At 67.8% G+C, this 54950-nt stretch carries 56 protein-coding genes and 1 pseudogene (2 of these 57 only partly in view); 27 read left to right on the top strand and 30 right to left on the bottom strand.

The window, feature by feature from the left end; translation table 11 throughout:
* Both AC07OY_RS04395 and AC07OY_RS04390 read right to left on the bottom strand, forming a co-directional pair.
* A protein-coding gene (locus AC07OY_RS04395; RefSeq protein ID WP_495041308.1) for a substrate-binding periplasmic protein crosses the window boundary here: on the bottom strand, window positions 1-566 show its 5' portion. Its footprint begins 193 nt before the window's first position; 566 of the gene's 759 nt are visible here — the first part of the coding sequence; it begins with the start codon at window positions 564-566; the stop codon falls past the left edge of the window.
* 59 nt (window positions 567-625) lie between these two features.
* The gene (locus AC07OY_RS04390) at window positions 626-2557 is read right to left on the bottom strand and encodes a CocE/NonD family hydrolase (RefSeq protein ID WP_495041307.1); all 1932 of its coding nucleotides are present in this window, start codon (window positions 2555-2557) and stop codon (window positions 626-628) included.
* A 98-nt stretch (window positions 2558-2655) separates the two neighbouring features.
* Between AC07OY_RS04390 and AC07OY_RS04385 the strand changes: the two genes are divergently transcribed.
* On the top strand, window positions 2656-3525 hold the full coding sequence (locus AC07OY_RS04385) for an ADP-polyphosphate phosphotransferase (protein ID WP_495041306.1): 870 nt from the start codon (window positions 2656-2658) through the stop codon (window positions 3523-3525).
* Between the two features lie 156 nt (window positions 3526-3681).
* Here AC07OY_RS04385 and AC07OY_RS04380 read toward each other — a convergent pair whose 3' ends face one another.
* Both AC07OY_RS04380 and AC07OY_RS04375 read right to left on the bottom strand, forming a co-directional pair.
* Window positions 3682-4761, bottom strand: a complete 1080-nt coding sequence (locus AC07OY_RS04380) for a WD40/YVTN/BNR-like repeat-containing protein (RefSeq protein WP_495041305.1) — start codon at window positions 4759-4761, stop codon at window positions 3682-3684.
* A 2-nt stretch (window positions 4762-4763) separates the two neighbouring features.
* Window positions 4764-5033, bottom strand: a complete 270-nt coding sequence (locus tag AC07OY_RS04375) for a MoaD/ThiS family protein (protein WP_495041304.1) — start codon at window positions 5031-5033, stop codon at window positions 4764-4766.
* A gap of 86 nt (window positions 5034-5119) precedes the next feature.
* Here AC07OY_RS04375 and rarD point away from each other — a divergent pair, with 86 nt between their 5' ends.
* A complete protein-coding gene (gene rarD, locus AC07OY_RS04370; RefSeq protein ID WP_495041303.1) occupies window positions 5120-5986 on the top strand; it encodes an EamA family transporter RarD in 867 nt (288 codons plus the stop codon).
* On the opposite strand, the gene AC07OY_RS04365 is transcribed toward rarD, so the two are convergent.
* The 8 genes from AC07OY_RS04365 to lysA all read right to left on the bottom strand — a co-directional run bounded on the left by AC07OY_RS04365 (window position 5972) and on the right by lysA (window position 14727).
* Window positions 5972-7054, bottom strand: coding sequence for a hypothetical protein (locus AC07OY_RS04365; protein WP_495041302.1), 1083 nt, complete (start codon window positions 7052-7054; stop codon window positions 5972-5974). The genes rarD and AC07OY_RS04365 overlap by 15 nt on opposite strands.
* A 58-nt stretch (window positions 7055-7112) precedes the next feature.
* Window positions 7113-8666, bottom strand: coding sequence for an alkyl hydroperoxide reductase subunit F (gene ahpF / locus AC07OY_RS04360; RefSeq protein WP_495041301.1), 1554 nt, complete (start codon window positions 8664-8666; stop codon window positions 7113-7115).
* 146 nt (window positions 8667-8812) lie between these two features.
* Window positions 8813-9376 carry an alkyl hydroperoxide reductase subunit C gene (gene ahpC / locus AC07OY_RS04355; RefSeq protein ID WP_495041300.1) on the bottom strand — a complete coding sequence of 188 codons (564 nt, stop codon included), beginning with the start codon at window positions 9374-9376 and terminating at the stop codon, window positions 8813-8815.
* Between the two features lie 169 nt (window positions 9377-9545).
* Entirely contained in the window at window positions 9546-10679 is a 1134-nt protein-coding gene (locus tag AC07OY_RS04350; protein ID WP_495041299.1) for an HD-GYP domain-containing protein, read from the bottom strand.
* A 34-nt stretch (window positions 10680-10713) separates the two neighbouring features.
* Complete coding sequence (locus AC07OY_RS04345) at window positions 10714-11811, bottom strand: DegT/DnrJ/EryC1/StrS family aminotransferase (RefSeq protein WP_495041298.1); 1098 nt, start codon at window positions 11809-11811, stop codon at window positions 10714-10716.
* A gap of 2 nt (window positions 11812-11813) precedes the next feature.
* Window positions 11814-12395 carry an acyltransferase gene (locus AC07OY_RS04340; RefSeq protein WP_495041297.1) on the bottom strand — a complete coding sequence of 194 codons (582 nt, stop codon included), beginning with the start codon at window positions 12393-12395 and terminating at the stop codon, window positions 11814-11816.
* 1 nt (window position 12396) lies between these two features.
* Window positions 12397-13461 carry a Gfo/Idh/MocA family protein gene (locus tag AC07OY_RS04335; protein ID WP_495041296.1) on the bottom strand — a complete coding sequence of 355 codons (1065 nt, stop codon included), beginning with the start codon at window positions 13459-13461 and terminating at the stop codon, window positions 12397-12399.
* Window positions 13462-13491: 30 nt separating this feature from the next.
* Entirely contained in the window at window positions 13492-14727 is a 1236-nt protein-coding gene (gene lysA / locus AC07OY_RS04330; RefSeq protein WP_495041295.1) for a diaminopimelate decarboxylase, read from the bottom strand.
* A gap of 70 nt (window positions 14728-14797) precedes the next feature.
* On the opposite strand from lysA, the gene AC07OY_RS04325 reads away from it, so the two are divergent.
* Complete coding sequence (locus AC07OY_RS04325; RefSeq protein ID WP_495041294.1) at window positions 14798-15703, top strand: LysR family transcriptional regulator; 906 nt, start codon at window positions 14798-14800, stop codon at window positions 15701-15703.
* Here the strand turns inward: AC07OY_RS04325 and dxs are convergent.
* The 3 genes from dxs to xseB are packed head-to-tail and all read right to left on the bottom strand — an operon-like array spanning window position 15654 to window position 18703.
* On the bottom strand, window positions 15654-17546 hold the full coding sequence (dxs, locus tag AC07OY_RS04320) for a 1-deoxy-D-xylulose-5-phosphate synthase (RefSeq protein WP_495041293.1): 1893 nt from the start codon (window positions 17544-17546) through the stop codon (window positions 15654-15656). The genes AC07OY_RS04325 and dxs overlap by 50 nt on opposite strands.
* A 12-nt stretch (window positions 17547-17558) precedes the next feature.
* A complete protein-coding gene (locus AC07OY_RS04315) occupies window positions 17559-18446 on the bottom strand; it encodes a polyprenyl synthetase family protein (RefSeq protein WP_495041292.1) in 888 nt (295 codons plus the stop codon).
* Window positions 18443-18703 carry an exodeoxyribonuclease VII small subunit gene (xseB, locus tag AC07OY_RS04310; protein WP_310262216.1) on the bottom strand — a complete coding sequence of 87 codons (261 nt, stop codon included), beginning with the start codon at window positions 18701-18703 and terminating at the stop codon, window positions 18443-18445. The genes AC07OY_RS04315 and xseB overlap by 4 nt, the downstream gene beginning before the upstream one ends.
* Before the next feature lie 233 nt (window positions 18704-18936).
* Here xseB and AC07OY_RS04305 point away from each other — a divergent pair, with 233 nt between their 5' ends.
* The 4 genes from AC07OY_RS04305 to AC07OY_RS04290 all read left to right on the top strand — a co-directional run bounded on the left by AC07OY_RS04305 (window position 18937) and on the right by AC07OY_RS04290 (window position 22294).
* The gene (locus tag AC07OY_RS04305; RefSeq protein WP_495041291.1) at window positions 18937-20049 is read left to right on the top strand and encodes an aromatic ring-hydroxylating oxygenase subunit alpha; all 1113 of its coding nucleotides are present in this window, start codon (window positions 18937-18939) and stop codon (window positions 20047-20049) included.
* Complete coding sequence (locus AC07OY_RS04300) at window positions 20049-20951, top strand: DMT family transporter (RefSeq protein WP_495041290.1); 903 nt, start codon at window positions 20049-20051, stop codon at window positions 20949-20951. Before AC07OY_RS04305 ends, AC07OY_RS04300 begins: the two co-directional genes overlap by 1 nt.
* 2 nt (window positions 20952-20953) lie before the next feature.
* On the top strand, window positions 20954-21778 hold the full coding sequence (locus AC07OY_RS04295) for a sulfurtransferase (protein WP_495041289.1): 825 nt from the start codon (window positions 20954-20956) through the stop codon (window positions 21776-21778).
* Window positions 21779-21859: 81 nt separating this feature from the next.
* Window positions 21860-22294, top strand: a complete 435-nt coding sequence (locus AC07OY_RS04290; RefSeq protein ID WP_495041288.1) for a universal stress protein — start codon at window positions 21860-21862, stop codon at window positions 22292-22294.
* 10 nt (window positions 22295-22304) lie between these two features.
* Here AC07OY_RS04290 and AC07OY_RS04285 read toward each other — a convergent pair whose 3' ends face one another.
* Together AC07OY_RS04285 and AC07OY_RS04280 are read right to left on the bottom strand one after the other, a co-directional pair.
* Window positions 22305-23021, bottom strand: coding sequence for an MlaA family lipoprotein (locus tag AC07OY_RS04285; RefSeq protein WP_495041287.1), 717 nt, complete (start codon window positions 23019-23021; stop codon window positions 22305-22307).
* Between the two features lie 61 nt (window positions 23022-23082).
* Complete coding sequence (locus AC07OY_RS04280; RefSeq protein ID WP_495041286.1) at window positions 23083-23238, bottom strand: hypothetical protein; 156 nt, start codon at window positions 23236-23238, stop codon at window positions 23083-23085.
* A gap of 250 nt (window positions 23239-23488) precedes the next feature.
* Here AC07OY_RS04280 and AC07OY_RS04275 point away from each other — a divergent pair, with 250 nt between their 5' ends.
* The 6 genes from AC07OY_RS04275 (at window position 23489) to AC07OY_RS04250 (ending at window position 28149) form a co-directional block, all read left to right on the top strand.
* Window positions 23489-24289 carry a MipA/OmpV family protein gene (locus AC07OY_RS04275; RefSeq protein ID WP_495041285.1) on the top strand — a complete coding sequence of 267 codons (801 nt, stop codon included), beginning with the start codon at window positions 23489-23491 and terminating at the stop codon, window positions 24287-24289.
* Window positions 24289-24975, top strand: coding sequence for a response regulator transcription factor (locus AC07OY_RS04270; protein WP_495041284.1), 687 nt, complete (start codon window positions 24289-24291; stop codon window positions 24973-24975). Before AC07OY_RS04275 ends, AC07OY_RS04270 begins: the two co-directional genes overlap by 1 nt.
* Window positions 24944-26317, top strand: coding sequence for a sensor histidine kinase (locus AC07OY_RS04265; protein WP_495041283.1), 1374 nt, complete (start codon window positions 24944-24946; stop codon window positions 26315-26317). The genes AC07OY_RS04270 and AC07OY_RS04265 overlap by 32 nt, the downstream gene beginning before the upstream one ends.
* A gap of 110 nt (window positions 26318-26427) precedes the next feature.
* Window positions 26428-26661, top strand: a complete 234-nt coding sequence (locus tag AC07OY_RS04260; protein ID WP_495041282.1) for a hypothetical protein — start codon at window positions 26428-26430, stop codon at window positions 26659-26661.
* An 83-nt stretch (window positions 26662-26744) separates the two neighbouring features.
* Window positions 26745-27539: a DUF4349 domain-containing protein gene (locus AC07OY_RS04255; RefSeq protein ID WP_495041281.1), complete on the top strand. Its 795-nt coding sequence runs from the start codon at window positions 26745-26747 to the stop codon at window positions 27537-27539.
* A gap of 67 nt (window positions 27540-27606) precedes the next feature.
* Window positions 27607-28149 (top strand): hypothetical protein, encoded by a 543-nt coding sequence (locus AC07OY_RS04250; RefSeq protein WP_495041280.1) that lies wholly within the window; start codon window positions 27607-27609, stop codon window positions 28147-28149.
* A gap of 32 nt (window positions 28150-28181) precedes the next feature.
* On the opposite strand, the gene AC07OY_RS04245 is transcribed toward AC07OY_RS04250, so the two are convergent.
* The gene (locus AC07OY_RS04245) at window positions 28182-29474 is read right to left on the bottom strand and encodes an MFS transporter (RefSeq protein ID WP_495041279.1); all 1293 of its coding nucleotides are present in this window, start codon (window positions 29472-29474) and stop codon (window positions 28182-28184) included.
* A gap of 109 nt (window positions 29475-29583) precedes the next feature.
* Here AC07OY_RS04245 and AC07OY_RS04240 point away from each other — a divergent pair, with 109 nt between their 5' ends.
* Both AC07OY_RS04240 and trxC read left to right on the top strand, forming a co-directional pair.
* Window positions 29584-30156: a TetR/AcrR family transcriptional regulator gene (locus tag AC07OY_RS04240; RefSeq protein WP_495041278.1), complete on the top strand. Its 573-nt coding sequence runs from the start codon at window positions 29584-29586 to the stop codon at window positions 30154-30156.
* 83 nt (window positions 30157-30239) lie between these two features.
* Window positions 30240-30662 carry a thioredoxin TrxC gene (gene trxC, locus AC07OY_RS04235; protein ID WP_495041277.1) on the top strand — a complete coding sequence of 141 codons (423 nt, stop codon included), beginning with the start codon at window positions 30240-30242 and terminating at the stop codon, window positions 30660-30662.
* A 75-nt stretch (window positions 30663-30737) separates the two neighbouring features.
* Here trxC and AC07OY_RS04230 read toward each other — a convergent pair whose 3' ends face one another.
* Window positions 30738-31490, bottom strand: a complete 753-nt coding sequence (locus AC07OY_RS04230) for a PEP-CTERM sorting domain-containing protein (protein WP_495041276.1) — start codon at window positions 31488-31490, stop codon at window positions 30738-30740.
* A 118-nt stretch (window positions 31491-31608) separates the two neighbouring features.
* Window positions 31609-31881 carry a hypothetical protein gene (locus AC07OY_RS04225; RefSeq protein WP_495041275.1) on the bottom strand — a complete coding sequence of 91 codons (273 nt, stop codon included), beginning with the start codon at window positions 31879-31881 and terminating at the stop codon, window positions 31609-31611.
* A 224-nt stretch (window positions 31882-32105) separates the two neighbouring features.
* Here AC07OY_RS04225 and AC07OY_RS04220 point away from each other — a divergent pair, with 224 nt between their 5' ends.
* Entirely contained in the window at window positions 32106-32285 is a 180-nt protein-coding gene (locus AC07OY_RS04220; protein WP_495041274.1) for a hypothetical protein, read from the top strand.
* A 44-nt stretch (window positions 32286-32329) separates the two neighbouring features.
* Here AC07OY_RS04220 and AC07OY_RS04215 read toward each other — a convergent pair whose 3' ends face one another.
* Window positions 32330-32974 (bottom strand): sigma-70 family RNA polymerase sigma factor, encoded by a 645-nt coding sequence (locus tag AC07OY_RS04215; protein ID WP_495041273.1) that lies wholly within the window; start codon window positions 32972-32974, stop codon window positions 32330-32332.
* Window positions 32975-33265: 291 nt separating this feature from the next.
* Here AC07OY_RS04215 and AC07OY_RS04210 point away from each other — a divergent pair, with 291 nt between their 5' ends.
* Window positions 33266-33673: a hypothetical protein gene (locus tag AC07OY_RS04210; RefSeq protein ID WP_495041272.1), complete on the top strand. Its 408-nt coding sequence runs from the start codon at window positions 33266-33268 to the stop codon at window positions 33671-33673.
* A gap of 82 nt (window positions 33674-33755) precedes the next feature.
* Window positions 33756-33942 (top strand): annotated as a pseudogene (locus tag AC07OY_RS04205) (YnfA family protein); the annotation flags it as partial.
* A gap of 45 nt (window positions 33943-33987) precedes the next feature.
* Here AC07OY_RS04205 and AC07OY_RS04200 read toward each other — a convergent pair.
* From AC07OY_RS04200 to AC07OY_RS04170, 7 genes are all read right to left on the bottom strand, one after another.
* Window positions 33988-34956 carry a pentapeptide repeat-containing protein gene (locus tag AC07OY_RS04200; protein WP_495041271.1) on the bottom strand — a complete coding sequence of 323 codons (969 nt, stop codon included), beginning with the start codon at window positions 34954-34956 and terminating at the stop codon, window positions 33988-33990.
* Window positions 34957-35323: 367 nt separating this feature from the next.
* A complete protein-coding gene (locus AC07OY_RS04195) occupies window positions 35324-36931 on the bottom strand; it encodes a trypsin-like serine protease (protein WP_495041270.1) in 1608 nt (535 codons plus the stop codon).
* Between the two features lie 391 nt (window positions 36932-37322).
* Complete coding sequence (locus AC07OY_RS04190; RefSeq protein ID WP_495041269.1) at window positions 37323-37613, bottom strand: hypothetical protein; 291 nt, start codon at window positions 37611-37613, stop codon at window positions 37323-37325.
* 58 nt (window positions 37614-37671) lie between these two features.
* Window positions 37672-38865, bottom strand: a complete 1194-nt coding sequence (locus AC07OY_RS04185) for an alpha/beta hydrolase family protein (protein ID WP_495041268.1) — start codon at window positions 38863-38865, stop codon at window positions 37672-37674.
* A 118-nt stretch (window positions 38866-38983) separates the two neighbouring features.
* Window positions 38984-40030 (bottom strand): helix-turn-helix domain-containing protein, encoded by a 1047-nt coding sequence (locus AC07OY_RS04180; protein ID WP_495041267.1) that lies wholly within the window; start codon window positions 40028-40030, stop codon window positions 38984-38986.
* On the bottom strand, window positions 40017-40799 hold the full coding sequence (locus AC07OY_RS04175; RefSeq protein WP_495041266.1) for a ZIP family metal transporter: 783 nt from the start codon (window positions 40797-40799) through the stop codon (window positions 40017-40019). Before AC07OY_RS04175 ends, AC07OY_RS04180 begins: the two co-directional genes overlap by 14 nt.
* A 69-nt stretch (window positions 40800-40868) precedes the next feature.
* Window positions 40869-41732, bottom strand: coding sequence for a dienelactone hydrolase family protein (locus tag AC07OY_RS04170; protein WP_495041265.1), 864 nt, complete (start codon window positions 41730-41732; stop codon window positions 40869-40871).
* A gap of 62 nt (window positions 41733-41794) precedes the next feature.
* On the opposite strand from AC07OY_RS04170, the gene AC07OY_RS04165 reads away from it, so the two are divergent.
* From AC07OY_RS04165 to AC07OY_RS04155, 3 genes are all read left to right on the top strand, one after another.
* Window positions 41795-43288 (top strand): Ppx/GppA phosphatase family protein, encoded by a 1494-nt coding sequence (locus tag AC07OY_RS04165; RefSeq protein ID WP_495041264.1) that lies wholly within the window; start codon window positions 41795-41797, stop codon window positions 43286-43288.
* 107 nt (window positions 43289-43395) lie between these two features.
* Window positions 43396-43800 carry a GFA family protein gene (locus AC07OY_RS04160; protein WP_495041263.1) on the top strand — a complete coding sequence of 135 codons (405 nt, stop codon included), beginning with the start codon at window positions 43396-43398 and terminating at the stop codon, window positions 43798-43800.
* Between the two features lie 396 nt (window positions 43801-44196).
* A complete protein-coding gene (locus tag AC07OY_RS04155) occupies window positions 44197-44877 on the top strand; it encodes a hypothetical protein (protein WP_495041262.1) in 681 nt (226 codons plus the stop codon).
* 13 nt (window positions 44878-44890) lie between these two features.
* On the opposite strand, the gene sixA is transcribed toward AC07OY_RS04155, so the two are convergent.
* Both sixA and ppk1 read right to left on the bottom strand, forming a co-directional pair.
* On the bottom strand, window positions 44891-45352 hold the full coding sequence (gene sixA / locus AC07OY_RS04150) for a phosphohistidine phosphatase SixA (RefSeq protein ID WP_495041261.1): 462 nt from the start codon (window positions 45350-45352) through the stop codon (window positions 44891-44893).
* 2 nt (window positions 45353-45354) lie between these two features.
* Entirely contained in the window at window positions 45355-47418 is a 2064-nt protein-coding gene (gene ppk1, locus AC07OY_RS04145; RefSeq protein ID WP_495041260.1) for a polyphosphate kinase 1, read from the bottom strand.
* A gap of 63 nt (window positions 47419-47481) precedes the next feature.
* Between ppk1 and AC07OY_RS04140 the strand changes: the two genes are divergently transcribed.
* From AC07OY_RS04140 to AC07OY_RS04115, 6 genes are all read left to right on the top strand, one after another.
* The gene (locus AC07OY_RS04140; protein ID WP_495041259.1) at window positions 47482-48360 is read left to right on the top strand and encodes a hypothetical protein; all 879 of its coding nucleotides are present in this window, start codon (window positions 47482-47484) and stop codon (window positions 48358-48360) included.
* On the top strand, window positions 48357-50093 hold the full coding sequence (recJ, locus tag AC07OY_RS04135) for a single-stranded-DNA-specific exonuclease RecJ (RefSeq protein ID WP_495041258.1): 1737 nt from the start codon (window positions 48357-48359) through the stop codon (window positions 50091-50093). Before AC07OY_RS04140 ends, recJ begins: the two co-directional genes overlap by 4 nt.
* 98 nt (window positions 50094-50191) lie before the next feature.
* On the top strand, window positions 50192-52009 hold the full coding sequence (locus tag AC07OY_RS04130) for a bifunctional diguanylate cyclase/phosphodiesterase (protein WP_495041257.1): 1818 nt from the start codon (window positions 50192-50194) through the stop codon (window positions 52007-52009).
* 72 nt (window positions 52010-52081) lie between these two features.
* Window positions 52082-53641 carry a methyl-accepting chemotaxis protein gene (locus tag AC07OY_RS04125; protein ID WP_495041256.1) on the top strand — a complete coding sequence of 520 codons (1560 nt, stop codon included), beginning with the start codon at window positions 52082-52084 and terminating at the stop codon, window positions 53639-53641.
* Between the two features lie 41 nt (window positions 53642-53682).
* Complete coding sequence (locus AC07OY_RS04120) at window positions 53683-54549, top strand: 3',5'-nucleoside bisphosphate phosphatase (protein ID WP_495041255.1); 867 nt, start codon at window positions 53683-53685, stop codon at window positions 54547-54549.
* A gap of 85 nt (window positions 54550-54634) precedes the next feature.
* Window positions 54635-54950, top strand: partial view of a BlaI/MecI/CopY family transcriptional regulator gene (locus AC07OY_RS04115; protein ID WP_495041254.1) — the 5' portion only. The gene runs 56 nt beyond the window's last position; 316 of the gene's 372 nt are visible here — the first part of the coding sequence; the start codon lies at window positions 54635-54637; its stop codon lies off the right edge, out of view.

The raw sequence follows: 54950 nt of genomic DNA, 5'->3' as shown, positions 1-54950 counted from the left end.
GCCCGCGCGGCGAAAGCGATGGCGATGCTGTCGCCCAGCAGCACCTCGCCGCGCCGCAGCTGCATCAGCTGCACGCCCTTGGCGTAGTCCTCGAACCAGGTCAGCAGGCCGCGCGCCTTGAAGTCGTTGATGATGGGCACGCTCGCCGGCCCGCGGTGGGTGACCAGGCGCAGCCGCGCCGCGAGCAGGTCCTCCAGGGAGCGGGCCTCCAGCCGCGCCTCGCTGGCGCGCATGAAGGCGCCGAAGGCTTCGTCGCGATAGGGCCGCGTGTACCAGACCCCGGCCTGCGCGACGGGCGTCGCCGCAATCAGCAGGTCCAGCTCGCCGGCGAGCAGCATCGGCAGGCGGCGGTTGCGCGGCACTTCGCGCACATAGCTCACGCTGCAGCCGGCCTCCTTGGCCACGGCGGCCAGCAGCTCGGTCTCCAGGCCGGTGTGCAGCCCCTCCTTGTCGATGAAGGAATAGGGCTGCCAGTCCTCGAAGGGCACGCGCAGCGGCCGGGTGCAGGCCGAACTGGCCAGCAGGGGCCAGAACAGCAGCAGGGCCATCAGCGCTCGTCGGGACATCGGCGTGCCCGCTCCACCAGCAGTGAGGATGAGCCCGAGGATAGCCCCGGCCGGCCGCCTCAGCGCAAGCCGGGCAGCAGTTTCAGCTCCAGGCCCGAGGCCTGGCCCTGCCAGCGGTAGAGCTTCTGCGTCGCGGCCTGGAAGTCCTCGGGCCTGGCGCTGCGGATGGGCACGAAGCTCTGCGGGTTGCGGTCGATCAGCGGGAACCAGCTGCTCTGCACCTGCACCATGATGCGGTGGCCGCGGCGGAAGCTGTGGTTGATGTCCTGCAGCTCGACGCGCAGCTCTTCGACGCGGCCCGGCACCATGGCCTCGGGCGTCTCGAAACTCTTGCGGAAGCGGCCGCGCAGCGGGTCGCCGCGCACCAGCTGCTGGTAGCCGCCCAGGGGGCTTTCCGGCGGCTCGACATCCTCGCTGCGCTTCTTGCGCTTGCGGCCGCCCTCCTCTTCCTCCAGCTCGGGCGGATAGACATCGATGAGCTTGACGACCCAGTCGGCGTCCGTGCCCGTCGTGGACGCGAACAGCCGCGCGACGATGGGGCCGACGACGGTGACGTCCTCCTCCAGCACCTCGCTGCGGTAGGTCAGCACATCGGGCCGGGTGGCGGCGAAGCGCTGGTCGCTGACCATGTATTCCTGCGGCACGCCCAGGGTCGCGTAGCCCACATAGGGCACCGGCTTGTTGGGGTCGCCGACCCAGCTGTCGAAGGCCGGCGCGGCCGCATCGGGCGGCGTGAAGCTGAGCTTGCCGCCGGGCGCGAAGTACAGGGTGCGCGGCTGGGCCTCGCGCGGCGGCCAGGCGTCGTAGCGGCGCCAGACATTGGTGCCGGTCTCGAAGACCGTCGCCTTGGCAAGGGGGGCCTTGGGCGCCACCTCACGCAGATGCTGCTCGAAAAAGGGCAGCAGCACCTCCTTCTGGAACTGCTCGGATGTCGGCTGCTGGAACTGCACGCGGCCGAGTTGGCGCCCCGGCGCACCGACCCAGCCGCCATGCACCCAGGGGCCGATGACGAGGCGGTTGTCGGTGGCGGGGCTCTGCTTCGCGATGGCGCGGAAGGTGGTGAAGGGGCCGGCCAGGTCCTCGGCGTCGAACCAGCCGCCCACCGTCAGCACCGCGGCGCGGATGTTCTTCAGATGGGGCGTCAGGGCGCGCGAGGTCCAGAACTCGTCGTAGCGGTCGTGCTCCAGCTGGATGTCGAAATAGGGGTTGGGGCCGCCGTCACGGGCCAGGCGCCGGGCCAGCGCGTCAAGGTTGCCGTGCTGCAGATAGAACTCGTAGCCGTCCAGCGTGCCCCAGTCGAACTGCGGCCATGCCTTGGCCGGCAGCACCGGCGTCTGCTGGGGCTTGAAGCCGGTATAGAAGCCGAAGTTGGCGGCCAGCATGAAGGCGCCGCCGTGATAGCTGTCGTCGCCCTTGAAGAGGTCGGTGATGGGCGCCTGGGGCGACGCGGCCTTGATGGCCGGATGGGAATCGATGATGGAGGCCGAGGTGTAGAAGCCCGGATAGGAAATGCCCCAGAGGCCGACGCGGCCGTTGTGGCCGGCGATGCGCGGCAGCAGCCATTGCAGGCTGTCGTGGGTGTCCGAGCTCTCGTCGACTTCCGAGGACAGGGTCTTGCCCGGCCGGTGCGGCGTCATCTCGATGAAATGACCTTCCGACAGGTTGCGGCCGCGCACGTCCTGGCAGACGAAGACATAGCCGGCCTTCAGGAAGTCCTCGCTGGGTGCCAGGCGCTTCACGCCGTCGCGGTCCACGCCATAGGGCCCGCAGCCATAGGGCGTGCGCGTCATCAGGATGGGATAGCGCCGGCTCTGGTCCTTGGGGATGTAGACGGCGGTGAAGAGCTTCTTGCCGTCACGCACCGGCACGCGGTACTCGTACTTGGTGTAGTGCTCGCGGGGCTCATAGGCCGGCGGCTTGTTGTCCTCCTCGGCGGCATGGGCGACGGGGGTGAGGGCCAGCAACAGGAAGGAAGCTCGCAGCAGGGACATCTTGGCGGGGCGGGATGAAGACAGGGGCGAAGTCTGACACCGACGGCAGCATCGGCGGCGTTAGGCTGGGCACCCGCCAGCTTGCAGGAAGCGCCACCATGACGACCGACACCTCGGCCTACCGCGTCCCTCCGGGCCAGAAGCTCAAGCTCAAGCACTGGGCCACCCGCGTCGATCCGCTCTATGCCGACAAGGCCGACTACGAGAAGCGCCTGGAGGCCCAGGTCAAGAAGCTCAGCGAGCTGCAGAACCTGCTCTATGCCCACAACCGCTATGCCCTGCTGCTGATCTTCCAGGCCATGGATGCGGCGGGCAAGGACGGCGTCATCAAGCATGTGATGTCGGGCGTGAACCCCCAGGGCTGCCAGGTCTTCAGCTTCAAGCATCCCAGCGCCCAGGAGCTGGACCACGACTTCCTGTGGCGCACCACGCAATGCCTGCCCGAGCGCGGGCGCATCGGCATCTTCAACCGCTCCTACTACGAGGAGGTGTTGATCGTGCGCGTGCACCCCGAGATCCTGAAGGCCCAGTCCCTGCCCAGAGAGGCGGCCCGCGCGCCGGCCATCTGGCCGCAGCGCTTCGCCTCCATCAACAACCTCGAGCAGCATCTGCACCACAACGGCACGCGGGTGCTGAAGTTCTTCCTGCACCTGAGCAAGGAGGAGCAGCGCCAGCGCTTCCTGGCGCGGCTGGAGGACCCGGCCAAGAACTGGAAATTCACCGCCGACGACATGGCTGAGCGCGAGCTCTGGCCCAAATACCAGCAGGCCTATGGCGACATGCTGGGCGCCACCAGCAGCGCGGAGGCCCCCTGGCATGTGGTGCCGGCCGACGACAAGCGCAACGCCCGCCTCATCGTGTCCCAGGTCATCGTGGACGCGCTGAAGGCGCTGAAGATGAGCTATCCCGAGCCGACGCTGGATGCGGCCGAGTTGGCCGCCATTCGCAAGAAGCTCAGCCGAACCTGACCCCCTGGTGGGTATTCCGGGCCGAGCGCCGGGCCGCTCCCTGGCCGGCCCGCCTGACGAGGCTTGGGGCTCGATGCCGCAAGCCTCGGCGTCCCCCAGGGGGACCGGCCAGACGCACCGCGTTCAGCGGTGTGCGGCTGGACGAGGGGCACCATTTCAGCCGAACTTGACCGCGTAGACCGGCGGCAAGTGGGCTGAGACGGCCTGCCAGCTGTCGCCGCCATCGCCGCTGGCCCAGACGCCGCCCGTCGTCGAGCCCATCATCAGCTGCTCGCCGGCCTCGTCCACCGCCAGGCCGTGGCGGAAGATCAGGTCATAGCAATGCTGCTGCGGCAGTCCGGTACGCAGCACGTCGAAGCTCTTGCCGCCATCGCGGGTGCGCGTGACGCACAGGGCACCCTCGACCGGGATGCGTCTCTCGTCCTTGACGGCCGGCACGAACCAGGCCGTGTTGCCATCCCTGGGATGGGCCGCCACCGCAAAGCCGAAGCTGGACGGCTGGGCCTGCAGCTCTTCCCAGCTCGCGCCGTTGTCGCTGCTGCGGAAGATGCCGCAGTGGTGCTGGCACCAGAGCACGTCGGGCATGTCGCGGCAGCGGGCGATCAGGTGGGGGTCCTGGGAGTTCTCGTCGCCGGCCAGTTCGGGCGGCATGAAGTCGGCCCGCATGCCCTTGGCGCGCAGGCCCCAGCTGTCGCCGCCGTCGGTGGTGCGCCAGGCGCCGCCGCAGGACACGCCGACCAGCAGCTCGTCAGCATTGCTGGGGTGCGGGCAGATGGAATGCAGGGCCGGGTTGGGGTTGCCGCCGCCCATCCATTGCAGGCGGCGCGGGTCCTTCCACAGGGCCTCACTGAGCTGCCAGCTCTCGCCCTTGTCGCGGCTTGCGAACAGCCCGCCGGGGATGCTGCCGCACCAGATGGCGTCGCCTGAGCGCTCCAGCGAGAACACCTGCTCCAGCTTCCAGGCCGGCCCTTCCACGCCGTCGGGCTGCTCCGGGAAGCTCGGTGCCGTCACCTCGCGCCAGGTCTTGCCAGCATCGTCGCTGGCCTGCAGCTTGGCGCCGAAATGGCCGAGGTTGAGGCCGGCCAGCATGAAGCCCGAGGCATCGGGCGGCAGCAGCATGGTGACCGGGTCGGCCACGAAGCTGAGGTTCTCGATCTGCCAACTGCCATTCAGGCCGCCGCGGCGGCGCAGCTCGAAAAGGCCTTTGCGGGTCGCGGCCCAGGCGCGGTCTGTCATGGTCAACCTCCGGAGAGTGCTTGCAAAACGTGGATGCGGCTGTCGGACTTCAAGGGGTCGCTCAGGCCGCGCAGGTCGCGCGCGCGTTTGCCGTCGATGAAGACGACCACGTTGACGCGCAGATGGCCCTGCTCGTCGAGGATGTAGCCCCGCAGCCGCGGCTGCTCGGCAAAGGCGGCATCCAGGGCTTCGCCCAGCGTGGACGCCTCGCACTGGCAGGCAGGTGCATCGACAAAGCGCCGCAGCTGGGGGGTGAATTCGACAAGGGCCATGGCGTTATGACGAACGAGGCGGGGCGAATTCGACGTCGACAGCCCTACATCAGCACCCGGAGTAACCCTTAACGACAATGCCGGCGATGAACTCCGGCATCCTCTTCGCCCTCGGCGCCTATCTGAGCTGGGGGCTGTTCCCGCTCTATTTCCGCCAGATCGCGTCCATCCCGGCCCTGCAGATCGTCGCCCACCGCACGCTGTGGTCGCTGGCCTTCGTGGCCATCGTGCTGCTGGTGACGCGCAATCTCCACTGGCTGAAACAGGTCAGTGCGGCGACCTGGCGGCGCTTCGCGGTATCGGCAACACTGATCGCCATCAACTGGCTGACCTATGTCTGGGCCGTCGGCAACGGCCATGTGGTGGATGCCGCCCTGGGCTACTTCATCAACCCGCTGGTCAACGTAGCCCTGGGCTTCGCCGTGCTGCACGAGCGCCCGCGCCCCATGCAGTGGCTGGCCGTGGGCCTCGCGGCCTTTGGTGTCATCTGGCTGACCGTGGCCGGCGGCAAGCTGCCCTGGGTGGCCCTGGTGCTGGCGGTCAGCTTCGGCCTCTATGGCCTGATGCGCAAGACGGCCGCCCTGGGCGCCATCGAAGGCCTGACGCTGGAGACCCTCATCCTCGCGCCGCTGGCCGCGGCGGGCCTGGCCTTCTGGTGGCAGACGGGCGCCCTGAGCGGCCAGACGCCGGTGGACTGGGCCTGGCTCATTGGCACCGGCCCGGTGACGGCCGGCAGCCTGCTGCTGTTCGCCGCCGGTGCGCGCCGCCTGCCGCTGGCGACGCTGGGCATCGTGCAGTACGTGTCGCCGTCGCTGCAGTTCCTGCTCGGCGTCTTCCTGTTCAAGGAGCCCATGGACGCGACCCGGCTGGTGGCCTTCGGCTTCATCTGGGCGGCGTTGGCGGTCTACAGCGCCGAGGGTCTTTGGCAGACGCGCCGGCTAAGGCTGGCCTGACGGGGCGGATGCGCCGGACGCCTGCGGGGGCTTCTCACCGTTGGCATAGAAGTCCCGGGTCTTGTCATGCAGCGGGGCGCGGTCGAGTTGCCACAGGCCCAGGGGGCCATGGACGAGCATGAAGCTGTGCTCCGAACCGCGCTCGAACTGCGCCCAGTAGGTCTTGAACTCCGGGAACTGCAGCGCCGGCGGACCGGGCTGCAAGGGTTGAAGCGAGACGGCGCCCACCAGGCGATAGGCGATGGGCTGAGCCGGCGGCGCCAGCCACTGATCCAGGCGTTTGGCCAGTGGAACCGATGACACCACCAGGGCGATCATCATCAGGAAGGTCAGTCCGACAGACTCCACCGCCGGCACGCGTTGACGGCGCAGCACGGGGTACAGAGGCAGCGCGAGCAAGGCCCCCAGCAGTGGCAGCACCGCCAGTTCGCCGAACAGGGGCACGACGGTAAAGGCCGTCTCGGACAACAGCTCATGATCATTGAGCATCGCGTCGACACCGGCGAACACCAGCAGGGCCAGCAGCACGCCCATCGCGACCACGGTGGCACGGTTCTTGTCGAGCGCGAAGTCCCCGCCTGCCTGTGCGGGCAAGGGCTGGCCAGGCCGCAGCGAGCGGTACAGGTCGGCCGTCGCATCGCGCGAGACCGGGGCATTCATGCCCACATCGGCCCCCACCATCAGCTCGCCGCCACTGCCCTTCAGACGCAGCCAGTGGAATCGCGTCAGCAGCACACTGCCGCCTGCCCAATCGATCTGCAGGTCCTGCTTGGGCATGCACTGGTCCAAACGCTGGCCGTCCCACAGCTCAGCCACCACGCGCACCGTGTCGCCGTCATCCAGCAGCAGGCCAAAGCCCTCGAAGGGCAGCCATTTCAGGCGGCGGACAAAGGCCTCCGGGCGTGACACCTGGACGCGAAACCACCGGCAGCCTGCGCCTGGCATCAACTCGTCGAGCAAGGCGTCCTGGCGTCGCTTGCCAAGCCTCACCTTGCGGACCACCCAGGCCAGATAAGCCAACAGCAGCAACTGGAATGCCAGCGGCCACCACAACCCCCATCCCTTCATCGACGGCTCCCTGCGCGCCGCTTGCCGGGCGCTGGGAGGCAGTCTAGGCGGACAGCCGTCAGCTGCGCATCATGTAGTCGAAGGCGCCCAGGGCCGCCTTCGCGCCGTCGCCGGCCGCGATGATGATCTGCTTGAAGGGCACGGTCGTCACGTCGCCGGCGGCGAACACGCCGGGGACCGAGGTTGCGCCCTTGGCGTCCACGATGATCTCGCCGTGCTTGCTGAGCTCGACGGTGCCGCGCAGCCATTCCGTGTTGGGCACCAGGCCGATCTGCACAAAGCAGCCTTCGACCTCGACGCGCCTGGCTTCGCCGCTGACGCGATCGGTGTAGTTCAGGCCGTCGAGCTTGCCGTTCGTGCCGGTGAACTCCGTCGTCTGCGCGTTCACGAGGATGGTGACGTTGGGCAGGCTCTGCAGCTTCCTGACCAGCACCGCGTCGGCGCGCAGCTCGGCGCCGAACTCGATCAGCGTCACATGCTTGACGATGCCGGCCAGGTCGATGGCGGCTTCGACGCCCGAGTTGCCGCCGCCGATGACCGCGACCGGCTTGCCCTTGAACAGCGGGCCGTCGCAGTGCGGGCAGTAGGCCACGCCCTTGTTCTTGTACTCGGCCTCACCGGGCACATTGACGTTGCGCCAACGGGCGCCGGTGGACAGGATGACGGTCTTGCCCTTGAGCTTGGCGCCATTGGCGAGCTCGACTTCGACCAGGCCGCCCGGGGTCGCTGCCGGCGTCAGCTTCTCGGCGCGCTGCAGGTTGTGGATGTCGACCTGGTAGTCCTTGACGTGGCCTTCCAGCGCGGCGGCGAACTTGGGGCCATCGGTGACGGACACCGAGATGTAGTTCTCGATGCCCAGGGTGTCGTTGACCTGGCCACCGAAGCGCTCGGCAGCGACGCCCGTGCGGATGCCCTTGCGCGCCGCATAGACGGCCGCAGCCGCGCCGGCGGGGCCGCCGCCGATGATGAGCATGTCGTAGGGCTCCTCAGAATCCAGCTTCCTGGCGTCACGCGCGGCGGCGCCGGTGTCGAGCTTGGCGACGATCTCTTCGAGCGACATGCGGCCCGAGGCAAAGGGCTGGCCGTTCAGCCACACGGCCGGCACGGCCATGATCTCGCGCGCCTCGACCTCGCTCTGGAACAGGCCGCCGTCGATGACGGTGGTGCGGATGCGCGGGTTGACGATGGACATCAGCGACAGCGCCTGCACGACGTCCGGGCAGTTGTGGCAGGTCAGGCTCATGTAGATCTCGAAGTCGAGATCCAGGTCCAGGGCCTTCACCGCATCGATCTGCGCCTGCTCGACCTTGGGCGGGTGGCCACCGGTCCACAGCAGGGCCAGCACCAGGGACGTGAACTCATGGCCCAACGGGATGGCCGCGAAGCGCAGCGATTGCTCGGTGCCGGTGCGGCGCAGCAGGAAGGACGGGGTGCGGGTGTCGACGCCGTCGGCGCGGAACGAGATCTTGTCGTTCATGCCGGCGATCTCTTCCAGCAGCTCGCGCATCTCGTTGCTGGACGTGGAGTTGTCCAGCGAGGCGACGATCTCGAAGGGGAGCTTGACGTGGTCCAGGTAACCCTGGAGCTGGGTCTTCAGTGCGGCGTCCAACATGGTGGTCTTCCTTTCAGTGAGGCGTGGCGGGGCGGGCCACTGCTGAAAGGGTCCCCAATGCTGGAGGCCCTTTCAGCAGAACCTGTGGGGTTCTGCGGAAGGCAGGAACCCTCCCGGGTTCCTGGTGTTCGTCACGAACGAGGGGCTTAGATCTTGCCGACCAGGTCCAGCGACGGAGCGATCGTGGCCGAGCCTTCGTTCCACTTGGCCGGGCAGACCTGGCCGGGGTTCTTGGCCGTGTACTGGGCAGCCTTCAGCTTGCGCAGGGTTTCCTTGACGTCGCGGGCGATCTCGTTGGAGTGCACTTCGGCCGTCTTGATGACGCCTTCGGGATTGATGACGAAGGTGCCGCGCAGGGCCAGGCCTTCTTCAGGGATGTGCACGCCGAAGGCGTTGGTCAGCGTGTGGGTCGGGTCGCCGACCAGGGGGAACTTGGCCTTGCCGACAGCCGGCGAGGTCTCGTGCCAGACCTTGTGCGAGAAGTGGGTGTCGGTCGTGACGATGTAGACCTCGGTGCCCAGCTTCTGGAACTCGGCGTAGTTGTCGGCCGCGTCTTCGACTTCCGTCGGGCAGTTGAAGGTGAAGGCAGCCGGCATGAAGATCAGCACGGACCACTTGCCCTTCAGGGATTCATCGCTAACGGTGATGAACTTGCCGTTGTGAAAGGCTTCGGTCTTGAACGGCTGGACTTGGGTGTTGATCAGGGACATGTGGAAAGCTCCAGAGGGGACTGGGTTGATGGGATAGGTAGAACTATATCGGTTTAGTGTTTTCGGTTGAAAACATTAATCAAATCGGCATTATTGAGCCAGGCTATTGCCCGCCCTTGCGGGCCGAGCGCCGGGCCGCTTCCCCAGCCAGGCTGGACTGGACGAGGCTTCACGCCTCGTAGCGCCGGTCGTAGAGCTGGTGGGGGCTGAGCTTGACGCGCAGGGTCTGCGCGGTCGCCAGGCCCGTGATCGCATGCTCGGCCAAGGCCGTGTCGCGCCTCACGGGTGAGCCTAAAGCATCCCCGTGACGGTTCATCACGGCGCTGACGATGGGTGTGTTGCCCGATGTACCGCGGCGCACGGCCACGGCCGTCTCGCCGCTGGCCAGCTTGACCAGGGTGCCGGGCGGATACAGGCCCAGTTCCTTGACGAGCAGGGCTGCGAAGGGGTGACCGTTGTTACCGGTGTAGAGGGATTTGGCCGCCAGCGGCGCCGGCATGCCGGCCCGCCCGCCCCGGCTGGCGAGCTTGGCCAGGAAGATGTCCACGAGGCGCAGCAGCTGGGCCGTCTCGTCGGGCTCGGCCAGTCCTTGCGGATAGCCACCGCCGCCCGGCTGCTCATGGTGCTGGGCCACGGCGGCCAGCCATTCGGCGTCGTCCAGGCCGGCGCCGCGCAGCCAGGCCACGGCCTCGTCGGGATGGCGATCGATGGCGGCGCGCTGCACCGGCGCGAGCTTGCCGCCGCGCGAGGCCAGGCGGCCCTGCAGGTCGATGATGGACAGGTTCATCGTCAGCGACGCGCCGACCAGGCTCTTCTGGCGCTCTGGCGTCCAGGCCAGGCGGCGCGACAGCAGGGCCGCGACGGCGGCCGTATGCAGCAGATGGGCCAGGCCATACACCTCGTGGCGACTGTGGTCGTGCTGGATGACGACAAACAGCAGCTGATCGGGGAAGCGCTCGGCCCAGCCAATGAGCTGGCCGGCGCACTCCTTCACCTTGGGCAGGAAAAGAGTTTCCTGAGGCGCGCGCAACAGCACGGACAGGCGCGTCTGCAGCGCTTCCCAGCGGGCGAAGAAGTCCTCCCCGCCCGCGCCGCCATCGTCAGCGCCACGCTTGGACGGATCGCGCAACTCGTCCATGTCGACGAAGACGCCGCGGTTCAGCAGCGCCTCGCGCATCTGCTCGTTGGGCACCGGCTGGCCCTTGGCGAGCAGCAGCTTGCCCTCGGCATCCCGAACCCCAAACGGCAGGGGGGCACCGGCCTTGATGTGGCCGGCCACTTGCTGGATGGGGACGAGTTTCATGTCCTGATGATGACCGGACTTTGGGCTAACCCCCTCAGCCGATGGCAGCCGCCAAAGCGGCTACGACGTGATCTTGTTGCGCATCCGTCAAGTCGGCACTCATCGGCAGGCTCATGACGCGGGCCGCGGCGGCGATGCTGTTCGGGCAGTCCTCGGCCTTGGCGAAGCGGGCATAGGCCGGCTGGTGATGCAGGGGGCGTGGGTAGTGGACGGCCGTCGGCACACCGGCTTGCTTGAGCCTGGCCTGCACGGCATCGCGGTCATCGACGAAGACGGTGTACTGGGCCCAGACGCAGTCGCGATCAGGCCGCACCGCCAGCAATTGCAGGCCCGCAACGGCAGCCTTGAGCTTGCGCTGATATGCGTCGCCCAGCTCGAGCCGGCGGGCGATCTCCCATTCGAAACGGTCCAGCTTGCCCAGCACGACGGCGCATTGCAGCGTGTCCATGCGGCCGCCGACACCGAGGCGCGTGTGCAGATAGCGCTGGCTCTGGCCGTGGGTGCGGATCTCTCGGCAGGCCTGGGCGAGCTTGTCATCGCTGGTGAAGATGGCGCCACCATCGCCATAGCAGCCCAGCGGCTTGCTCGGGAAGAAGCTGGTGCAGCCGAAGGTGGAGGTGTTGCAGCTCTTGCGGCCTTGATAGGAGGCGCCAAAGCTCTGGGCGGCGTCTTCGATGACGGCCAGGCCATGCTTGGCTGCGACGGCGTTGATGGCGTCCATGTCAGCCACCTGGCCGTACAGGCTGACCGGCATGATGGCCCGGGTGCGCGCCGTGACGGCTGCCTCGATGAGGGATGCGTCGATGTTGGCCGTGTCGGCCTCGATGTCGACGAAGACGGGCACACCGCCGGCCAGCACGATCATCTCGGCCGTGGCCGCGAAGGTGAAGGGGCTGGTGATGACCTCGTCGCCGGGCTCCAAGTCCAGGGCCATCAGGCAGATCAACAGGGCCTCGGTGCCGCTGGCCACGCTGATGCAGTGCTTGGCGCCCGTGCAGGCGACCAGGGCCTGCTCCATCTCCTTGACTTCGGGGCCGAGGATGTACTGACCATGGTCCAGCACCTTCTGGATGCGGGCGTTGATGTTGTCGCGCAGGGCCGCGTACTGGCTCTTGAGGTCGATGAAGTCCATCTTCAGATCAATTCGAGTTGGTCGCCGCTGAGGCGGTAGCGATCGCCGGTATGGGGGCAGGTGGCTTCGAGGGCTTGAGCACTCTTCACGGGCAGCTCGAGCTTCTCGCCGAAGCGGCTCATCCAGCCGATCTGCTTCGCCGGCACGCCGACCATCAGCGCGAAATCGGCCACGTCGCGGTTGATGACGGCACCGGCGCCGATGAAGGCATGGCGGCCGATGGTGGTGCCGCAGACGATCGTCGAATTCGCACCCAGCGTCGCGCCCTGCTTGACCAGCGTGCGGCGGTATTCGTCCTTGCGCGCCACGGCCGAGCGCGGGTTGTAGACGTTGGTGAACACCATGCTGGGGCCGCAGAAGACATCGTCCTCCAGCGTCACCGCGTCGTAGACGGACACGTTGTTCTGGATCTTGACGTTGTTGCCGATGGCCACGTCGTTGCCGACGTAGACGTTCTGGCCGAAGGAGCAGCGCGCGCCGATGCGGGCACCGGCGCTGATGTGCACGAAATGCCAGACGCGGCAGTCCTCGCCGAGCTGGGCACCGTCGTCGACGATGGCCGAGGGATGGATGGTCGTCGGCATCTCAATAGGACAAGGGCAGGTTCACACGACGGCCATCACGCGCACTCATGTACATCGCGATCAGCAGCTCCAGCGACTTCAGGCCTTCGCGGCCGTCGGTCTCGGCCTGGGCCTCGCCGCGCAGCGTGTTGATGACGTTGTCGTAATAGAGCGGATGACCGAGTCCGTAGACCGAGGTGGTCTGGTAGCTGGCGTCGGCGATCTGGCCATCCATCTCGTGGGGCGCGTCGAACTGCCAGTGCTGGATCTCGTTGACGGCCACGCCGCCGATGCGCACCGAGCCTTTCTCGCCCAGCAGCGTGATCGAGCCCTCAAGGTTCTTCGGGTAGGTCAGCATGCTGACGTTGACCGTGCCCAGGGCGCCATTGCGCCACTTCAGCGCCGCCACGCCGGTGTCCTCCACCTCGATGTTGCGGGCCAGGGTGCCGGTGTAGGCCATGACGCTCTCCACCGGGCCGACGATCCAGTCCAGCAGGTCGATGTAGTGGCTGGCCTGGTTCATGAAGGCGCCGCCGTCGAACTCCCAGGTGCCACGCCAGTCGGCGCTGTCGTAATAGGCCTGGGGCCGCGTCCAGAACACGTTGACGGCGACGTTGTAGAGGCGGCCGAAGCGCCCCTCGGCGACGGCGCGCTTGAGCAGCTGCAGCGTGGAGTTGCGGCGGTTCTGCTTGACGACGAAGAGGCGCACACCGGCGTCGTCGCAGGCCTTGACCATGTCCAGGCCGTCCTGCCAGCGCGTGGCCATGGGCTTCTCGGTCATCACATGCACGCCGGCCCGGGCCGCTTCCATGGTCTGGCGCGGATGCAGGCCGCTGGGCGTCGTCAGCACGATGCAGTCGACGTCCAGGCCCGCCGCCAGCAGGTGGGACAGGGCCGTGAAGGGCCGGGCGCCGGATTTCTGCGCCGCGGCAGCCAGGGCGGCGGTATCGGTGTCGCAGACGGCCACCAGCTCGGCACGCTCCGCATGGCGGGCGATGGCTTCGATGTGGTTCTGGGCGATGCGGCCGCAGCCGATCAGCGCGAAGCGGACCTTGCGGCCCTGGACGGGCGGGCGGGAGGTGGGCATGGCAATTCGGGGATCTGAATCCCCGGATTGTCAGACCTCCAGCGCGAGAAGTTCCTCGACCGTCTGCCGACGGCGGATCAGACGTGCCGATTCGTCCTCCACCAGCACCTCGGCGGCCAGCGGCCGGCTGTTGTAGTTGCTGGACATGGAGGCGCCATAGGCACCGGCATCGTGGATGACGAGCAGGTCCCCCACTGCGGCCGGCGGCAGGTCTCGCGTCAGCACCTCGCCTCCCGGGCCTTGCGTGAACACGTCGCCCGACTCGCACAGCGGGCCGGCCACGACGGTGGGCTGCTCGGCACCGCCGGCACCGATCAGGCTCATGGCGTGGAAGGCGCCGTACATGGCCGGACGCATCAGCTCGTTGAAGCCGGCGTCCACCAGCACGAAGCGATTCGCGCCGGCGGTCTTGACCGCCCTCACCTCGGCCAGCAGCACGGCACTTTCGGCGACGAGATAGCGGCCGGGCTCGATCTCCAGCTTCAGCGCATGGCCCACCAGGCCCTCGGCCTCGCGGCGGGCGGCATCCCAGAGGCCGAAGTAATGGGCCACGTCGATGCGGGCGTCGCCGTCGCGGTAGGGAATGGACAGGCCACCGCCGGCCGAGATGGCGTGCAGGTCATGGCCGGCCGCGACGGCCTCACGCACCAGGCCCACCATGGCCTGGCCGACCTGGGCCAGGTGCTCATAGTCCACGCCCGAGCCGATATGCATGTGCAGGCCGACGAGCCTGAGCCCATGGCGGCGGATGGCCGCGAGCGCAGCGCCGAGGTCGGCATGCCAGATGCCATGCTTGCTGTGCTCGCCACCGGTGTTGGTCTTGTGGCTGTGGCCGTGGCCGAAGCCGGGGTTGATGCGCAACCAGACGGGGTGGCCTGGGGAGGCGGCGCCGAGCTGATCCAGCATGTCGATGGAGCCGGCATTGACGGGGATGCGGTGCTCGACGACGGTGGCCAGCGTGGCGTGATCCAGCAGGTCGGCGGTGAAGACGATCTCGTCGCCACCCGCTTCGTAGCCTGCCGCCAGGGCGCGCAGGATCTCGCCGCGCGACACCGAATCGACCTTGACGCCGGCCTCGCGCAACAGCTTCAGGATGTGGATGTTGGAACAGGCCTTCTGCGCAAAGCGAACGACGTCAAAGCGCTTGAGGGAGGCGGCGCGCTCGCGGATGGTGGCGGCGTCATAGACCCACAGCGGCGTGCCGTACTCATCGGCCAGCGTGTGCAGGAGGGCGGGGGTCAGGGCAGTAGGCAGGGGCTTGGTCATGGCTCGCAGCATGCGCTTGAGCACCCATTCAATCAAATTGAAGTTTGTGCGGCGACAATTCAGTCCTGATATGGATATCCAGCACCGCCACATCGAGGTCTTCCGCGCCGTCATGACGGCCGGCAGCGTCACCGGCGCCGCCGCCCTGCTGCACACCTCCCAGCCCACGCTCTCCCGCGACCTCGCGCGGCTGGAGCAGCTGCTGGGCTATGCCCTGTTCGAACGCGAGCGCGGCCGGCTCAAGGCCACGGCGCGAGCACGGGCGCTGTTCGACGAGGTCGAGCGCAGCTTCCAGGGCCTGGCCCGCGTCATCGAGCGTGCCGAGGCCCTGGGCCGCTCCGAAGACGCCGAGCTGAGCCTGCTCAGCCTGCCGGCCCTGTCGCACGCCCTGCTGCCCGGTGCGCTGCGGCAACTGCTGCTGGCAAGCCCGTCCGCCCGCGTCTCCATCACGCCGGCCGAGCCACCGCTGCTGGACGCCTGGATCAGCGAGCAGCGCTTCGACCTCGGCCTGGCCGAGCAGGCCACGCCGCTGCCGGGCGTGCGCGTAGAGCCAGTGCTGGAGGCGGACGAGGTCGCCGTGCTGCCGGCAGGCCATGTGCTCGCATCACGCAAGCGACTGGCGCTGAAGGATTTCGCGGGCCAGGATTTCATCAGCCTGGCCGAGGACGACCCCTACCGGCGCGAGATCGATGCGCGCTTCACAGCCGCCGGCATCCAGCGCCGCCTGCGCGTGCAGACGCACAGCGCCGTGGCGGTGTGCGAACTGGTGCGGGCGGGGCTGGGCGTGGCCATCGTCAACCCGCTGACGGCGGCGGCCTGCGCGGGATCAGACCTCGTCGTGAGGCCGCTGACCGTCTCGATTCCCTACCGGGTCTCGGCGCTGATCCCTTTGCATCGACCCGCGCAGCCGCTGGTCGACGACTTGCTCAGCGCGCTGCGGCGCGCACGACGGTCGGCTTGGTCCCAAAGCGCTTGACGATGCTGGCCTCGATGCCGGCCGCGTCCAGGCCGCACAGGCTCATCAGCTTGGCCGGATCGCCGTGCTCAACGAACTCGTCGGGCAGGCCCAGTTGCAGCACGGGAATGGCGATGCCAGCGGCATTCAATGCCTCGGTGACGGCGCTGCCGGCGCCGCCCATGATGCAGCCGTCTTCCAGCGTGACGAGGGCGTCATGCGTGCGTGCCAGTTCGGCCACCAGTTCGGCGTCCAGCGGCTTCACGAAGCGCATATTGGCCACGGTCGCGTCCAGGCGTTCGGCCACTTCCAGCGCCGGATGGAGCAGCGTGCCGAAGGCGAGGATGGCGATGCGATGCCCCTTGCGGCGCACCTCGCCCTTGCCCCAGGCCTGGGCCGTCATCGCCTTGACCGGCACGACGCCGACGCCAGCGCCACGCGGGTAGCGCACCGTGACCGGGCCGTTGTGCATGAAGCCGGTGTACAGGGCCTGGCGGCATTCGTCCTCGTCGGCTGGCGTCAGCACGGCCATGTTGGGAATGCAGCGCGTGTAGGCGATGTCGTAGTTGCCGGCATGCGTGGCGCCGTCGGCACCGACAAGGCCGGCACGGTCCAGCGCGAACAGCACCGGCAGGTTCTGGATGGCGACGTCGTGGACCATCTGGTCGTAGGCGCGCTGCAGGAAGGTCGAATAGATGGCGACGACCGGCTTGATGCCCTCGCAGGCCAGGCCGGCGGCAAAGGTGACGGAGTGCTGCTCGGCGATGCCGACGTCGTGATAGCGCTGCGGGAAGCGCTTGTGGAACTCGACCATGCCCGAGCCCTCGCGCATGGCAGGCGTGATGCCCACCAGGCGCGGGTCGGCCTCGGCCATGTCGCAGAGCCAGTCGCCGAACACCTGGGTGAAGGTGGTCTTGGGCGGCGTGGCCGGTTTGACGAAGCCGACGGCCGGGTCGAACTTGCCGGAGGCGGCGTGGTACTTGACCGGGTCGGCCTCGGCCAGCTTGTAGCCGGCGCCCTTCTTGGTGACGATGTGCAGGAACTGCGGCCCCTTCTTGTCGCGCAGGTTCTCCAGCGTCGGGATCAGCGACTCCAGGTCATGGCCGTCGATCGGGCCGACATAGTTGAAGCCGAACTCCTCGAAGATGGTGCCCGGCACGACCATGCCCTTGGTGTGCTCCTCGAACTTGCGCGCGAACTCGTAGAGCGGCGTGTTCTTCAGCACGCTCTTGGCGCCCTCGCGGGCCGCGGCGTAGAAGCTGCCGCTCATCAGGCGGGCCAGGTATTTGTTCAGCGCGCCGACTGGCGGGCTGATCGACATGTCGTTGTCGTTCAGGATGACGAGCAGGTCGCCCATCAGGCCGCCATGGGCCACGCCGGCGTTGTTCAGCGCCTCGAAGGCCATGCCCGCCGTCATCGAGCCGTCGCCGATGATGGCCACGGCCTTGCGGTTCTCGCCCTTGAGCTTGAAGGCCATGGCCATGCCGTGCGCGGCGGAGATGCTGGTGGACGAGTGGCCGGTGCCGAAAGTGTCGTACTCGCTCTCGTCGCGGCGCGGGAAGCCGCTGATGCCGCCCAGCTGGCGCAGGCCCGGCATGCGATCGCGGCGGCCAGTCAGCACCTTGTGAGGATAGGTCTGGTGGCCCACGTCCCACACCAGTCGGTCGTCCGGCGTGTTGAAGACGTAATGCAGGGCCACGGTCAGCTCGACCGTGCCGAGGTTGGAGCCGAGATGGCCGCCGGTCTTGGAGACGCTCTCCAGCACATAGGCGCGCACTTCATCGGCCAGCTTGCGCAACTCGGTGCGCGGCAGCCGGCGCAGGTCCGCAGGGCTGTCGATGCCTTTCAGCAGCGTGTATTCCATGGCGGTCCTTCTTCAGTTGTCCCGCTCGACGACGGAGTCGGCCAGCAGGCTGAGGTGGCTCACATCGGCCAGGCCGCTGGCGGCCAGGGCCGCCTTGGCTTCCGAGCGCAGTTGCTGAGCCAGGGCGCGCGCGGCATCCAGGCCGAGCACGCTGACATAGGTGGGCTTGTTGGCGTCCTGGTCCTTGCCGGCCGTCTTGCCCAGCACTTCGGAGTCCTGGGTCACGTCCAGGATGTCGTCGACCACCTGGAAGGCCAGGCCCAGGGCCGCGCCGTAGTCGGACAGCGACTGCGTGGCCTGTGTCGAGGCCGGCCCGCAGGCCGCGCCCATCATGACGCTGGCCTGCAGCAGCACCCCCGTCTTGCGACGGTGCATGTCGCGCAGCGTGCGCTCGTCCAGGGCCTTGCCGATGCTGGCCAGGTCGATGGCCTGGCCGCCGGCCATGCCGTCGTGGCCGGCGGAGCGGGCCAGCAGCGCGCACAGCCGCGCCTGCAGGGCCGGGGCGATGCCGGTATCGGGCGTCAGCACGTCGAAGGCCAGGGCCTGCATGGCGTCGCCGGCCAGCATGGCCTGGGCTTCGCCGAAGGCGACGTGGGTCGTGGGCTTGCCGCGGCGCATCACGTCGTCGTCCATGCAGGGCATGTCGTCGTGGACCAGCGAGTAGGCATGGATGAGTTCAACCGCGCAGGCCGCGCGCATGGCGGCAAAGCTGTCGCCGCCGACGGCCGCGCAGCTGGCCAGCACCAGCAAGGGGCGCAGCCGCTTGCCGCCGCCCAACACCGCATAGCGCATGGCCTCGCCCAGGCCGGCCGGGGCCGTGGCGGGCACGAGATCGTCCAAAGCCGCTTCGAAGGCATTCAGCGACGCCTGCACCCAGCGGTCAAAGTCCTGTGCATTCAAGATTCAGGGCCCTCCCAGGCCTTCAGTTCGGCACCATCCAGCAGCCTAACCTGCTGTTCGACTGCCGTCAGCCGGCCGCGGCACAGTGCCAGCAGCTCGGCGCCGCGTTTGTAGCTGTGCAGGAGCTGGTCCAGCGGCAGCTGCTGCCCCTCCATGGCCGCCACCAGTCGCTCCAGCTCGTCGAGCGCCTGCTCGTAGCTGAGATCGGCATCGCCGTCGGTCGCGGCGGCCTTGGTGCGGGGAGAGGTCTTTGTCATTTCAAAACGCGAAATGGTGATTGTAGTCAGCGGGTTTCGCCATTCCCGCACAGCCAGGCCCTGTCCTTCGTCCGCGGACCGCCCGGCATGGGTAGAATCCCGGACCTCTCGCCCGAGCGCGCGCCCGCGCGACTCACTATCTCCACCACACAAGCAACCTGGCCGACTCGGCAACACCGAGATGCGCCGGAGGGACGCAGCACCTCTACTCGCCTGAAAGACCCGCCTGGATCATGTCCGACCTGAGCCTCCCCGTCTCGGCGCTACAACGCAGCCAGACCCAGCTCCCGGTGAGCGCCTATTTCGATTCCGATCTGTTCCAGCGCGAGCAGGCCAGCATCTTTCAGCGAGGGCCCCGCTACGTCGGCCATGCACTGGCCGTCCCTGAAATCGGCGACCACTACTCCCTGCCCCAGGAAGGCGAAGGCCGGGCGCTCGTGCGGTCGGCCACCGGCATCGAGCTGATCTCCAACGTCTGCCGGCACCGCCAGGCCGTCATGCTGCGCGGCCGCGGCAACACCCAGGCCAATATCGTCTGCCCCCTGCACCGCTGGACATATTCACACCAGGGCGAGCTGATCGGCGCCCCCCACTTCGACCACGATCCCTGCCTGAACCTGAATCGTTACAAGTTGCAGGAATGGAACGGTTTGCTGTTCGAAGACAACGGCCATGACGTCGCCGCCGAGCTGAGCAAGCTCGGGCCCCGCGCCCAGCTGGACTTCTCCGGCTATGTGCTCGACAAGGTCCAGGTCCACGAGTGCAACTACAACTGGAAGACCTTCATCGAGGTCTACCTCGAGGACTACCACGTCGGCCCCTTCCACCCGGGCCTGGGCGCCTTCGTCAGCTGCGACGACCTGGCCTGGGAGTTCGGCAAGCACCACTCGGTGCAGACGGTGGGCGTGCACAAGGAGCTGGAGCGGCCCGGTTCGCCGGTCTACCAGCGCTGGCACGACGAGCTGCTGAAGTTCCGCGAGGGCCGCCCGCCCGAGGCCGGCGCCATCTGGCTGACCTACTACCCGCACATCATGGTGGAGTGGTATCCGCATGTGCTGGTGGTGTCGACGCTGCACCCGGTGTCGCCGCAGAAGACCGTCAACCTCGTCGAGTTCTACTACCCCGAGGAGATCGCCGCCTTCGAGCGCGACTTCGTCGAGGCCCACCAGGCCGCCTACATGGAGACCTGCGTGGAGGACGACGAGATCGCCGAGCGCATGGACGCCGGCCGCAGGGCCCTGATGATGCGCGGCGACAACGAGGTCGGCCCGTATCAAAGCCCGATGGAAGACGGCATGCAGCACTTCCACGAATGGTTCCGCCAGCAGATGGGCAACGTGGGCTGATGCCAGCTCCCCTGCTCATGGTGGCGGCGACGCTGCTGTTCGCCACCATGGGCGTCTGCGTCAAGCTGGCCAGCGAGTTCTACGCGGCCAGCGAGATCGTCATGTACCGCGGCCTGGTGGGCCTGATCATGATGGCCGTGCTGTCGCATCGCGCCGGCATCAGCCTCAAGACCCGCCTGCCCGGCATGCATCTGTGGCGCAGCATCTCCGGCGTCACCTCGCTGTGCCTGTGGTTCTACGCCATCGGCAAGCTGCCGCTGGCCACGGCCATGACGCTGAACTACATGTCCTCGGTCTGGATGGCCCTCTTCCTGCTCGGCGGCGCCGTGCTGATGGGCGCGCAGAAGCTGGACTGGCGGCTGATGGCCTCGGTGCTGCTGGGCTTTGTCGGCGTGGCCCTCATCCTGCGCCCGACGCTGGACCAGCAGCAGCTCTGGCACGGCCTGTCCGGCCTGCTGTCCGGCATGATCGCCGCGATGGCCTATCTGCAGGTGACGGCCCTGGGCCGCGTCGGCGAACCGGAGCTGCGCGTCGTCTTCTACTTCTCCGTCGGCGGCTTCGTGGCCGGCGCCGTCATCACGGCCATCACGGAAGGCGGCCTGCAGACGCACACGCTGTGGGGCGCCGGCCTGCTGCTGGCCGTCGGCGTGCTGGCCACCACCGCCCAGGTCTGCCTGACGCGCGCCTATTCCATCGGCCGGCCGCTGGTGAACGCCTGCCTGCAATACCTGGGCATCGTGTTCTCCTTCATCTACGGCATGCTGCTGTTCAAGGACGTGCTGACCTGGCATGCCGCCATCGGCATGCTGCTCATCATCGGCGCCGGCATCGCCGCCACGCTGCTGCGCGCCAAGGTCGCCCCGCCGCCAAAAGACAGCCAGTTCAACCCCAACGAGACCTGACCGTGGCCCACACGACGCTGATCACCCCCGCCGAACTGCGCGCGCTGTCCAACCCGCTCATCATCGAGTGCAGCTTCGACCTCGCCGACACCGACGCCGGCGAGCGCGCCTACACGGCCGGCCACGTCCCGGGCGCCTTCTACCTGCACCTGGACCGCGACCTCTGCGGCGACAAGACCGGCCCGGACGGCGCCTTTCGTGGCCGCCATCCCCTGCCCGAGCGCGAAGCCTTCGCCGCATTGATGCGCCGCCTGGGCCTGGCCAACGGCCGACAGGTCGTCGCCTACGACCGCCAGGGCGGCCCCTACGGCGCCCATCTGTGGTGGATGCTGCGCTGGCTGGGCCACGCCGAGGTCGCCGTTCTGGACGGCGCCTGGGATGGCGACATGACGGCTGAAGTCCCGACGGCCGTGCCCACCGACTGGCAGCCTGGCCAGCCCCTCGTCGGCCAGATCGACGCGGCGACGCTGCTGAAGAAGCTTGGCAGCGTCCGCCTCATCGACGCCCGCGCCGCCGAGCGCTTCCGCGGCGAGGTCGAGCCCCTGGACAAGGCCGCCGGCCACATCCCCGGCGCCAGCAACCGCTTCTTCAAGGACAACCTCGGCGCCGACGGCCGCTTCAAGCCCGCCGCCCAGCTGCGCGCCGAGTTCGCGCCGCTGATCGCGCCACATGGCGCCGGCGCCATCGTCCAGCAATGCGGCTCCGGCGTCACCGCCTGCCACAACCTGCTCGCCATGGCCCATGCCGGCCTGGGCGACAGCCTGCTCTACCCCGGCTCCTGGAGCGAATGGTCGTCCGACCCCGCCCGCCCCATCGCCAAGGGCTGACGCACAAAGGCTTGATCTCCGACAAGCATTGCGGCCCTCGTTGGGCCACACTGTGGTTCTCCGCAACGACTGGAGGACCGAATGTTCAAGCGCATCCTCGTCCCCACTGACGGCTCCGACATCACCGCCCATGCGGTGGACACCGCCATCCAGCTCGCCAAGGTGCACGGCGCCCAGCTGCTGACGCTCAGCGTCATGGAGCCTTTCCCCTACAGCGCGGTCTCCGAGATCCAGCCCGTGCCGCCGCAGGAGTTCATCGAGGCCCAGCAGCGCGTCGCCACCCAGCGCGTCGAGGCCGTCAGCGCTTCGGCCGCCGCGCAGGGCCTGTCCTGCCGGGCCCATACCGCCGAGGCCCTGCACGCCTGGGAGGCCATCGTCGACCATGCCAATGCCGAGAACGTCGATCTCATCGTCATGGCCTCGCACGGCCGCAAGGGCTTCGCCGCCCTGCTGATGGGCAGCGAGGCGCAGAAGGTGCTGACCCACATCCAGACACCGGTGCTGATCGTCAAGTAGCGCCGCGCCGCTAGCGGGCCTCGGCCTTCTGGGCCGCTGTCTTCGCGCCCGCCCTGTCGCTGTCGCGCTGGGCACGCCGCTGCAGCCAGCCGTCGCGCACGAACAGGTATTTGTCCAGCGCCGCCTCGTCGATGATGCGGGTCACATCCAGCAGGCCGGCGCGCTTGTCCACCATGCTGATCGCCGTGAGGGTGTTGCGCACGCCCACGTCGCTGACTTGGCCCGTCGCGCTGGCCAGGCTGTTGACCGGCAACGCCACCGCGCCGCGCACATCCGAGGGCCCGAGCAGCGGCAGCACCAGATAGGCACCACCGCCCACGCCCCAGGCGCCCAGCGTGTCGCTGAAAGCCTCGCCGTGACGCGGCATGCCCCAGCCGGCTGCTACATCCAGCACGCCCAGCAGCCCCACCGTCGTGTTGGTGCCAAAGCGCGCGAAGTCGGACAGGCCTTCCTTCACCCGCCCCTGCAGCAGCAGGTTGACGCCCGACCACGGATCGCCGAGGTTGGCGAAGAAGTTGCCCACACCCTGGCGCACCGGCTGGGGCAGCACCGCCTGGTAGGCCGTGGCCGCCGGCTTCAGCACCGCCTTGTCCAGGCCCTCGTTGAAGGCAAAGGTCTTGCGGTTGACCGACTCCAGCGGATCGGGGTTCTGCGTCGTCGCGCAACCCGACAGCAGCGCGGTGGCAACCAGCAGCAGGCTGGACAGGAAAGTTTTGAAAGACGGCATGCGAGACCTCGCTTCATTCGGATGGCCCGGTCATCGTGGCCGGGGACGACTTGCCCAACACTTACCGCGGCGCGAGGGCGATATGGGCCAGCAGGCCGCAGGTCACGGCAGCGCGCTGCTCCGGCGGCGGTGCATGCGCGGCGCCGGCGAGCGAGACGGCGGCGCCGGCAACGGCGATGAAGAAGGTGGACAGAAGGCGTTTGGTGGAGGCTTGCATGACATGTCCTCGGTGCAGTGAACGGGGCCGCGCAGCGATTCCTGGGCGGCGCTCGCGGCGCGAAGCCGGCCGGCCACGGCCCAGGCCATGCGCAAAGGGTGTGTGAATCTCATGGCAGCGACTGTTCGGCCGCCCGACTTTCCTGGCACTTACCGCGCCATGACCTTCACCCCAGACGCCCGGTAAGTCAGCGGTAAGGCGGCGACACCGACGATGGGCGCCCTTTCAACCTGCCCTCCCGGGAACGCTCATGCGCCAGCTGTACCTCATCTCCTCTCAACTCCTGGCCCTGGCCTGCGCAACGATGGCGCCACTGGCTGCGGCCGCAGCTCCTGGCGACCAGGGCGGCAAGGACGGCGAGGCCTCGTCCTGGGGCCTGGGTATCGCGGCCATGTCCAAGCAAGAGCCCTACACCGGCATGGACCGTGAGACCCGCGTGCTGCCCATGCTGAGCTATGAGAACAGCTGGTTCAAGTTCAGCGGACTGGGCGCCGAGGTCAAGCTGCCGCGCCTGGGGATCAACGAGCGGCAATCCATCGACTTCCGTCTGATCGGCCGCTTCGACATGAGCGGCTACGAGGCCGGCGACGCCCCCATCCTGAATGGCATGGACGAGCGCAAGGGCGGCTTCTGGGCCGGCGCCAAGGCCACCTGGCGCAACGACGTCGCCCACCTGAGCGCGGAATGGTCGGCCGACGCCTCCGGCCACAGCAAGGGCAAGCGCCTCGGCCTGACCCTGGAGAAGAACTTCCGCATCGGCCAGCAGATGATGCTGACGCCGCGCCTGGGCGCCGCGTGGCTGGACAAGAAATACGTCGACTACTATTTCGGCGTCCGCAGCCACGAGGTCACCGCAAGCCGCGCGGCCTACACCGGCAAAGCCGGCGTCAACGCCGAGCTGGGCCTGCGCGGCGCCTATCTATTCGACCGCCATCACTCCATGTTCCTCGACGTCGGCGTCACCCGCCTGGCCAAGGAGATCAAGAACAGTCCGCTGGTCGACCGCTCGACGGAGAACCGCGTGCTGCTGGGCTATCTCTACCGCTTCTGATGAATCGCATCCTGCTGGTCGAGGATCATGAGCGGCTGGCGCAGCTGATCAGCAAGGGGCTGGCGAATGCCGGCATCGCCGTCGACGTCGTCGACCGGGTGAGCGCCGCCTGGGCGGCCCTGCAGCAGATCCCCTACCGGGCCCTGGTGCTGGACCGCGGCCTGCCCGGTGGCGACGGGCTGGACCTGCTGAAGCGCGTGCGCGATGCCGGCCTCGGCACGCCCTGCCTGGTGCTGACGGCCCGCGATGCGCTGCACGACCGCGTGGAAGGGCTGGAGGCCGGCGCCGACGACTATCTCGCCAAGCCTTTCGCGATGGACGAGATGGTGGCGCGCGTGCGCGCCCTGCTGCGCCGGCCCGCGCAGAGCCGCACGCTGGCGCCGCAGCTCGGCGACCTGAGTCTGCGCCCCGATGCCGGCACGCTTTGCTGCGGCGAAGAAGGCGTCACGCTCGCGGCGGCCGAGATGCAGATCATGCTGGCGCTGGTGGAGAAGGCCGGCGAGACGGTGCGGCGCGGCGCGCTCGAAGCCGCCGGCTGGGGGCTGGACGAGGCCGTGACGCCCAATGCGCTCGACGTCGCCCTGCACCGCCTGCGCCGCAAGCTGCAGGCCATCGGATCGCGCCAGCGCATCGTCAACGTGAGGAATCTGGGATATGCGCTTCGTGAATCGGGCGTGGACGAATAGCCTCAGCTTCAAGGTCATCCTCGCCTACATCGCGGGCGTGGTCCTGAGCCTGCTGATCATCGTGCTGACCGTCAAGGGCCTGCTGACCTTCAACAGCCCCATCCTGGTGGAGGAAGACGTCAACGAGAACGCCGAAGGCCTGGGCGAACACATGAGGTTCGACGCGTCAGGAAAGCCCGTCGGCTTTGACGAGGAGCATGCCTGGGTCTTCGAGACCATGAAGGAAGAGGTGGCGTATCGCGTCCTCGACAGCTCGGGACGGGTCGTCCTGCAATCGCAGGCGGGCGATGCCTTCTGGCCGCCGAGCGGCGGGCAGGCGGGGCCGCCAAAGCCAGGACGCATTGATTTCAAGCGGGCAGGCATCCCGTTCCAAGGCGCCACCGCCGTCCTGGAACACGGCGGTCAAAAGTGGTATTTCCAGATGGCCAACAGCGCGAGGCTGGCCGAGTTGATCCGGCTGGAGTTCGCCCTGCCCTTCATGGGCATAGGCATCGGCCTGTTCAGCGCGGTGCTGCTGTTCGTGTTCGGCGTCTGCGCCTTCATCACGATGCGCCATGTGCAAAAGCCCTTGCAGGAGCTGTCGGCCGCGGCGGCCGCGATCTCGCCACGCTCCCTGCACGCCAGGTTGCAGAGCGAGCGCGCCCCGACCGAGATCGCGCCGCTGGTGGAGAGCTTCAACCGCGTGCTGGAACGGGTGGAGCACGGCTACCGCGTGCAGCAGGAATTCCTCGCCACGGCGGCCCACGAGCTGAAGACGCCGCTGGCCCTGATCCGCGCGCAGATCGAGCTGACCGCGCCCGGCGACGAGCGCGACTCGCTGCTGCGCGACGTGGCCCACATGACGCGCCAGGTGCAGCAGCTGCTGCTGCTGGCCGAGGCCAGCGAGGCGCACAACTACGGCTTTGCGCCGGTCGACGTGCTCGACGTCGCGCGCGAGGCCGCCGACTACCTGGCCCGCATGGCGCGCGCCGCACAGGTGGGCATCGAGCTGGCCGGCCCACCCGCCCCCGTGACCTGGAACGCCGATCGCGGCGCCCTCTTCACCCTGCTCAAGAACCTGCTGGAGAACGCCGTGCAGCACGCGCCGGCCGGCACGGCCATCGTCATCGACGTGGACGCCGCCACGCTGTCGGTGCGCGACTTCGGCCCCGGTGTCACGCCCGACCAGCTGCCCCAGCTGTTCACGCGCTTCTGGCGCGGCGCCCACCGCCGCGACGTCGGCGCCGGACTGGGCCTGGCCATCTGCCAGGAGATCGCCCAGGCCCATGGCTGGACGCTGACGGCCCGGCATGGCGACCCGGGCCTGCGCCTGGTGGTGGCACGCCAGGCCTGGCCGGCCTGATCCAGGCCCGCGCACCGGCGCGGCCCACGGCCGCACTTCACACAGACCTCATAGGGGCCTCACCGCCGCTCTGCACACTGCGGGCCCGGCAGCTCATGGAGGTCCATGCAATGGCAGACATCAACGACGACAGGCACTGGATCGAGATCGTCGATGCCCAGGGCCTTTATCCCGCCAAGCGGCTGGGACCTTACGCCAGCGCGCGCCTCGCGGACCGGGCAGGCCGCGGCGTCCTGCGCCTGCTCAATGCCAGGCGCTACACCGTCACCATCCTGCCCGAGCGGGATCTTGATAACCGCAGCCACGCCAGCCATCGAGATCAGGAGCCCGCCCCGGCTCGCTGACCGGCTCGCCGCCTTGGCGGTGCAAAGGCCTCCTAACATGGCCCCTATCCAGACCCCCCGGCTGCCAACGGCCCCACTTCCCGATGCATCGTCTGCTGATCGCCTGCCTGCTGCTCGTCGCCATCACTGGTTGCTCCAACAAGAGCGAATCCGGACCGCTACAGGGCATGTCCAAGGCGGCGGCGCCCGAGCGCGGCAAGGCGGCCGACAGTCCGCGTCGCACGCTGGCCTATGTGCACTCGATCCAGCTCGACACCCAGGCAGACAAGGTCGCGGAAGTTCACGCGGCGGCGCTGGCCGCCTGCCAGCAGGCCTCGGCCGAGCAATGCACGGTGCTGGAATCGAACATCAGCACCGGCCGATCCGCGTCGGCATCCCTGCGCTTCAGGGCCAGGCCCCAGGGCATCCAGCAGCTGATCGCGGCGCTCAGCAAGCAGGCGGACGTGACCGAGCAGTCCACCCACGCCGAAGACCTGGCCGGGCCCATCGAAGACGGCGAGCGCAAGCTGGCCATGCTGACCAGCTATCGCTCGGAGCTCGAGGCCTTGCGCAAGCGCCCGGGCAACGACGCCGCGGCCCTGATCAAGCTGACCCATGAGCTGGCGGAAGTGCAGAGCGAGCTCGAGAGGATCAACGGCAAGCAGGCCAGCCTGACGCTGCGGGTGGAGACCGAGATCCTCAACATCAGCATCCGCACCGGCCGCAACTCGTCGTTCTGGGAACCGATCTCGCTGGCCGCCTCGGACTTCGGTGGCAGCCTGTCCCAGGGCATTTCCTCGGCCATCACGGGCGTCGCCTATCTGCTGCCGTGGTCCATCATCCTCGGGCTGGGCTTGTGGATGGCCCGCAAGCTCTGGCGCCGGCGCAAGCCGCAGTAGGGAGCACATCCGTGTTGGAGAAGCCGGTGTCTGGTGTGTCCGCCGAAGGTCAACTTGAAGGGCACTGATGGGCGTGGAACTGCACATCACGCGAGCGGAGTTCTGGGCTGAAAACGCGCAGTCAGAGATCGCTATCCACGAATGGCTTGCCTATGTCGAGAGCGACCCCGAGTTGGAGTTGCGGCCGGAGAACGGCCCCGGCTTTGTCGTGTGGACCGGCCCATCGACATACGCCGAGCCCTGGCTGGATTGGTCGTCGGGCAACATCAGCAGCAAATGGCCTGACACCGCGCTGTACGGCAAGATGCTGCGGATCGCTGCTGCGCTCAGGGCCAAGGTTCAGGACGACGATGGCGCGGTCTACGCCGCCGCGGGCGATTGGATCTTTGAACCGGATGACCACGCCATGAAGCCCGCCCATCAGCAAGCCCGCCCACGGCCCGGCTTGCCCGCCGTGGCCGGCCTGGTCGCGGCCTTCGTCACGGCGGGTGCGGTGTCCTGGGCCACGCCGGATGGCAATCTGGTCGTGACCCTGGTGCCGGCGCTGGCCGTCGGCCTGGCGGTGTACGGCCTGGCCGCGTGGTTCCAGCGCCGGCGCAGGGGCGACTGAAACGCCTGGCCGTTGCCCGCCCGGCGGAGTCTTCAGTTCGCCGGCACCGTCGCCACCCTGGCGGCGGATGAGCGCACCCCCATCACCGCCACGGCCGCGATGAGGCAGGCCGCGCCCGCCACGAACAGCGCGGGCGAATACGACAGCAGCACCGAGCGCGAGAAGCCCGCGCCCACCGCCGCAGCCGCCGCACCCAGCTGGTGGAAGGCGAACACCCAGCCGAACACCAGGCCGGCGCGCGCCGGGCCGAAGACCTGCCCGGCCAGCTTGACGGTGGGCGGCACGGTGGCGATCCAGTCCAGCCCGTAGAACATGGCGAAGATCGACAGGCCGGCCACCGTGAAGTCCGAGTACGGCAGCCAGAACAGCGACAGGCCGCGCAGGCCGTAGTACCAGAACAGCAGCTTGCGGTTGTCGAAGCGGTCCGACAGCCAGCCCGACAGCGTCGTGCCGATGAGGTCGAAGACGCCCATCATCGCCAGCACCGACGCCGCCGGCACCGGGCCCAGGCCACGGTCGCCGCACAGCGAGATGAAGTGGGTCTGCACCAGGCCGTTGGTGCTCAGGCCGCAGATGAAGAAGCTGCCGGCCAGGATCCAGAAGGCCGGCACGCGCGAGGCACTCGCCAGCGTTTCAAACGGCAGCTTCCAGGTGGGCTTGGGCGCGTTGTTGGCGGCCGCCGTCTCGGCCTCCGTGGCGCCGTAGGCGAGCAGGCCCAGGTCGGTCGGCGAGTTGCGCACGAACAGCAGCACCAGCACCGCCAGCACCGCGGTGGCCGCAACGACGGGATAGAGCGCAGAGCGCCAGCCATGGTTCTCGATCAGCCAGGTGGCCAGCGGCAGGAAGACGAGCTGCCCCGTGGCGCTGCTGCCCGCCAGCAGGCCCATGACCAGGCCCTTGCGCTGCACGAACCAGCGGTTCACGACGATGGCGCCCAGCACCATGGCCGTCATGCCGGTGCCCAGGCCCAGCACCACGCCCCACAGCACGAAGGCCTGGGCCAGGTTCTGCATGAAGACGCCCAGCAACAGCGTGCCGCCGATGATGCCCGCCGCCAGCGCCACCACATGGCGCACGCCATAGCGCATCAGCACCACGGCGGCGAACGGGCCCAGCAGGCCGAACAGCGCAAAGCGCGTCGCGAACACCGACGACAGCTCGGCCGTGCTCCAGCCGAACTCCTTCGTCAGCGGCTGCAGCAGCGCCCCCGGCAGGCCCAGCGCCGCCGACGTGATCAGCATGGCCAGGAAGGTCAGCGCGGCCACCACCCAGGCGTAGTGGATGCCGCGCCGCTGCAGCGACTGGGCAAGACGGGAAGCCAACATCGTTCACCTCTGCTTTTGATTGCGATTGATTTCAAAACACAATGGTATCAGTCATAATCAAAACCATGCAATCACCCTGCCCTGCCCAAGTCTTTGCGGGAGCCACGAGATGAAGGTCACCAAGGAACAGTCGGAACTGAACCGCCAGGCGCTGTTGGACGCGGCGGCCAGGCTGTTCAAGCAGCACGGCATCGACGGCGTCGGCGTGGCCGACATCTGCAAGGCCGCCGGCCTCACGCACGGCGCGCTCTACAAGCACTTCACCGACAAGCAGGACCTCGCCGCCCAGGCCTTTGCCCACAGCTTCCGCAAGGGTTACGACTGGACGACCAAGGCCGGCAGCGGCAAGGCGCCGACGCTGGCCACCTACCTCGACCAATACCTGAGCCGCCGCGTGCGCGACGACCAGGCGGCCGGCTGCCCGGTGGTCACGTCCGCCTGCGACACCGGCCGTCAGAGCGAGGCCGTCAGCCAGAGCTACACGGCCGGCTTCGTGGAGTTGCGCGACGGCCTGCAGGCCGTGCTCGACCCGCAGGGCAAGGACCCTGCCAAGGCCACCATGGCCGTGGCCGCCCTCATCGGCGCCATGGCCATCTCGCGCGGCGTCGCCAAGACCGACGAAGCCCTGGCCAATGAGGTGTTGAAGCAGGTGCGCCGGCAGATCGAGAACCTGGCCGACTGAGCACCCCTGTCAGGCGAGGCCTACGCCCGCATGCGGCTCAGCGCACGGCGCTGCCCCAGAACCCTTGGACTAAATTCGACACCATGATCCTCGCCTGCCCCCAATGCGGCACCCGCAACCGCGTGCCGGATGAACGCATCGCCGAAGACCCCACCTGCGGCAAGTGCGGCGGGCCGGTGGCGCCACGCAAGCCCGTGGCACTCGGCGATGCCGACCTCGGTCCCTATCTGCAGGGCACGGAGGCGCCGGTGCTGGTGGACTTCTGGGCTGCCTGGTGCGGCCCCTGCCGCTCGTATGCACCGCACTTCGAACAACTCGCCGCCGCGCGGCCGGACATCCGCTTCGTCAAGGTGGACAGCGATGCGGCAAAGCGCACCAGCGCCAGCCTGCAGATTCGGAGTATTCCGACGACGGTGCTGTTCGTCCGCGGGCGGGAGGTGGCGAGGCAGAGTGGGGCGATGACGGCGGCGCAGTTGGGGGACTGGGCGGATGGCTGCCTGTCTTGACCTCTATTGGGCTTAACGTCAACGGATGAGCGATAACCAACTCAGCCTCGCTGCCGAGGTGGCGTGCGATTGTCGTCAGCTTCGGCGGCGAGCTGCTGCGCCGACTAATCCCAGTCCGACGCAAAACAACGCGAAGGAGGCCGGCTCAGGCACGGCGGCGACATCGCCATCACGCACGAACATTGCAGACTTGGCAGAGGACATGTAGTCCGGCCCTTGAGAGCCATAGTAGGTATTGAACGACCAAGCTGAGTACCAATAGTTGCTGTCCAACGTACCTGACCAATAGTTGCCCCCCGCCAGACCCTGGAAATTGCCGGTGTTCGTCAGTCCAGCGTTCTCAGGCATCGTATAAATTTGTCCTGGCCCCGGCGGCATAGCCCCGATGTTGCCTAGGCTCACGAAGAAGAGATGAGCCATCTCGCTGGTGCTCGGATCGACACCGTAACCGCAATCCGTTCCCCCGCTGTACGAAAATACGTCGCAGCCGGGTGCGCCGGTGTCTGTCGTTTTCGGCAATCGCCAGCCACTCAACCCGAACCGGGGAAACGCAGCCACCGACTGAGCGACGCTGAAGTCAAACCAGTACTGCGGTGTGACCAGGCGGAGCCAAGTGATGTCGAGATCCGTGTCGTAAAAAGCCTCCGGGCCGTTTGCGATGTTCCCGTCCAAATCACGAGGCAACAGCGTGGTTTCCCATGTACCCTGTCCAGAAACGGATTGGGCGTTGGCTCCAGACAGAGGCGCGAGGGCCGCGAGAGCCATAACAGACGCCATGAACCACCCGCGCGGCGCGGTTGCCAAGCTTACGGAACTACCGAGCTTCATTCTTTTTCCTCCCTGAAATCTCAATCCGAGAGGATACCCAGACGAGAACCCATTCGCGGCCTCAAGATCGGGGGGGCACCGGAGCGCGCCGACACGTTCGACCTGACGCCGCGGGACGTCAGCCCAGCCAGACCGGCTTGAACGTCTCGTTGGCATTGACCCATTCCTCCATGCTGATCTCTCGCACATCGACGCCCGACAGGAATTGGACGCGCCGGTTGTGCGACTGCGTGCCGCTCATCTGACGGGTCTGGCGCAGGATTCTGTCGCGGACTTCGTTGGCGTAGGTGCGCTGTACGTTGCGCTGAATCGGCTGGATCTTGTCCGTGGAGCGCGAGAACAGGCCGGGGAACTGGATGGCACGGTGGGCGGCATTGGTGACGACTTGCATGGCGGCTCCTTGGTGGGTGCTTTCGATGACCGCCAGTTTCTCGGCCGCCCCCACCACAGGCCATCGCCCTGAGTGGGGATTTGCTGGCGGGGTTCTCCCCCTTTTGGGGGAGGCGGCCCGTCGGCCTCCTCCTTGAGGGTGATATCCACTGCGAGCAAGGATTCGGACACTGCGACGCCATGAGCCAGCAGCCACCAAATCCAGAAAGCCCCACGGAGAACGCCATGCACCTCGCCGAGCGCCGCACCGCCGACCGCACCCATCACGAACCGTGGCCCGAGGCCATGCGCGACGAGTTCAGGAAGGTTCAGTTCTTACACGCGGTCGATGTCGATGAACTTGACGCGGACTCTTGGCGCGACATCTTTGAGTGCTTCGAAGGACGCCACGTCCGGTTCATCTAGGTTCGCACTGGAGCGCCGACCCTCGCCGTTCGCTACGCGTAGCACTACAGAAGGTCAGCGGCCTTGAGGCCCCGAAGGTGCTCTCGCAGTCGCCGCAAGCCTGCATGGTGCAGTTGCGATACGCGCCCCTTCGTCAGCGCCAGGTCTCGTGCGATTTCTTCGAACGGCGACTGCTGAAAATAGTGTTGGACGATGACCCGTCGCTCGCCCGCCGGCAGGTACTCCGTGAGTTTTGCAACCCGCCTGCGAAGCTGTTCCAACTCGACACGGACGTATGCATCGTCGGGCGCAGCTGGCCTCTGTTCTGTCTGGCAATCCTCATGCGGCGCAAAGACGAAAGCCAGTCCCTGTTGCAGATCACTCAAGCAATCCAGGGCAGCGTTTTCTTGCGCGACCTTTCGATGCGACAACGAACTGGTCTGCTCGCGCGCCTGTTCGCGACGAACGGCCAACTGCCGCTGGCGTTCGCTATAGGTCGGAAGGCCACTAAGGATCGCGCCGTTGATCCGGTATTCCGCGTAAGTTTCGAACAGAGCACCGCGCGTCGGGATGTACCTATGGGCTGCCTCCAGCAAGCCGACCATGCCGCACTGCATAAGGTCAGCCAGATCAAATTCACTGTCACCTGTGCGTGAGTGAATCCGGATAGCTATGCGCTGAACGAGCGGCGTGTAGGCGTCCAGTTGCATGCAATGCTGGTCTGCTAAGCGTCGCTCAAGATTGAACGGCGCCGCCGAGTATCAGCACAGGGGCGGAGAGTTCGCACTGGTGTTCACCCGACCCGGAGACGGGCGACAAAGTGACGGCCATCTCGTCCCCTCCCCATAGGAAGAAGCTTGCCCTCCTACCAGCCAGGAGATCAGATCGGCGTTTGCAGAATGGCAGCATGAAGCCGACCAGCATTGAGGGCAGAAAACGAACTAGATAGTCATTACAACCGTCACAACAGACCAACCATCAAGGCCTCAGAGAGGAACACTATGAAAGTCATCAAGAGACTGCTTGCAATCACGGCATTCGCATTCGCGTCTGTCTGCTCGGCCCAGATCACCTCCACGCAGGTATGGAATGGCCAGGTGGCCTACACCACCGGCGTTTCACCGGTCGCGCCTATTTCGTCTGCAGACAAGACGTACACCGTCTATGTGAAGACCGGCGGCTCCACCCCGCAGGACTCCTACACCGTGAGGCTGCAAACTTCGCCAGATGGCGGAGTGAGTTGGACGAATGTGATGGACAAGCAGATCTACATTCCAAAGACGGATCCCATCGGCGGGACCTACCAGATGAGCGTTGATGTCAAAACCACCAAGCTTCGGCTTCAGCTGTGGGGGGCGAACAGCAATGCCGTGTTTCCGGTGACGCTATCGGCATGGATCGTGAACTGAGCAATGCCCCGATTGCCTGCACCGCGGGCAATCGGGGCTGAGCATCACGGACTGCCTGCTCAAGGCTGTAGGCGGTCAACGATACCTGTGGCTGAAGCAGGACAAGTCGGCCTGTCTGCTCGTCCACGCCGCGGTCAGCCCGGCGCTCTTTGCCTGGCTGCTGTCGCTACACCCGACCGCGGCCGGACGTGCCTACGCCGCCTATGGCGGCGTCTACATCGCTGTGGCTATCCAGTGGCTATTGGCTGGTGGACAACGTGACTCCCACGACGAGCAACGGCCGTCGAGCATTTCAGGGCATGCGTGCCTGCAAGTCAGTTGCGCGGAAACTTCTCGCGCTTGAACGCCTCCCACTTCGCGTCGTCGGCCAGCTCGACGGCACCTTGCTTCAGCGCCTGTTCCTTGGCCTTGGAGTCAAAGTCTGCGCGGGCGATGTTGGCATAGCGGAAGCTGGTTCGTTCGTCGAGTTCACTCACTGTGACACGCGCTTCCCTCAGATCGGCTCCAAGGAACTCACAGCCTCGAAGGCTCACCTTGCTCAAGTTGGATTCGCGCAGATCACTGTGTGCAAATGACGCCTGCAAGAGGACCGATCCTTCAAAATTGGAGTGCTGCAAGTTTGCGCGGGCGAACGACGTGCTTTCTATCTGCGCCGCTCGCAGATCGGCGAACTGAAGATTGGTATCAGCGAAAGACGTGTTCTGCAGAAAGCTCCCGACGAGCACAAGCCTTTGCAGATCGGCTCGATCCAGATTTAGTCCATCGAGCCGCGCCTGACTCAGACTGAGCTCGCTTTGATAGACGGGTGTCTTGGTTTGCGACCCGAGCTTCTTGAGCCTTGCTCGCTCCAACTGCACAAACTCCAGAACCGCTTCTCCTCGAGTGCGAGGATTTGCTTTGGGGAGCAAGACTCCTTCCGGTCCAGGCTGTGTCTCGTACAGGACGCCGAAAATCTCCGTTCGTCGTCGAGATGCGTCCTGGTCTGCCTGCTGGTCGATCTGCACCTGAAGCTTCTGGTTCTGATCACGGAAAAACTCGTTCTGCTCGCCAATGAGCCGGGTCTGCCATATCAGCACCACAAGAGTCGCGATGGCAACGAAGCCACCCGTCGCGACCATCGCCGTGCCGGGTGTCAGGACACGCCAGATAACGGCGTTGCGAGCGGCCACGCGTCTGGGGTCGTCAACGGGCCATCGCTTTCTGTCGAAGTAGTTCTGCACTACTCGAACGATGCGATGCTCCTGCTCGATGAATCGAGCCTCGAGGTCTGGGGTCAGGACCAACTGAACCTCATCCTTCGCGTCAGCCGGATCCACTCCGGCAAGTTCGCCCCTCCCGTCGGACGCTCCCACAGGTTTCAAGTTGACCTCGCAACAGGAAAGCGCGAGTCCTGCAGGAGCACCGCGCCCCGAGCGTCGTTGATCGCGTTTGGGACCGCAGATACGAACACTATCGCCATTGCAGGCCCGTGCGTGAGGGATCGGTGGGGGCGCAGACCGGCTTCACGCGACACCCTGTCTCGCGCTTCCCGGTCGATCGATAGGCAATGCAGCTTGAGCCTGATGCGCGTCACCAGAGCTGAAGGCGGCGTCCGACAAACCCACCGCTAGCTCATTCTGAGTTTGAGGAAGAGCCTCTACTGCCTCTGCGTCAGCTCAATCGCCCACCGGTCAGGCTGGAAATCCCCAAGGGGGTCAGCTGGTGTTTCGGCGTAGGCACACTTCGGTCGTCGCGCTCCGAGCGGTGATGCGCGAAATCAGGTAATGCGCTTGCTAACCGCTTGTGACCCAAGCGTCTGGCTGCCGCCACGGCAACCGCGCCACCGACCAGAAGCAACCAAGCTGTCGGTAGCTCGGGAACCGGGACGAGCGGGATCTGCAGCACGGTGGTCGTTCCGGACGAGGCAAATGCCAAGCCGGTGGTGAAATGTTCGCCGAGCCCCTCGATGTCGTGCACGCGAACGCGGCTGCTGGCCGCCGGTAGCAAGAACTGCTCTGCCGCGACAACGGGAACGGCCACATCAATGAACGATTGGCTAACGGCGTCGTAGTACTCCACCCGATAGAGTTCGTCTCCAAAGCCTGCGGGCAGCGTGATAGCGGTGATGAATTGCCCGTTTAGGGCCTCATACTCGAATCCGGTGGCTGCTTCCGGGTCGATGTAGATGACCTGCCCGGCGTTAATCGTGAACGTGAACCCGACAGTTCCCGGGGGCCTTGTCACTGCTACCGTGGCGTTGGGCATGAGGGGGCTCGTCGGCGTGGCGCCTGGAGCAGGCATGATCGGCAAGCCTTCGATGTGAGCGAGCACCGAGTCGATCCAGCTCATGTACCCGGAGGTGCGGGTTGAGGTTGCTCTGTGACCGGGCCCTACCGTCCCGTTGCCTGGCACGGCGGATGAAGTTGCATTCACCGCAACCAGTTGCGTGCTACCCCCGATCACCATGAAGTTGCCACCGCCGCTATCGCCGCTGCTCGCAATGTACTCCGGGAAATTGCTCGGCAACGGAACACCGCGGTAGCTATAGCCACCCCACGAGTACTTGAAGACCCCGCGACCGTTCTCAAAGCTGTAAGAGTCGATGAGGTTCAGGCCAGCCCTCTTAATTCCGGTTGGCGTGTAGGTTGCACTACCCTCCCTACCACCAAGGCCGAACCCGGAAACGATCATGATTGGCGGATCCTGCAGCAGCTCGGAATTGCCGCGGTACATCGCGATGGGGGCAATCGTGCTCTCTACAGCAGAACGCAGCAGCGGGTCGCCAATTCGGAGGACGGCAAGATCTGGCCCATAGCCCACGTCCCCTGCCTGCCCGCTGCTGGCAAGATAGCCCGGATAGACGAAGGCGTTCAGAACGTCATACACGCGCCGAGGGGCGCTGGACGTCCCGCCAACCACAACCGAGGGCGCGAAGTAGTTGTCGAAGTTGCCGCCGAAGCCTACAGCCATCGGCGCCAGGTCCCTGACCTTCGTCACGCCGCCAACTAGGTCGGTGACACAATGCGCCGCCGTCAAGAGCGCGCTTGGAGAGATCAGTGTGCCGGAGCAGAAGGTTGGAGAGATTGGTCCAGCCAGCGCCGTGCCGAAAACGGTCTGCTCCGTCAGGCTCACTAGCGCGCCAACGCCATCGAATCGGGCCTGATTCCCCAATGCGGTGTAGCGGGAGTCGGCAGTCGAGGGGAGGTTTCTAGTCGCGCCGGCTTCCGCCATGTGTGGCGCCGAAAGCGCAGCGAGAACCGCCAAGGCCATGCGCACCATGCGATCTCTCCCAGAGGTTCGACAAGGCAGCGATGCTAGGCGCGCCTCGCGGCGATCGCCATCCACACTTCTGTGGAACGCGAGTGGCAGATAGGGGATGGACGGGCTGCTTCGCCGCGGAACGCTGACCGGCGGTCGCGACTGGAAGGCGAACAGCGGTCAATCGCGACGGTCGGCTTGTGGCCGAGGCTGAACCTTCGTGGCAAACAGCTCGACCGGCCGCAACCGCTATGGAGCCGACTTCCGCTTCAGGCTGGAAGCCGCCGTTGAGCGGTACCTGGTGAGAACCGCCGGTTGAAAGATCAACGCGCACCTCCCGAGGCACTGCCAAGACCGACAGAAGGGCTTTTGTCAGTGCGTCAGTAACGAATCTCTTCTCTGGCTAACCATCTCATGGGTGCGGAATCGCAGCTTTGACGGCATTGAGCGCGTCATTCAGCCACCCGAGCACGATGGGCAGCACCACAAGGATCGCAGCGAGCACCGCCCATCGCGACCAGCGCGCCGACCGGGCCACCCGCTCGGCCTCGGCGGCCTCGCGATCGTGCTCTTCGAGCCATAACTTGCCAAGCACGAGGCTGGCACCGCCAAGAACGGGCACGCCGACCATCTCACGCAGCTTGTCGATCCCGTTCTCACTCACCCAGTCCTCAACATCCCGGTACGAAACGAATTCCGCCATGGCATGCGCCCTCCGTGCCCGCAGAGTATGCAGCGTGAGTGCTGCCTGATCGGCTACATCAGCCTGACGAAAAGCCGCCCCCTGACAACAGCCGCTTCCGCTGCAAAGCAGCTCTCCGGTTTGACTGGCGCCTCTCAACATCTCCTCGGACGGCAGAAGGCGCCTGACTACCCTGCTGTTGCCCTAGGTCCGAGAGCTGAAGGGCCGCTGATGCGGCGCCAATCAGTTGTCTGCGCAAGAAGCCCACCGTCCGCCCCACCCATAACGCCGTGGCCACCGAGCGATCAAACCCCGCCGGATCGCACAGCAGCTCGCACTCCAGCCGCCCGAGGCGGTCGGCGGGTGGCGGCGGCGCCAGCAGCGCGCCATGGCCGGCGCCTGGCAATGCGGCGACCAGCTCGCAGCCCTGGCAGGCGGCCAGCACCGGCGCGCTGTGAAAGCGCGGCGCCAGCCAGCGGTCGCCGTCGGCGGTGATCAGGCCCAGCGGCACGCGTGGCCGCACCAGGGTGCTCATGTCGAAGTCCGCCGCGGCCGGGACGCCGGCGACGATGGCGGCCAGGCGGGGGTCGTGATGGGTCTGGGGCGCGTCGTCGCCACCAAACTTCCAGTTCAGCACGCGCTGGGCCAGCCAGAGCTTGAAGCCGTCCAGCGCGCCGCCGGTCAGGCCCGTGGCCAGGCCGACGCAGGCGTTGAAGTCGTCGGCCAGGTGCTGCTCGCAGGCGGCGCGGAAGCGCTCGGGCGACCAGGCGCCGCCGGCCAGGCTGAGCATGGTATGGCCGCCGGCGGACATGCCGAAGCCGCCGACGCGGTCCAGCTTCAGCGCGGCAAAGCGCGGGTCGGCGGCCACGCGGTCGATGGCGCGGCTGATCTCGGCGGGGCGCTGCTTCCAGCTCTCGGGGCCGGGGCGGCCGGGGTCGGTCCAGTTGTCGCCGCGGTGCAGGGGCAGCGCGACGGTGAAGCCGGCATCCACCAGGGCCTGGGCCAGCGCGCTGTGCACCCAGGGCCCGCCGCCCGAGCCGTGGGAGATGGCGATGAGGCGGCCGTTGCCGGCTGCCGGCGGCGCGTCGGGCGCCAGCATCCATTGCAGGTCGCCGCGGGTCTCGGGGCGGCCGGCGGCGGCAGTGGGATAGAACAGCGTGATTGCGCCGCCCTTGTCGTCGGCGGGCAGGGTCAGGGTGCCGACGGTGGCGGCATGAGCGGCCTGGGCGGAGATCGCCAGCGCCAGGCTGGCCAGCAGGGTTCGGATGAACATGGGAGGGCTCCTCGTGGGTTGAGAGGCCCTCAGGTTCGGCGGCCGGGGCGGCCGCGTCTGGCCGAAAGCTGCGCTTTGCAGGTTTCGGCGCTGGTTTGATGAAACGCCGAGGCGATTTCTAGGAATCGGCCAGCTTGTGCTGGCGGAACTCGGTGGGCGTGAGGCCGGTGTCGGCCTTGAAGGCGCGGTTGAAGGGGCCGATGGAGCCGAAGCCGACGTCCAGCGCGATGCTCAGCACGGGCAGCTGGCGCTCGGCCGGGTCGGCCAGGCGGCGCTTGGCCTCGGCCAGGCGCAGGCCGTTCACATAGGCATTGAAGTTGCGGTGGCCCAGGCCCTGGTTGATGACGCGGCGCAGCCGGTACTCGGGCGTGCCGAGCTGGTCGGCCAGGCCGGCCAGGCTCAGGCCCTCCTGCGCATACGCCCTGCCCTCGCCCATCAGCCGGGCCAGCGCGGTGGCGACGGCCTGGTCCTGCGGGTCGTCGGCGCGCGGCGCGGGCGGCGGGGCGGGCGCGGGAGCCTCGCCCCACAGGCCTTGGGCGCGCGGCGCCAGCAGCTGGCCGGCGATGACGGCGGTCAGGGTCAGCAGCATGGCCGCGTCGCCCAGGGCGGCGCCGTCGCTCAAGCTGCCGTCGGCCGAATGGATGCGCAGGCCCACCATGACCAGGGCATAGCCCGCACCGCCGCCCACGACGAGGCCGCGCAGCCGCCGGCGCGGCTCGATGAGGTCCACCCGCCAGGGCCCGATGACGGCGGCCAGGCCGAGCAGCGCAAAGACGATGGGGATGGCGCGCATCAGCACCCAGCCCTGCCACCAGGCGTGCCACTGGCAGACGCTGGCGCCGAACAGCGCGACAGCCGCCCACAGCGCGCCATGCCAGGGGCGCAGCTTGAAGCCGTCCTCGAAGACGGCGCGCGCGAACAGCCAGAACAGCACGGCCGAGCCCAGCGAGATGCCGACGCCGGGCGCCTGCGGCTGGCAGGCGAGCTGGCGCTCGACCCAGGGCGAGGCCGACAGGGTCTGCACGATGAGGGAGGTGCACAGCGCGATGCCGACGCGCACCAGGTCGGCCAGGCGGGCATGCCGCCGATGCGGCCACAGCGCGACGATGACGAGGGCCAGCAGCGCGATCAGCGCGCCACGCAGCCCGGCGTCAATGAGCCCCATGCAGCAGCTGGGACACCGCGAAGGCCGCGCCCAGGCCGATGGCCAGCCAGGCCACTTGGGCAAAGGTCTCGCGCCAGGCCAGGCGCTGCTGCAGCTGGGGCAGCAGGTCGGCCACCGAGATGTAGATGAAGCTGCTGGAGGCCAGCACCAGCAGATAGGGCAGCACGCCGTCGAAGCTGCCGATCAGGAAATAGCCCAGCACGCCGCCGACGACCGAGGCCATGCCGGAGATGGCGTTGAACAGCAGCGCCTTGCCGCGCGACAGGCCGGCGTTGAGCAGCACGATGTAGTCGCCGACTTCCTGCGGAATCTCGTGGCAGACGATGGCGACGGAGGTGGCCACGCCCAGGCGGAAGTCGGCCAGGAAGGCGGCCGCGATGATGGCGCCGTCGCAGAAGTTGTGGATGCTGTCGCCCACCAGCACGGTCAGGCCGCCACGTCCGGCCTGCTCGGCGTCGAAGTGGTGATGGTGGTGGTGGCCGTCGTCTTCGTGGTGGTGGGTGTGGCGGTAGAGCTCGACCTTCTCCAGCAGCCAGAAAAACAGCAAGCCGCCCAGCAGCACGGCGAACAGGGTCTGGGGTGCGGCGGTGCGGCTCTCGAAGGCCTCGGGCAGCACGTTCAGCAGCGATGTGCCCAGCAAGATGCCGGCCGACAGGCTGACGAGGCTCTTCACGAGGCGGGTCAGCACGCCGACGGTCAGGCTCGCCGCGACGAGCACCGACAGCAGGCCGCCCGCGAAGGTGGCGAGCACGATATAGAGAAGGGTCATGGGATCAGGCAAAAGCAACGGGCCACAGCCATGGACTGCGGCCCGAACCCGGTCAGCGTAGCAGAGGCGTCAAGCGACGCCGTTTTTCTTGAACCAGCTGAGGCAACGCGACCAGGCGTCGTCGGCCGCCGCCTTGCGGTAGCTGGGGCGGTAGTCGGCATAGAAGGCGTGCGGCGTGTCGGGGTAGACGACGAACTCGCATTTGGTGTTGCCGGCGGCCTTCAGCGCGGCTTCGAGCTGGGTGAGCGTGTCGACCGGGATGCCGCCGTCGGCCGCGCCGTACAGGGCCAGCACCGGCGCCTTGATGCTGGCGGCGCGCTCGATGATGGTCTTGTCGCCGGGGTTGTAGTTGCGGGCCACCGGGCCGTACCAGGCGGCGGCCGCGGTCAGCTTGGGGTTGTGGGCGGCGTAGGACCAGGTGGTGCGGCCGCCCCAGCAGAAACCGGTGATGGCGAGCTTGGACGTGTCGCCGCCGTTGGCCGCGGCCCACGCGACGGTGGCGTCCAGGTCGCCGTTGACCTGAGCATCGGCCGCCTTGGAGACGACCTCGCTGATGAGCTTGGGGATGTCGGTGTAGGCGCCGGCCTTGCCATGGCGCACGAAGAGCTCGGGCGCAATGGCCAGATAGCCCAGCTTGGCAAAGCGGCGGCAGACGTCGGCGATGTGCTCGTGCACGCCGAAGATCTCGCTGGCCACCAGCACGACGGGCAGGTTCTTCTTGCCCTCCGGCTTGGCACGGTAGGCCGGCATCTGCAGATCGCCGACGGGGATGTCGACGATGCCGGCGTCCAGGCCGAGCGTGTCGGTCGTGATGGTCTGGGCCGTCACCGGCAGCACGGCGGCCGCGAAGCCGCTGCCCACCGTCGTCTGCACAAAGCTGCGGCGGCTGAAGTCGCGGGACGGCGCGAGGCTGTCGATCTCGTCTTTCAACATGGGGGCTCCTGGCTTGGGGGGTTACAGAGGGGCGTCAAATTTTGCCCCGACAATCCGCCGCCATGACGACGCGCCCCGAATCAGCCGGCCAGATCTGGGCCTCCATCGACATCGGCTCCAACAGCTTCCGCCTGGAGCTGGCTCGCCTGGCGGGCGAACGCTATCAGCGCGTCAGCTACATCAAGGAGAGCGTGCGCCTGGGCGCCGGCCTGGATGACGAGGGCATGCTGACCGAAGAGGCCATGCAGCGCGGCCTGAACTGCCTGAAGGGCTTTGGCGAGCAGCTCGTGGGCATCGCGCCCGAGCGCATCCGCGCCGTCGCCACCCAGACGCTGCGCGAGGCCCGCAACCGCAACGCCTTCCTGGCCCGCGCCCAGGCCGTGCTGGGCCATCCCATCGAGGTGATTGCCGGCCGCGAGGAGGCCCGGCTGATCTTTGCCGGCGTGGCCCGCCTGCAGCCCTCGGACAAGCCCCGCCTGGTCATCGACATCGGCGGCCGCTCCACCGAGATGATCCTGGGCCGCGGCCGCAAGCCGCTGCTGGCCGAGTCCTTCGGCGTCGGCAGCGTGGGCCTGTCGGTGCGTTTCTTTGCCGATGGCCGCTACACGGCCGAGGCCTTCCGCGCCGCCCAGGTGGCTGCGGGCGCCGAGCTGGAAGAAGCGCTGACGCTGTTCCGCCCCGAGCTGTGGAAGGAGGCCCTGGGCTCTTCCGGCACCGTGGGCGCGGTGTCGCAGATCCTCGCGGCCAGCGGCAAGACCGATGGCCGCATCACGCCGGCCGCGCTGCGCTGGTGCGTCGAGCAATGCCTGCAGGCCGGCTCGCAGGACAAGCTGCAGATGCCGGGGCTGAAGGACGACCGCCGCCCCGTCGTCGCCGGCGGCCTGTGCATCCTCTACACGCTGCTGACCCAGTTCGGCATCGAGGAGCTGCTGCCCACCAAGGGCGCGCTGCGCCAGGGCGTCATCTTCGACCTGGTCGAGCGCCTGCAGCCCAGCGGCGCCAGCGACCCGCGGGCCGATTCGGTCAGCGAGCTGCAGCAGCGCTTTGCCGTGGACGTGGCCCAGGCCGAGCGCGTGGCCAGCCAGGCCGAGCTGCTCTACCGCCAGCTCACGCCCAAGCCGGCGCCCGAGCTGCTGCGCGAGCTGGGCTGGGCGGCGGCCCTGCACGAGGTGGGCATGCTGGTGTCCCACCACGACCACCACCGCCACAGCGCCTATGTCATCGCCCATGTGGACGCGGCCGGCTTCTCGACCAACCAGCTGCAGCGCCTGTCGGGCCTGGCCCTCGGCCAGCGTGGCGGCCTGCGCAAGCTGGAAGCGCAGCTGAGCGACGCCAGCCTGCTGGACCAGCTCATCGCGCTGCGTCTGGCCGTCATCCTCTGCCATGCCCGCTCGCCGATGGCCCTGGCAACGCCCAGGCTCGAGCGCGAAGGCGGGCGGCTGAGCCTGCAGCTGCCCAAGAGCTGGTCGGGCGAGCAGGCCCGCACCCGCTTCCTGCTGAAGGAGGAAGCCGAGGCCTGGGGCAAGTCCGGCCTGCTGGAGCTGGCCATCGCCTGAGCATCCTGGGGATGTCGAGCCGGGGCCGGGCCAAGGACACTGCTGCCAAGGCCTGACAGCACCATCGGTGAGCATGTGGGCCTTGCCCACCCCAGGAGACACCCCTCATGCTGAAGACCTACACCGGCAGCTGTCATTGCAAGGCCGTGCGCTTCGAGGTCGACCTCGACCTTGCTGCCGGCACCGGCCGCTGCAACTGCTCCATCTGCTTCAAGACGCGCAACTGGAGCGCCAGCGTCAAGCCCGACGCCTTCCGCCTGCTGGCCGGAGAAGACGCGCAGAGCGACTACCAGTTCGGCTCCAACAGCATCCACAACCTGTTCTGCAAGACCTGCGGCGTGCGCTCCTACGGCCACGGCTATCTGGAGCAGATCGGCGGCGCCTTCGTGTCGGTCAAGCTCAATGCCCTGGACGATGTGCCGCAGGAGGAACTGGTCGCCGCACCCATCCAGTATTTCGACGGCCTGCACAACAACTGGTGGAACAAGCCCGAGGAAACTCGGCACCTCTAGAGCGCGTCGGGACCCTGTACCGCGTGCAGGGCCACCTCGGGCTCGCCGTCGCGCTGGCGCCAGCTGAGCCTGCAGGTGCCCAAGAGCTGGTCTGCCGAGCAGGCGCGCACACGCTACCTGCTGAAGAGGCCGAGGCCTGGGGGCGCAGCGGCGTGACCGAACTGGTGGTGGCATGAAGCCACCCGGCCTCGCCGTCGGGCCGTGATGTCGCTCCCCCGGACCGAGCCGGATCCGGTGGCGAGTCAACCTAAGATCACGCATCACATCTTCAATGTCTGCCTGGGAGGGCAAATGGCAAAGACCTGGTTGCGGCGCAGTGTGCTGGCTTGCGGCGTTCTGCTGGCGATACCGGCCTCGGCACAAAGTATCGACGCCGCGAAACTGTCCTCTGTCGGCGTGTTTTCGCTGTTGGGCGACAGCGTGCAGGCGAGCTGGGCGGAGGACAAGCCGACCGGCACGCGCCTGGATCGCAACGGCGGCCAGAACCTGGATTTCAAGGGCATCAGCTTCGACCTCATCGCGCTGCGTGCCAGCGATGCTGCACTCAAGCGTGGCAATCCGCGAGTCCAGACCAGCCTCTACCGGGCGCCGCAGGAACTCAGCCCCGCACAGCAACGCGCGCTGTCCGAAGGCGCGGCCAAGGCCGAACTGCCGACCTGGATGGTGGCCACGATCAACAAGGACAAGCTCGACCATCTCCTCATCATCACTCGCCAGCGCGGCACGATCTCGGCCGACACCGCCGACAGCACAGCCATCGGCCGGGGCGCCGTGGAAGGCATCGGCTTCTACCTGGACACGCTCTACACCATGCGCAACCAGACCACAGGTGCCCTGTCGAGCGGGCTGATCGCGCCGTATGCGCAGATCCGCTACCAGCTGATGGAGGTCAAGAGCGGCGACATCGTCGCGCAGTACGACGTGCGCGAGTCCTTCGCCTATGCGTCACGCGAGGTGCAGGGCTCGCTTGACCCGTGGATGTTCATGTCCAACGAGGAGAAGGTCCTCGCACTGCGCGGCCTGGTGGAGACGGGCACCGAGCGCGCCCTGCAGAACCTGCTGGCCGCCAAGCGCTGACGCGGCGCCGTTCCTACAGCGCGTCCGGCCCCTGCACCGCGTGCAGGGTCACTTCCGGCTCGCCATCACGCTGGCGCCAGCGCAGCCACCAGACGGCGCCCTTCTTGACCGCCCAGTCCTGGTCCACGCCGGCCAGCAGATGGGCCGCGAACTGGCCCAGCCACGGCTGGTGGCCGCAGATCAAGACGGGCTCGCTGGACTTGGGCCAACGGCAAGCCTCGATCAGCGCCGAGATGGGCGCATCGGGTGCAATCGACGGCACGATGCGCACCTCACGCCCCAGGGCCTCGGCCGTCTGGCGGCAGCGCAGGGCGGGGCTGACCAGCACGCGTGTCGTCGCGGCCAGTCGGTGGTTGAGCCAGGCCGCCATGCGACGGGCCTGGCGCTCGCCCTTGGGCGTCAGCGCGCGCTGCAGATCGTCCTGGCCAGCGGCGGCAATCTCGGCTTCGGCGTGACGCCACAGGATGAGGTCCATGTTCAGCTGCCTTCCGAATAACGCCGCATCAGGGCCTGCTGGGCGCTGACGCCGCTGTCGCTGATGCGCACCGAGCGGCCGTCGGGGCCGAGCTGCCAAGCGTCCATGGTGTCATGCAGATAGGGCTGCAGCGCCTCGTCGATGACGCGCTGGCGCAGGCGGGCGTCCTGCACCGGCCAGGCCACCTCGATGCGACGGAACATGTTGCGGCTCATCCAGTCGGCGCTGGACAGGAAAAGCGCTTCGCCAGGGTCGGCCTCGGTGGCTTCGGCCCAGCGGAAATACAGCACCCGCGTGTGCTCCAGGAAGCGGCCGACGACGGAGCGCACGACGATGTTGTCGCTGACGCCCGGCAGGCCCGGCGGCAGCATGCAGGCGCCGCGCACGATGAGGTCGACCTTGGCGCCGGCCTTGGCCGCGCGCAGCAGGCCGTGGATGAGTTCGGCATCGGTCAGCGCGTTGATCTTCACGACGATGCGCGCACCCTTGTAGCCGGCCAGGGCCGCGGCCTCCACCTGGGCCAGCAGCTCCAGCATGCGGCTGTGCATGTTGAAGGGCGCCAGCAGCATGCTGCGCAGTGCCTTGAACTTGCCCAGCGACGCGAGCTGGCGGAACACCGAGTCGGCATCGGCCGTCAGGTCGGCGTCGGCCGTCAGCAGGCCGAGGTCGGTGTACAGGCGCGCCGTCTTGGGGTTGTAGTTGCCGGTCGAGATGTGGCCATAGCGGCGCAACTTGCCGCTCTCGCGCCGCGTGATCAACAGCAGCTTGGCGTGGGTCTTGTAGCCGACGATGCCGTACACGACCTGGGCGCCGACGGCCTCCAGCCGTTCGGCCCAATTGATATTGGCCTCCTCGTCGAAGCGCGCCTTCAGCTCCACGACGGCCATGACCTCCTTGCCGCGCCGCGCCGCCTCGATGAGCAGGTCCATCAGCTCCGACTTGGCGCCGGTGCGGTAGATGGTCTGCTTGATGGCCAGCACATCAGGGTCGAGCACCGCCTCGCGCAGCATCTGCACGACGGGATCGAAGCTCTCGAAGGGATGATGCAGCAGCACATCGCCCTTCTTCAGCTTCTCGAAGATGGACTTGTGGCGCGGCAGCCGCCCCGTCGGCCAGGCCGGCTCGAAGGGCTTGAAGCGCAAAGCCGGCGCATCGGTCAGGTCGATGAGCTCGTTCAGCCGCACCAGGTTGACCGGGCCGTTGACGCGGTACAGCGCCGCATTCGGCAGGCCGAACTGCTCGAGCAGGAACTCCGACAGCTCGGCCGGGCAGGTGTTGACGACCTCCAGCCGCACGGCTCGGCCGAAGTGGCGCGTCGTCAGGCCCGAGCGCAGCGCGTGGCGCAGGTTGGCGATCTCCTCCTCGTCGACTTCGAGGTCGGAGTCGCGCGTGACGCGGAACTGCGAGAAGGCCTCGACCTTGCGCCCCGGGAAGAGCTCTTCCAGATGGGCGCGGATGACGCTGGTCAGCAGCACGAAGGCCTGGCGGCCGTCGCTGAGGTTGGCCGGCAGCTTGATGACCCGCGGCAGCACGCGCGGCACCTTGACGATGGCGATGCGGTTGTCGCGGCCGAAGGCATCCTTGCCCGACAGGCGCGCGATGAAGTGCAGCGACTTGTTGGCCACCTGCGGGAAGGGGTGGGCCGGGTCCAGGCCCACCGGCACCAGCAGCGGCTTCACCTCGCGCTCGAAATACTTGGCCACCCACTGGCGCTGCGGTGCGTCCCGGTCGGCGTGGTTGAGGATGACGATGCGCTGCTTCTGCAGCAGCGGCATCAGTTGCTCGTTGAAGATCAGGTATTGCTCGTCGATCAGCGTGTGGGCGGCACGGCCGACACGGTCGACATCCTGGCCCGTCACCGTGCTGAGCGGATCGCGGATCGCCTCCAGCATGTCGGCGAAGCGCACCTCGAAGAATTCGTCCAGGTTGCTGGACACGATGCAGACATAGCGCAGCCGCTCCAGCAGGGGCACGTCCTCACGCTGGGCCTGGGCGAGTACGCGCCGGTTGAATTCGAGGATGGCCTGTTCGCGGTTGAGGAGCTTCAGCGGAGTCGGGTCGGTCATGAAGAAAAGTGTATGAAGCTTGTGTGACAAACGCTTGAAATGACCCCGGGATAATCCTGTCCCATGCATCTGATGATTCCTCATGCCAGCGCACTGGACGACGCCGCGCGGCATGCCTTCTCCAGCCTGGCCCTGCCCAACCTGGTTGCGCAACTGGCCCGGTTGAGCCCCGCCGAGACCTGGGGCAGCGACGAGTACTCGGCCCAGCCACCTCACCACCTGGCCCTGGCGGCCCTGCGTGGCCAGGCCGAACCCAGCGCGGCCGCCTGGGCCGTCGATGCCGATGCGGAGCTCTGCTGGGCCTTGATGACACCCGTGCATCTCGCCGTGGGGACGGACGGCGTCGACGTGCTGCCGCCTGCCGCCGTGCGGCTTTCCGAATCCGACGCCGCCCGCTTTGCCGCCCTGCTGCGCGAGCAGCTCTGGCCCGAGTCCGAGGGCTGGCAATGGCGGCTGCTGGACGCCCATCGCTGGGCCATCGCCCACGCCACCGCCCTGGACGGCTTGAGCGCCGCCAGCATCGAGCGCGCCGCCGGCCGGCCCATCGAGCCCTGGCTGCCCCAGGCCCGCACGCTGCGCCGCTGGCAGAACGAGGCGCAGATGCTGCTGCACGGCCATGCGCTGAACGAGGAACGCGAGGCGCGCGGCGAGCATGCGATCAACTCCGTGTGGATCGGCGACATTGGGCGGTCCAACGGGCACAAGGCCGACGTGGTGGTCGACGCCCGCCTGACCGAGCCGCTGCTGAATGGCGACCTCGCCGCCTGGGCCGAGGCCTGGCAGCGCCTGGATGCCGGCCCGCTGTCCCAAGAGCTGAGCGGCCTGACGCTGTGCGGCGAACGCTTCGCCCGCCGCTTCACGGCCCAGCCGCTGTCCTTCTTCGACAAGCTCAAGCGCCGCTTTCAAACGCCCGACGTGGCCACCGTGATGGAGTCGCTGTGAACTCGCCCAAGCTGATCGAGCGCGACGTGCCGCCGCGCACGGCCTGGGCGCTGGAGCAGGCCGGCGTCACGCCGCTGCTGGCCCGCCTGCTGGCCGCGCGCGGCGTGCGCGAAGCCACGGAGCTGGACGAGAACCTCAACCAACTGCTGCCGCCCACCGGCCCGAATGGACTCAAGGGCCTGACCGAAGCCGCCAAGCTGCTGGCCGATGCCATCCAGTCCGGCGAGCGCATGGTCATCGTGGCCGACTACGACTGCGATGGCGCCACCGCCTGCGCCGTCATGCTGCGCGGCCTGCGCCAGCTCGGCGCCCAGCCCGAACAGCTCGGCTACGTCGTGCCCGACCGCGCGGTGCACGGCTATGGCCTGACGCCGACCATCGTCGACCTCGCCCAGGCCCAGCAGCCCGCCCTGCTGGTGACCGTGGACAACGGCATCGCCAGCCTCGCCGGCGTGGCCCATGCGCGGGCGCTGGGCATCAAGGTGCTGGTGACCGACCACCACCTGCCGGCCCAGGTCGACGATGCCATCGTCGTTCCCGAGGCCGAGGCCATCGTCAACCCCAACCAGCCCGGCTGCACCTTTGCGAGCAAATCCCTCGCCGGCGTCGGCGTGGCCTTCTATGTGCTGCTGGGCCTGCGCGCCGAGCTGCGCGCACGCGGCGCCCTGCCCTCGCCCGAGCCGCGCCTGGACGGGCTGCTGGACCTGGTGGCCCTGGGCACGGTGGCCGACGTCGTCAAGCTCGACGCCAACAACCGCCGCCTCGTGGCCCAAGGCCTCAAGCGCATGCGTGCCGGCCGCGCCCAGCCGGGCGTCATGGCCCTGTTCAGCGCCGCCAAGCGCGATGCGTCAAAGGCCCAGGGCTTCGACCTCGGCTTCGCCCTCGGCCCGCGCATCAATGCGGCCGGACGGCTGTCCGACATGACGCTGGGCATTGAAGCGCTGACCACCGACGACCCCGAGCGCGCGATGCAGCTGGCCACCCAGCTCGACACCATCAACCGCGAGCGTCGCGAGATCGAGAGCGGCATGCGCGAGATGGCGGAGGCGCGGCTGGATGCGCTGGTCGAAGCTCTCTCGGGCGCCCTGCCCCCGGCCGTGGCCCTGTTCGATGCCGACTTCCACGAAGGCGTCGTCGGCATCGTCGCCTCGCGCATCAAGGACCGCGTGCACCGCCCGACCTTCGTCTTCGCCCGCGGCGCCGACGGCCATCTGAAAGGCTCGGGCCGCTCCATCCCGGGCTTCCATCTGCGCGACGCGCTGGACCTGGTCAGCAAGCGCGAGCCCGATCTGCTGGCCAAGTTCGGTGGCCATGCGATGGCGGCCGGCGCGACGCTGGCGGTGGACGATGTGCAGCGCTTTGCCCTCGCCTTCGCCCGCGTCGCCGAAGAGTGGCTGACCGAGCAGGACCTGACCCGCACCCTGCGCCACGACGGTGCCCTTGCGCCCGAGGCCGCCACGGCCGAGACCGCGCGCCTGCTGGACGCCCAGGTCTGGGGCCAGGGCTTCGAGGCGCCCCTCTTCTGCGACCGCTTCGAGCTGATCTCGCAGCGCCTGGTGGGCGAGAAGCATCTCAAGCTGAGACTGCGCCGCGCCGGCCAGCTCATCGACGGCATCTGGTTCAACCACGTCGACATGCTGCCCGAGCGCGTCACGCTGGCCTACCGGCTCAGCCTCGACGAATGGCAGGGCCAGCAGCGCGTGCAATACGTGATTGAAGCCGCGCAGGCGTGAAGGAGTTGGCAGGGCCCGGCGCCCTGACTTCCCAAGTCACCTGACTGTCACGGGCGACTCCAAGAATCCGCGGCGCCAGCCAGCCCGGAGCCTTTCCCATGCGCGTCACCGCGCCCGATCCCCTTGCCGACGCCCTCGATCGCCTGATCGCGCAGCGCAGTTTTGACCTTCACTTCCAGCCCCTGGTCGCCATCGACCGCGCCGAGATCTACGGCTACGAGGCGCTGACCCGTGCTCCGGCCGACGGCCCCCTGCATTCGCCGCTGGTCCTGTTCGAGGCGGCCGCCCGCCTGGGCCGCCTCGTCGAGCTGGAACATCTCATCGTGCAGCGCGCGCTGCAGCGCTTCAAGCAGCTCGGCCTGCCGGGGCAGCTCTTCCTGAACGTGACGGCCGACACCCTGCTCGGCGCCCGCGAGCATGCGGGCCGCCTGGCCGCCCAGTTGAGCGAACTGGGCCTGCCCACCTCGCGCGTCGTCATCGAGCTGACCGAGACCCGCCCCATCGAGGACCTGGCCCAGCTCGACGACGCCTTGCAGGCCCTGCGCGAGCAGGGCTTTCGCGTCGCGCTGGACGACCTCGGCGAAGGCTTCGCCTCGCTGCGCCGCTGGATGCAGATGCGGCCCGACTTCGTCAAGATCGACCGCCATTTCATCGACGGCATCGCCCAGGAGCCGCTGAAGCAGCAGTTCGTGCGCTCCATCATCGAGATGGCCGCCACCAGCGGCTGCGAGGTCGTCGCCGAGGGCCTGGAGCAGGAGCCCGACCTCGACGTGCTGCGCCGCCTGGGCCTGTCCATCTGCCAGGGCTATCTCTTCGCACGGCCCAGCGCCACGCCGCGTGCGAGCCTGAGCGCGCAGTGGAGCGGCCGCCTGGCCGCCGAGGCCCAGCCGCGCCTGCTGCAGAACGACCTCGCCCTGCCGCTGGCCCAGGGCGCCATCACCAGTGCCGCCCAGCTCGCGCGACGCGGCCTGACCGTCACGCCCGAGACCAGCTGCCGCAGCATCGTCGACCTCTTCCACCGCGACGAGCAGCTGCTGGCCATTCCCGTGCTGGACGAGCTTCAGCGCCCCATCGGCCTGCTGAGGTCGCTGCATGTGCTCAAGCGCAGCACCGAGCGCTACTTCATGGACATCTTCGACAAGCGCGGCTGCGTCGAGCTGATGGACGCGCACCCGCTGATCTTCGACGTCGCGACACCGCTGCGTGCCATGAGCGACGCCGTCTCCAACCTCGACGAGCGCCTGCTGACCGACGGCTTCATCGTCACGCGCGACGGCGCCTATTTCGGCTCGGGCCGCAGCTCCGACCTGCTGAAGGCCGTGTCCGACCTGCAGGTGCACGCGGCCCGCTACGCCAACCCGCTGACGCTGCTGCCCGGCAATGTGCCCATCGACAACCACCTGGACCGCCTCATCGAAGCCGGCGAGACCTTCGCCGCGGTGGTCTGGGACATCGACCACTTCAAGCCCTTCAACGACGTCTATGGCTACCGCATCGGCGACGACATCATCCGCCTCGCCGCCCGCGTGCTGACCCAGGCCGCCGACCCGCAGCTGGACTTCGTCGGCCATATCGGCGGCGACGACTTCGTCATGGTGCTCGGCAGCAGCGATTGGGAGGACCGACTCGAGCGGGTCTGCGAGGCCTTCGATGCCGGCGTGCGCAGCTTCTTCTCGGCCGAGCACCTGGCCGCCGGCGGCTATGTGACGCTGAACCGCCAGAACCAGCCCAGCTTCCACCCGCTGCCCACCATCTCGGCCGGTGCCGTGCTGCATCTGCCCGGCCACTTCGACAGCGCCCGCGCGCTGAGCGCCGCCCTGGCCGAGCCCAAGCGCGTCGCCAAGGGGCGCGCCGACGGCAGCCGCTTCTTCATCGAGCGGCGCCAGCCCACCCAGCGTGCCCTGCTGGCAGCCTGAGTTTGTCCGGCTTCCGCCCCAGCCATCTCTGGGGCATGCTGCATCCCACCAATCATTTATGAGGTGGAGAGCATGCTCAGACAGATGACGATCAAGCTGCGCCTGGCGCTGGCCTTCGGCCTGATGCTGGTGCTGATGCTGGTGCTGGGCCTGGGTGGCCGCTTCGCCACCGGGGCCATGTACGGCGCCTTCGAGCAGTTCAACGAGACGGTGGTGGGCTCGCTGCGCAGCGTGGACCAGTTGCGCGGCGGCCTGCTGACGGCGCGGCGCTACGAGAAGGACATGATCTTCTCGGCCATAGGCGTGGCCGACTTCAAGCGCGCCAGCTCGCGCTGGGAGGAGTCCATGGCCGAGGCCGACAAGGGGCTCAAGGACCTGGAGCAGCGCGTCAAGCGCGAGGAGGTCAAGAAGAGCCTGGGCCAGATCCGCACCAGCTTCGAGGCCTACCGCAGCGCCATGAAGCCGGTCATGGAACAGCTGTCCAAGGGCGACATGGCCGGCGACCTCAAGGGCGCCTGGGATGCGCCGCGCGAGGCCAAGAAGCACGTCGACGAGGCCGAGAAGATCCTGGAAGGCGCCATCGAGCGCGTCGACGAGGCCGTCAAGGATGCGCAGAAGCGCCTGGCCGGCGTCTACGCGACCATCTCCCTGATCATCTGGATCGCCTTGGGAGCGGGCGCCCTGCTGGCCGTGCTGATCGGCTGGCAGATCACGCTGTCGGTGCTGAAGCCGGTCGACGACAGCATCCGCTTCGCCGCTGCCGTCGAGGGCGGTTCGCTGGACGAGGAGCTGCGCACCGACGGCCGCGACGAGCTGAGCCGCCTGTCCCAGAGCCTGGTGCAGATGCAGGGCGGCCTGCGCGGCATCGTGCTGAGGGTGCGCGAGGGCTCCGAGTCCATCCAGGTCGCCGCGGCCGAGGTCGCCACCGGCAACCACGACCTGTCCAGCCGCACCGAGCAGGCGGCGGCCAGCCTGCAAGAGACAGCCTCGTCCATGGAGCATCTGACCGAGAACGTGCGCCACAACGCCGATTCGGCCCGCCAGGCCAACCAACTCGCGGCCAGCGCCTCGGAGGTCGCCACGCGGGGCGGCGAGGTCGTGTCCCAGGTCGTCAGCACGATGGACGAGATCAGCGCCAGCGCGAAGAAGATCGCCGACATCATCGGCACCATCGACGGCATCGCCTTCCAGACCAACATCCTGGCGCTGAACGCGGCAGTCGAAGCGGCGCGGGCGGGTGAGCAGGGCCGCGGCTTCGCGGTCGTGGCCGGCGAGGTGCGCCTGCTGGCCCAGCGCAGCGCCGAGGCGGCCAAGGAGATCAAGACGCTGATCACCGCCTCCGTCGAGCGCACCGGCGCCGGCGCGGCACTCGTGCAGCAAGCCGGCGAGACCATGACGGAGATCGTCGCGTCGGTGCGGCGCGTGACCGACATCATGGGCGAGATCAGCGCCTCGACGACCGAGCAGAGCCAGAGCATTGGCGAGATCGGCCAGGCCATCACCAACCTCGACCAGATGACCCAGCAGAACGCGGCCCTCGTCGAGGAAGGCGCCGCGGCGGCGTCCAGCCTCAGGGAGCAGGCCATGGGGCTGACCCAGGCCATCAGCAGCTTCCGCGTGCGCTCGCGTTAGGTGTTACAGCGCGGGCGGAGGCCCCTTTCTACAATGGGGCCGTGAACCTCGACCCCACGCTCAACGCCGACCTGCACTGCCACTCCGTCGTCTCGGACGGCACCCTGACGCCCGAGGCCCTGGCCGAACGGGCTTCTGAACGCGGCGTGCAGCTGTGGTCGCTGACCGACCACGACGAGATCGGCGGCCAAGCCCGCGCCATCGCCGCGGCGCGTGCCCGCGGCCTGGCCTATCTGACCGGCACCGAGATCTCGGTGACCTTCGCCGGCCGCGTCGTGCACATCGTCGGCCTGGGTTTCGACCATGAGTCCATCGAGATGATCGAGGGCCTGCGCGCCACCCGCGGCGGCCGCGAGGCCCGCGCCCGCGAGATGGCCGCCGGCCTGGCCGAGGTGGGCATCCATGGCGCCTTCGAGGGCGCGCTGAAATACGTGGGCAACCCCGACCTGATCTCGCGCACCCACTTCGCCCGCTTCCTCGTCGACGCCGGCCATTGCAGCGACGTGCCCGAGGTCTTCCGCCGCTTCCTGACCGAAGGCAAGCCTGGCTTCGTGCCGCACAAGTGGGCGACGCTGAAGGACGCGGTCGGCTGGATCACGCGCGCCGGCGGCATCGCCGTCATCGCCCACCCGGGCCGCTACGACTTCACACCGACGGAAGAGTACGCGCTGATCACCGAGTTCATGGCCCATGGCGGGCGCGGCATCGAGGTGGTCACCGGCAGCCACACGCCGGCCGAGTTCGAGGAATACGCCAACACGGCCATCGAGTTCGGCCTGCTGGCCTCGCGCGGCTCGGACTTCCACTGCCCCGAAGAAAGCCGCATCGACCTGGGCTCCCTGCCGGCGCTGCAAGGCCGGCTGACCCCGGTCTGGGCCGAGCTGGGCGACCGCATCCACCGAGCCTGAGCGAGCCGCGAGACCGCGGGTTTCCCTCGATGGGCCGAATCGACAACAGGCGTTGACAATTGATCGTCAACAACCGTTGTCGATCATGAGCAGCATCTCCGACGCCGAATCGCAAATCATGCGCGCCCTCTGGGAGCGCCACCCCCTCAGTGCCGAGGACATCCTGGCCGCCCTTCCCGCGGAGGATGGCTGGCAGCTGGGCACCGTCAAGACCCTGCTGAACCGCATGCTCAACAAGGGCGCCCTGCAGGCCGAGCGCGACGGCCGCCGCTACCTCTACGAGCCGCTGGTGGCCCGCGAGGACTGGGAACAGGGTGAGTCCCTCAACCTGCTGGACCGCGTCTTCGGCGGCCGGCTGTCGCCGCTGGTGGCGCATTTCTCCGCCCAGCGCAAGCTCAGCC

It is taken from the genome of Roseateles sp. GW821-FHT09H10, from assembly GCF_059415865.1.
This window is presented reverse-complemented; position numbering and strand designations above follow the sequence as displayed.

Excerpts from the sequence above, each read along its gene's own strand:
- AC07OY_RS04390 (WP_495041307.1), bottom strand. The coding sequence starts at position 2,557 with ATGTCCCTGCTGCGAGCTTCCTTCCTGTTGCTGGCCCTCACCCCCGTC.
- AC07OY_RS04385 (WP_495041306.1), top strand. The coding sequence starts at position 2,656 with ATGACGACCGACACCTCGGCCTACCGCGTCCCTCCGGGCCAGAAGCTC.
- AC07OY_RS04380 (WP_495041305.1), bottom strand. The coding sequence starts at position 4,761 with ATGACAGACCGCGCCTGGGCCGCGACCCGCAAAGGCCTTTTCGAGCTG.
- AC07OY_RS04375 (WP_495041304.1), bottom strand. The coding sequence starts at position 5,033 with ATGGCCCTTGTCGAATTCACCCCCCAGCTGCGGCGCTTTGTCGATGCA.
- rarD (WP_495041303.1), top strand. The coding sequence starts at position 5,120 with ATGAACTCCGGCATCCTCTTCGCCCTCGGCGCCTATCTGAGCTGGGGG.
- AC07OY_RS04365 (WP_495041302.1), bottom strand. The coding sequence starts at position 7,054 with ATGAAGGGATGGGGGTTGTGGTGGCCGCTGGCATTCCAGTTGCTGCTG.
- ahpF (WP_495041301.1), bottom strand. The coding sequence starts at position 8,666 with ATGTTGGACGCCGCACTGAAGACCCAGCTCCAGGGTTACCTGGACCAC.
- ahpC (WP_495041300.1), bottom strand. The coding sequence starts at position 9,376 with ATGTCCCTGATCAACACCCAAGTCCAGCCGTTCAAGACCGAAGCCTTT.
- AC07OY_RS04350 (WP_495041299.1), bottom strand. The coding sequence starts at position 10,679 with ATGAAACTCGTCCCCATCCAGCAAGTGGCCGGCCACATCAAGGCCGGT.
- AC07OY_RS04345 (WP_495041298.1), bottom strand. The coding sequence starts at position 11,811 with ATGGACTTCATCGACCTCAAGAGCCAGTACGCGGCCCTGCGCGACAAC.
- AC07OY_RS04340 (WP_495041297.1), bottom strand. The coding sequence starts at position 12,395 with ATGCCGACGACCATCCATCCCTCGGCCATCGTCGACGACGGTGCCCAG.
- AC07OY_RS04335 (WP_495041296.1), bottom strand. The coding sequence starts at position 13,461 with ATGCCCACCTCCCGCCCGCCCGTCCAGGGCCGCAAGGTCCGCTTCGCG.
- lysA (WP_495041295.1), bottom strand. The coding sequence starts at position 14,727 with ATGACCAAGCCCCTGCCTACTGCCCTGACCCCCGCCCTCCTGCACACG.
- AC07OY_RS04325 (WP_495041294.1), top strand. The coding sequence starts at position 14,798 with ATGGATATCCAGCACCGCCACATCGAGGTCTTCCGCGCCGTCATGACG.
- dxs (WP_495041293.1), bottom strand. The coding sequence starts at position 17,546 with ATGGAATACACGCTGCTGAAAGGCATCGACAGCCCTGCGGACCTGCGC.
- xseB (WP_310262216.1), bottom strand. The coding sequence starts at position 18,703 with ATGACAAAGACCTCTCCCCGCACCAAGGCCGCCGCGACCGACGGCGAT.
- AC07OY_RS04305 (WP_495041291.1), top strand. The coding sequence starts at position 18,937 with ATGTCCGACCTGAGCCTCCCCGTCTCGGCGCTACAACGCAGCCAGACC.
- AC07OY_RS04300 (WP_495041290.1), top strand. The coding sequence starts at position 20,049 with ATGCCAGCTCCCCTGCTCATGGTGGCGGCGACGCTGCTGTTCGCCACC.
- AC07OY_RS04290 (WP_495041288.1), top strand. The coding sequence starts at position 21,860 with ATGTTCAAGCGCATCCTCGTCCCCACTGACGGCTCCGACATCACCGCC.
- AC07OY_RS04285 (WP_495041287.1), bottom strand. The coding sequence starts at position 23,021 with ATGCCGTCTTTCAAAACTTTCCTGTCCAGCCTGCTGCTGGTTGCCACC.
- AC07OY_RS04280 (WP_495041286.1), bottom strand. The coding sequence starts at position 23,238 with ATGCAAGCCTCCACCAAACGCCTTCTGTCCACCTTCTTCATCGCCGTT.
- AC07OY_RS04275 (WP_495041285.1), top strand. The coding sequence starts at position 23,489 with ATGCGCCAGCTGTACCTCATCTCCTCTCAACTCCTGGCCCTGGCCTGC.
- AC07OY_RS04270 (WP_495041284.1), top strand. The coding sequence starts at position 24,289 with ATGAATCGCATCCTGCTGGTCGAGGATCATGAGCGGCTGGCGCAGCTG.
- AC07OY_RS04265 (WP_495041283.1), top strand. The coding sequence starts at position 24,944 with ATGCGCTTCGTGAATCGGGCGTGGACGAATAGCCTCAGCTTCAAGGTC.
- AC07OY_RS04260 (WP_495041282.1), top strand. The coding sequence starts at position 26,428 with ATGGCAGACATCAACGACGACAGGCACTGGATCGAGATCGTCGATGCC.
- AC07OY_RS04255 (WP_495041281.1), top strand. The coding sequence starts at position 26,745 with ATGCATCGTCTGCTGATCGCCTGCCTGCTGCTCGTCGCCATCACTGGT.
- AC07OY_RS04250 (WP_495041280.1), top strand. The coding sequence starts at position 27,607 with ATGGGCGTGGAACTGCACATCACGCGAGCGGAGTTCTGGGCTGAAAAC.
- AC07OY_RS04245 (WP_495041279.1), bottom strand. The coding sequence starts at position 29,474 with ATGTTGGCTTCCCGTCTTGCCCAGTCGCTGCAGCGGCGCGGCATCCAC.
- AC07OY_RS04240 (WP_495041278.1), top strand. The coding sequence starts at position 29,584 with ATGAAGGTCACCAAGGAACAGTCGGAACTGAACCGCCAGGCGCTGTTG.
- trxC (WP_495041277.1), top strand. The coding sequence starts at position 30,240 with ATGATCCTCGCCTGCCCCCAATGCGGCACCCGCAACCGCGTGCCGGAT.
- AC07OY_RS04230 (WP_495041276.1), bottom strand. The coding sequence starts at position 31,490 with ATGAAGCTCGGTAGTTCCGTAAGCTTGGCAACCGCGCCGCGCGGGTGG.
- AC07OY_RS04225 (WP_495041275.1), bottom strand. The coding sequence starts at position 31,881 with ATGCAAGTCGTCACCAATGCCGCCCACCGTGCCATCCAGTTCCCCGGC.
- AC07OY_RS04220 (WP_495041274.1), top strand. The coding sequence starts at position 32,106 with ATGCACCTCGCCGAGCGCCGCACCGCCGACCGCACCCATCACGAACCG.
- AC07OY_RS04215 (WP_495041273.1), bottom strand. The coding sequence starts at position 32,974 with ATGCAACTGGACGCCTACACGCCGCTCGTTCAGCGCATAGCTATCCGG.
- AC07OY_RS04210 (WP_495041272.1), top strand. The coding sequence starts at position 33,266 with ATGAAAGTCATCAAGAGACTGCTTGCAATCACGGCATTCGCATTCGCG.
- AC07OY_RS04195 (WP_495041270.1), bottom strand. The coding sequence starts at position 36,931 with ATGGTGCGCATGGCCTTGGCGGTTCTCGCTGCGCTTTCGGCGCCACAC.
- AC07OY_RS04190 (WP_495041269.1), bottom strand. The coding sequence starts at position 37,613 with ATGGCGGAATTCGTTTCGTACCGGGATGTTGAGGACTGGGTGAGTGAG.
- AC07OY_RS04185 (WP_495041268.1), bottom strand. The coding sequence starts at position 38,865 with ATGTTCATCCGAACCCTGCTGGCCAGCCTGGCGCTGGCGATCTCCGCC.
- AC07OY_RS04180 (WP_495041267.1), bottom strand. The coding sequence starts at position 40,030 with ATGGGGCTCATTGACGCCGGGCTGCGTGGCGCGCTGATCGCGCTGCTG.
- AC07OY_RS04175 (WP_495041266.1), bottom strand. The coding sequence starts at position 40,799 with ATGACCCTTCTCTATATCGTGCTCGCCACCTTCGCGGGCGGCCTGCTG.
- AC07OY_RS04170 (WP_495041265.1), bottom strand. The coding sequence starts at position 41,732 with ATGTTGAAAGACGAGATCGACAGCCTCGCGCCGTCCCGCGACTTCAGC.
- AC07OY_RS04165 (WP_495041264.1), top strand. The coding sequence starts at position 41,795 with ATGACGACGCGCCCCGAATCAGCCGGCCAGATCTGGGCCTCCATCGAC.
- AC07OY_RS04160 (WP_495041263.1), top strand. The coding sequence starts at position 43,396 with ATGCTGAAGACCTACACCGGCAGCTGTCATTGCAAGGCCGTGCGCTTC.
- sixA (WP_495041261.1), bottom strand. The coding sequence starts at position 45,352 with ATGGACCTCATCCTGTGGCGTCACGCCGAAGCCGAGATTGCCGCCGCT.
- ppk1 (WP_495041260.1), bottom strand. The coding sequence starts at position 47,418 with ATGACCGACCCGACTCCGCTGAAGCTCCTCAACCGCGAACAGGCCATC.
- AC07OY_RS04140 (WP_495041259.1), top strand. The coding sequence starts at position 47,482 with ATGCATCTGATGATTCCTCATGCCAGCGCACTGGACGACGCCGCGCGG.
- AC07OY_RS04130 (WP_495041257.1), top strand. The coding sequence starts at position 50,192 with ATGCGCGTCACCGCGCCCGATCCCCTTGCCGACGCCCTCGATCGCCTG.
- AC07OY_RS04125 (WP_495041256.1), top strand. The coding sequence starts at position 52,082 with ATGCTCAGACAGATGACGATCAAGCTGCGCCTGGCGCTGGCCTTCGGC.